The sequence below is a fragment of the Collinsella sp. CLA-ER-H7 genome, from assembly GCF_040092345.1.
Classification (GTDB): Bacteria; Actinomycetota; Coriobacteriia; order Coriobacteriales; family Coriobacteriaceae; genus Collinsella.
Genome location: NZ_JBBNLT010000002.1, coordinates 1 through 57,094 on the forward strand (window position 1 = coordinate 1; position 57,094 = coordinate 57,094).

Genomic DNA, 57,094 nt, shown 5'->3' on the forward strand with positions numbered 1-57,094 from the left:
CAAGTAGAAAAGAAATTTATAATGCAGCCATCAGCTATGTCAGATTTAACAGGCGAAATACTGGACATATACCGTTTACGGCCAATAATCAACCGTTTACCGACCGTAGTATTTATGCTAACTTGTCTAGATAAGTGATATGATAAAAATAGAAGCGCAAGAAGTCAGGGAAGCGGGCCCACCCGTCCTATTGCACGAGGTACACGCAAACGGCGCGTCTGCGGTCTCGAGTGAAGCCAAAACCGCAGTCGCTCCGAATGAAGAGAGGGGGATTCCCCGTCATGATGCAAAAGATACAACGTTTCGGCGGTGCAATGTACACGCCTGCAATTCTTTTCGCATTTTCCGGAATCGTCGTCGGCCTGGGTACGTTGTTTACCACCGAGGCGATCTTTGGCGAGATGGCCACTGCGGGCCATCTTTGGTTTGATTGCTGGAATGTGCTGCTCCAGGGTGGTTGGACGCTCTTTAACCAGATGCCGTTGCTGTTTTGCGTAGCGTTGCCAATCTCGCTCGCGAACAAGCAGAACGCTCGCTGCTGCATGGAGGCTTTGGCCATCTACCTTACCTTCAACTACTTTGTAAGCACAATCTTGGGGCAGTGGGGCCCTGTCTTTGGTGTCGACTATTCTGTCGAGGCGGGCAGCGGTACTGGTCTTGCCACTATCGCAAGCATCAAAACGCTTGACATGGGCATCATGGGCGCGCTTATTATCTCTGGTATCGCCACGATGCTGCATAACAAGTTCTTCGACACCGAACTTCCTGAGTGGCTGGGCGTGTTCTCGGGCTCTGTGTTCATCTATATGATCGGTTTCTTCGTTATGGTTCCGGTCGCTCTTATCGCCTGCCTGGTGTGGCCGCATGTTCAGGCTGCTATCTCCGCCTTCCAGGGATTCATCCTTTCCGCCGGTACGTTCGGCGTTGGCGTCTTTGCTTTCTTCGAGCGCGTGCTGATCCCTACAGGCCTGCACCACTTTATCTATACGCCGTTCTATTACGACAACGCGGCGGTCAACGGCGGCATCTTTGCTGCTTGGGCCAACATCCTGCCCCAACTGGCTGCCGATCCGAGCATTGCTCTTAAGGATGCCGCACCCTGGGCTGCCTATACCTGCCCTGGTTGGACTAAGGTCTTCGGCTCGCTTGGCGTTGCCATTGCGTTTTATATGACCGCCAAACCCGAGCGCAAGCAGCGCGTCAAGGCTCTGCTCATTCCCGTCACCCTTACCGCTATGCTTTGCGGTATTACCGAGCCGCTTGACTTCACCTTCCTGTTCATCGCGCCCGGCCTGTTCGTCGTCCACTGCGTGCTCGGAGCGCTTGGCTGCATGGCTCAAAACCTCCTTGGCGTCGTGGGTATCTTCGACGGCGGCATCATCTCGATGCTCTCGTGGGACTGGCTGCCCCTTTGGGCCGCACACGGTCTGCAGTACGCCATCTCCATCCTTGTCGGTCTGTGCTTTACCGCTCTTTGGGTTGTGGTCTTCCGTTTCCTGATCGTCAAGTTCGACTTTAAGACCCCCGGTCGCGAGGATGACGATGTTGAGGTCGAGCTCAAGTCCAAGGCCGACTACAAGCAAAAGCAGGGCGGTGCTGCTGCTGGCAAATCGGCCGCCCAGAGTAAAGATGATGAGCGCTTGGTGCTTGCCGAGAACATCCTCGATCTGCTCGGTGGCACGGATAACATCATCGATGTAACGAACTGCGCTACCCGTCTGCGCGTTAACGTCAAGGACAAGAGCGTCGTTGCACCCGAGGCTTCCTTCAAGGCGATCGGTACGCATGGCTTGGTGGTCCAAGGTCAGTCAATCCAGGTCATCGTCGGCCTTAGCGTCCCGCAGGTTCGCGAGAAGTTCGAGAGTCTTCTGAAGTTCGAGACTCTTCTGTAAACCATCGTCCATCGAAACAATCGGCCTTGCAGAGCCGGTATGCACCGCAAGGCCGATTCTAGAGATAAAAAACTCCACTTCTAGGTAACAATTCCAAACCGTGCAGGCCGCGTACGGGGATGGATTGAGCAAGCGGCCAGAATGAGGAGGACATCATGTCCAAGAAAAACTATGCCGTGACCATTGCCGGCGGTGGCTCTACCTTCACCCCGGGCATCGCTCTGATGCTGCTTGAGGAGCGCGACCGCTTTCCGGTCAACAAGGTGACCTTCTACGATAACAACGCCGAGCGCCAGGAGACCGTGGCCAAGGCCTGCGAGATCTACTTCCACGAGAACGCCCCCGAGGTTGAGTTTAGCTACACCACCGACCCCGAGACCGCATTCACCGGGACCGATTTCGTCCTTGCTCACATCCGCGTCGGCCTGTACGCCATGCGTGAGCTCGACGAGAAGATTCCTCTCAAGTACGGCTGCGTTGGCCAAGAGACCTGCGGTGCCGGCGGTATCGCCTACGGCATGCGCTCCATCGGTGGTGTCATCGAGATCCTCGACTACATGGAGAAGTACAGCCCCAACGCCTGGATGCTCAACTACTCCAACCCCGCGGCTATTGTCGCAGAGGCTTGCCGCGTGCTGCGCCCCAACAGCCGTATCATCAACATCTGCGACATGCCGATCGACCTCATGGATAAGATGAGCCGTATGTGCGGCATCAAGGATCGTCGCGAGCTGCAGTATAGCTACTACGGCCTCAACCACTTTGGTTGGTGGAGCAAGATCTACGACAAGGACGGCAACGACCTCATGCCGCAGATCAAGGAGCACATGGCAAAGAACGGCTACTTGGACGGCATTGAGCACGAGGCCGGTAAGGAGCAGCACGTCGAGGAGAGCTGGATTCACACCTTCGGCAAGGCCAAGGATGTCTATGCTGTCGATCCCGAGACGATTCCCAACACCTACCTCAAGTACTACCTGTACCCGGACTATGTTGTCGAGACGTCTGACCCCAACTACACTCGCGCCAATGAGGTTATGGACGGCCGCGAGAAGAAGGTCTTTGGCGCTTGCCGCGACATCATCGCCAAGGGTACTGCCAAGGACGGCGGCTTTGAGCCCGACGTACACGCCAACTACATCGTCGACCTTGCCTGCGCGCTGGCCGAGAACACGCTCGAGCGCTTCCTGCTGATCGTCCCCAACGATGGTGCTGTGCCCAACTTCGACCCGACGGCCATGGTCGAGGTGCCTTGCATCGTTGGCTCCAACGGCTTTGAGAAGATCTGCCAGGGCCCGATCCCGCAGTTCCAGAAGGGCCTGATGGAGCAGCAGGTTTCCGTCGAGAAGCTCGTTGTCCAGGCTTGGGTCGAGGGCAGCTATCAGAAGCTCTGGCAGGCGCTCACGCTCTCCAAGACCATTCCTTCGGCAAGCGTTGCCAAGCAGATCCTGGACGAGCTCATCGAGGCCAACAAGGATTTCTGGCCTGAGCTTAAGTAAGGACTGCTGTCTCGAACCCTCACGCATCTCTGCTTCATTTGCGCCGCCGTGGTGTCCGGATTCGCCCGGATGCTGCGGCGGCGCTATACTTATACGGTTTGAAGTACCTGTACCAAAAGGAGCTGTCGTGTCCCTTTCCATCGGTATCGTGGGCCTGCCCAACGTGGGCAAGTCGACGCTGTTCACCGCGCTTACCAAAAAGACCGGCCTTGCCGCCAACTACCCGTTTGCCACGATCGACCCCAATGTGGGTATCGTCGATGTGCCCGATAGCCGCCTGCAAAAGCTCGCCGACATCGTCAACCCCGGCCGCATTGTGCCGGCTACGGTCGAGTTCGTCGACATCGCTGGCCTGGTGAAGGGCGCCAACGAGGGCGAGGGCCTGGGCAACCAGTTCTTGGCAAACATCCGCGAGACCGACGCCATCTGCGAGGTCGTGCGCTACTTTAAGGACCCCAACGTCATGCGTGAGGTGGGCCGTGCGGGCGAGTTCGTCGATCCCGCCGGCGATGCCGACACCATCATGACCGAGCTCATCCTGGCCGACATGGGCACGCTCGAGAAGCAGCTGCCCAAGCTCGAGAAGGAGGCCAAGCGCGACAAGGAGCTCATGCCCAAGTTTGAGGTCGCCAAGCGCCTGCTTGCCTGGCTCAACGAAGGCAAGCGCGCCGCGTCCATGGAGATGACCGACGAGGAGCGTGCCGCCGCCAAGGGCCTGTTCCTGCTCACTATGAAGCCCATCCTGTATGTGGCCAACGTGGACGAGGATATGCTCAACGACGACCTGGCACCCATCGATGGCGTCAAGCCGCTGCCGATCTGCGCCAAGATCGAGGCCGAGCTTTCCGAGCTCGATCCCGAGGATGCGGCCGACTACCTGGAGAGCTTGGGCCTGGAGCAGCCCGGTCTGGACGTGCTCGCTCAGGCGGCCTACAAGCTGCTCGGCCTGCAGTCGTTCTTTACGGCCGGCGAGATGGAGGTCAAGGCCTGGACGGTTCGTCAGGGCGCGACCGCCCCGCAGGCCGCCGGCGTCATCCACACCGACTTTGAGCGCGGCTTTATTAAGGCCGAGGTCATTGGCTATGACGACTACATCGAGCTCGGCGGCGAGCAGGGCGCCAAGGCCGCCGGCAAGCTGCGTATTGAGGGCAAGGACTATGTCATGGCCGATGGCGACGTCGTGCACTTCCGCTTCAACGTGTAAGGACGACGCGCATGTTTAAATATGGCAAAAAAGCTGGCTACATGGGTATTGCGCTGCTCGTACTTGCGGTGATTCCGCTGGCGGTTGCAGCGTGTGTTATCCCCAACATTGGCCCCGAGGTGGCAACGAAGTTTAACGCCGCCGGTGAGGTGACGCGCTGGGGCAAGAGCTACGAGTTGCTGGCACTGCCGGTGCTCAACCTGCTGCTGAGCGTGGCGACGTACTTTACGGCAGGACGCCAGGCTAAAAACAATGACGACTCCGCCGCCATGGCGCGCATCGTGTGCGAGCGCTACCTGCGCAACGGCTGCATCACGGGTGTGTTCCTCAATGTGATCAACGTCTACTTTATGTATTCGGCGATTACCGGTATGGGCTTTGGCCTTGGTTTCTAGCTTGTCCTTTTAGGCAACGAGCCTGCACATATATTCAATGGCTGCTGCGAGGCCGCCGCTCGATCGTGGTTTAAAGACCATATCGGCGGCGGTCTCGTTTTCGTATCCGGCACCGCGAAGGGCGAGTGCGATGCCGGTTTCCAGGAGAAGGGGCAGACCGCGTTGGCTGGTTACGATTACGGCAGCCTGATTGAGCGAGCAGCTGTGCGCTTGGCATTGGATGGCAAGTTCACCTTGCGCCGGGCAAGGGACCAGAACAGCGGCGACGCGACTTGATAGCAATGCAAATGCTGTGCGCTCATCGGGCGAAAGGCATTCTGCTTCAACGACGACGAGCTTGGGCGGTGCGCTGTTTGTGCGAAGCGTGGCTCGGTACATGCGGACCGAAGAACCCGACATAGAAAACTCCTGTGTATTCGGCAAAACGTAAACTATAGTTTACGTTTATGTTCGGCTCCATTTCAAACTCGGCTGCATGGACGAACGTGCGAAACAGATTCTTGGCAGGCGGGTCGAAGAGACACGCAGGGACCTTGGTATCTCCAAGGTTGATTTTTGTGTGGCGACAGGAATCAGCCGACCCTACCTCGACCGAATCGAAGATGGGACGGCAAATTTCACGCTCAAGGTTCTATTTAAGATCGCGCCCGCACTCGGCATGACGGTGTCAGAGCTTCTCGAGGGTATTGAATAGGGCGTTCCTCCGCTGTATTTGACGCTCTTTGGACGGGTCCCCCTGGTTGCGATGTGCAAAATCGCGAGTATTCAGCACCTGTTCAGCCGTAGATGGTAGCTCGGACGGCTGGCTTTGCCTTTTTGACAGTAGATAATCCACACGCTAAATAAAAATGAGGAATAAATATTTACTAAACGGACCCTTCGTCCTAAAAGTTCGTCTAATAATCGGCCGATTCTATGCGTCCGGAGGAGAAATTGCAGAATACTCCGATTTTTGCACGGCCCGAGGGGGACCACCTGCCGTTTGGGGCTGCGATAAGCGGAACTGCCTTAGGGATTACGCCATCGGGATGCGGTCGTGGTTGACTTGGCTGTAGAACAGGCGCTGAATCTCGGCCGCATCACGTGACTGGCCGAGTGCCCACATGGTTTTGGCCACGAGCGTCTCGGTGGTCATGTCGTCGCCGCGCAAAATGCCCGGATGATCGGCGTAGGCACGGCCGACCTCATAAACACCCAGGTCAAGGCCCTCTTCGGGGACCTGCGTGGTCATAACGACAGTGCGACCCGAATCGACCCAGCGAAAAATCGCCTCCTGGAATGACTCGCCGGACTCGCCAAACTCGGGAATACCGCCAATGCCAAAGGTCTCCAGAATCACGGCGTCGTAGCTATCGGCAAGGGCGTTGAGGATACCTGGGTTTACGCCGGGCGTGAGCTTAAGGACAAACACGCGCGGGTCGATACTGTCGTAGAAACGAACTGGGCTCTCATTTTGGTGAGTGCCGTGGAGCCCGTTGCGCACAATACGGTCGTTGCGGATGTAGGCGATGGGCGGATAGTTCACACTAACGAACGCGTTAAAGCTCATGGTGCGCTGCTTGCGGGCGCGCGTGCCGGCAATGGCGACGCCGCCAAACACAATCGACACATCGTGCGAATGCTCGTCGAGCGCATAGAGCAGGCTCTGGTACAGGTTGAGTTTGGCATCAGTAAAAGGGTTGCCCATGGGCTTTTGCGAGCCGGTGAGCACGATGGGCTTGGGGCTGTCCTGAATCAGGTAGGAAAGCGCCGCCGCGGTGTAGCTCATGGTGTCGGTGCCGTGTAGAATCACGAAGCCGTCGTGGTCGGCATAACCCTCGACGATGACGTCGCGGATGCGCATCCAGTCGCCGGGACGCATGTTGGTGCTGTCGATGTTCATGGGCTGCACGACGTCGAGCTCGCAGAGCCCCGAGATCTCGGGGACGCTCTGGGCGAGCTCCTCACCGGTCAGGGCGGGGGAGAGGCCGTTGCCGTCCTCAGTCGATGCGATGGTGCCGCCCGTGGCGATGAGAAGGATGCGCTTCATGCTGGTATTCCTATCGTATTTGCCGCCGCAGAGGCGGAGCCGTTCGGCAGTATTGTGGCACAGGGCGTCCAATGTTCAAACGTATTACATCATCTGTAACGTCTGGTAACACTTCAATTGCCGTCAAATAGGGGCCCAGGTCGTGCGTTTGCCGTGCGCTGATGGCTGCGAGGGGCGAGAAACCCCATATAACGTGTACACTATGAAGGCTATTTTCGTTCATTCACGCGGGTGGGCACCGGCTCCCCGCCAACAAGAGGGGGAACCATGGATCAAAAGGCTTCCGCAAAGGTCCTCGTACTCGACTTTGGTGCGCAGTACGGTCAGCTCATTGCCCGTCGCGTCCGCGACCTCAACGTGTATTCCGAGATTGTCCCCTGCGACATCTCGGCCGACGAGATTCGCGAGATGAACGCCTCTGCGCTCATCCTTTCCGGCGGTCCGGCTTCCGTGTATGCCGAGGACGCTCCGTCTATCGATCCCGCCATCTTTGACCTGGGCCTTCCCGTCCTGGGCTTCTGCTACGGCCATCAGATCACGGCCGTGACGCTCGGCGGCAAGGTCGGCCACTCCGAGGTGGGCGAGTACGGCCGCGCCACCATCACGCGCACGGCCGGCGCCAAGCTCTTTAACTCCACGCCCATGGAGCAGACCGTGTGGATGAGCCACCGCGACGCCGTTTCCGAGGTGCCCGAGGGCTTTACCGTTACCGCCAGCACTGACGTGTGCCCGGTTGCTGCCATGGAGTGCGTCGAGCGCAAGATTTTCACCACGCAGTTCCACCCCGAGGTCAAGCACTCCGAGTACGGTCAGCAGCTGCTGAGCAACTTCCTGTTTGAGATCTGCGGCCTGGAGCCCAACTGGAGTATGGACAACCTGGTCGAGACCATGACGGCCGAGTTCCGCGAGAAGGTCGGCGACGACCGCGTGATTCTGGCCCTGTCCGGTGGCGTCGACTCCTCCGTCGTGGCTGCGCTGGGCGCTCGCGCCGTGGGCAAGCAGATGACCTGCGTGTTCATCAACCACGGTCTGCTGCGCAAGGGCGAGCCCGAGCAGGTGGAGGAGGTCTTCACCAAGCAGTTCGATGTCGACTTTATCCACGTCCACGCCGAGGACCGCTATGCCGAGCTTCTGGCCGGCGTGACCGAGCCCGAGGAGAAGCGCCGCATCATCGGTACGCAGTTCTGGAAAGAGTTCTTCGCCGTGGCGCAGCAGCTTGAGACCGATGGCAAGCCGGTCAAGTACCTGGCTCAGGGTACCATCTACCCCGACATCATCGAGTCCGGCGCTCGCAAGACGGGCGGCAAGACGGCCACCATCAAGAGCCACCACAACCTGATCCCGTTCCCCGAGGGCGTGCACTTCGACCTTATCGAGCCGCTCGACCACTTCTTTAAGGACGAGGTCCGCGCACTTGGTCTGGCGCTTGGCCTGCCGGGTCACATCGTGTTCCGTCAGCCTTTCCCGGGCCCGGGTCTGGCCATCCGCATCATCGGCGCGGTCGACAAGGAAAAGCTCGAGATCCTCAAGAACGCCGACGCCATCGTGCGCGAGGAGCTCGACGCCTACAACCAGCGCCTGTTTGAGCAGACCGGTGAGCGCAACTCCGAGCACAGCTGCTGGCAGTATTTTGCGGTCCTGCCCGACATTAAGTCCGTCGGCGTTATGGGCGACGAGCGCACCTATCAGCGCCCGATCATCCTGCGTGCCGTCGAGTCCAGCGATGCCATGACCGCCGACTGGGCCAAACTGCCCTACGACGTGCTGGCCCGCATCTCCGGCCGCATCGTTGCCGAGGTTCCCGGCGCCAACCGCGTGTGCTACGACATCACGTCCAAGCCGCCCGCGACGATCGAGTGGGAATAGTAATAGAACATTTGTTTGTGATTTTCATACGGTTTCTAGCGGTTCCAATGGCGACCGATGACGACATTTCAGAACGTCCGCACCTGCAAACCGCATGATTCCGAAATCAGATAGAAACTCACAAGGCTCCTCGAAAGAATCGAGGAGCCTTTTCGTTTCCGCAGGTAGACGCATGGTCGGTTGTCACCCCATGGCAAACGGGCATGGGTCGAACGAGCCTGAAACGACTCGAACGGAACCGAAGGGAACCGACGCGAACCGAAGAACCTGCAAGCCGACGAGAGGCAATGATGGCGGGAGGCTTGCAGGTGCCGCCGAAAATCGACGAAACTCAAACGAAACTCACCCGGAAAAACGAAACTCAAGAATGACGGATGCCCCTGGCGGAGAGCCTGGAAGTGTCATTCTCGCAAACTCACGAAGACGGTCGGATTTCGCTATTACTCCTCCCGAGTAGCAGCAGAGGGCTTGCGGGCCAAACTACCAATCCCTGGAAGTGGGCAAGCGCAACCCTTCGAGATCGTCCCTGAATTCTTCGAGCATGCGCTTGAGGATGGGAATCGCTTTCAGCTCGCGGGTGGCTTGGTCCTTCGCCTCCTGGGGATAGTCCTCGGGAAGTCGCTCTGCGCCGTACGGGTCGGGGGCCTCTGACATCTCCTCCTCGAATTCGGAATGACGTTCGCGAAGAAGGATCTCGAAGCCTTTACGTTCTTCCTCGTCTTGGAAGATGACGACGGTTTCGAGGAACCGCCTGCGCGCTATCCTGGCATCGCCGTAGTTCTCGTCGAAGAAGAACTCGTTCAGGTTCCAATCCAAAGAATCCCTTGTGTAGTAGCAATACATGAGATTGAAATCCAGGCTGCGCCGATTCCAGCGCACGAAGGAACGCGACGGGGCGGGCGCGAAATACCTGCCGCCGTCGAGGGCGATGCCGAGAGTGTCGAATATGCGAGTCTGGAAATAGCGGATCTCGATCATATACCAGCTCGGACTAGGGTCTGTCTGGTTCAGCATGTAGTACTCGTAGCCGTCCCGCTCGTCGTCCGAATAATGGCAGACGGTAAACTCCGGAGCGTACAGATAATACTTGTCCTCCGTGCCGACCACCTCGGAGAGAAACCTCCAATGCTCCTTGTCTTCGAGCATCACCTTCACCCTCGCAAGAGGAGATTCGTCGAGCGAGAAGTGATGGCGCCAGATGTCCTCCACTTCGTTCCACGACGCTCCTTCGTCTATGGGCGTGTTCGAGTCGACGCGTCGCGTGTGGACCATATGCGCGCGCACTTTCCCCGACCCTTTCGAGAGGGAATAAGGCATATCCTCCCGCCTGCTCACGACGCATAGGATGTCTATTGTTCCCCCGTCAAGCTCCATTGGCTCCACGACCGCGAAGGGAGGCTGACCGTTGTCCCATTTTGTCTTCGAGAGCATATCGACGATCATCTGGTTCGCCTTCCGTTCGGCATGATCATTGTTCTCGACATCGCACACCGAATAGCCCTCTTCCTCGTCTATGCCGATGAAGAGGTACGACACGTCGCTCTCGAGATTGTTGGCAAGGCATAGTATGTCGTGGATCAGCTCGGAATTGTCTTTGTGCCACTCCTTCTTGAAGTCCCAGTAGGCGCCTTCGCGCTTCAATGCGATGAGCTTCGGAGCCTCTTCTTGGATTCTTGATAGAAGGCTGCCGATAAGGCGCGCCCTCGAAATCCTCCTCGAATCGCCTAGCATCCGCCAATCCCCATCTTCCAGGACTCGTATTCCTCGGGGGTTATCTCTCCGCGGTCGAGCGCATCCACCTGGGATTCCCAGGCCTTGATGGCGGCGGCGAGCTTAGGCGCCTTCTCCGCGCCGGGCGCGACGGCGAGCCTGCCTCCGCCGACGGGCCTGAGCCCGAACTCCTCCTCGATCCTGAAGAGGAGCTCGAGGGCGTCCCTGACGGATTCAGCCTGGACGGGCATGAGGGCCTCGGGGGCGACCCCGAGGGCGCCTGCAATCGCATCCAAGGCGGAGCCCTTCAGCGCCCTCCTGCCCGCCTCGTAGTTTCTGATGGCCGCGTCGGTGCAGCCGGCCCTCTCAGCGAGCTGCCGTTGCGTCATCCCCCGCGACTCGCGCAATGCCCGTATGCGGCTTCCCGTCGTCATCTCTCCTCCTCTGATCGTTTTCCCCATGATACTAGAGAACAAAAACGTTCTCAATTTGTCTTGACCGAACATTTTCGTTCTGTTAGTGTCACGAATTACAGAACGTTTCTGTTCTGTTCATCGAACGAAGGAGGAAGATATGGAGCAGAATTCTAAGCCGGTGATCATGGGCGTCGAGGAGGTCATGCACGCCCTCGGCATCAGCAGGCCCTACGCCTACCGCATCATCAGGATGCTGAACTCCGAGATGGAGCAGAGAGGCTACACCACCATCAAAGGGAAGGTGAGCCGAAAGTATTTCTACGAGCGCTTCCACTGCGGAGACGCCGCCCCCAGACAAGAGGCCCGCTGATGCCCGCCTACATGAACGGGAAGACGGGCTCCTGGTACGTCCAGTGCTACTACAGCGACATCGACGGCAACCGCAAGCACAAGGTGAAACGGGGGTTCGCGACCAAGGGCGATGCCTTGGCGTGGGAGGCTGATTTCCTGGCCTCTGCCGACGGGTCCATGTCGATGCCCTTCGAGGCGTTCGTGAAGAGGTACTCCGAAGACGTGAGGCCAAGGCTCAAGCTCAACACCTGGCTCACCAAGGAGCACATCATCCGCACGAAGATAGTGCCGTTCTTCGGGCCGAAGAGGATGTGCGACATCACCCCCAAAGACGTGGTTGACTGGCAGAACAGGATGGTGGGCTCGTACGACGACGAGGGGAAGCCGTACAGCGGCACCTACCTGAGAACCATAAACAACCAGCTGAGCGCCATCTTCAACCACGCGGTCAAGTACTACGGCCTGGGAAAGAGCCCCGCCACCCCGACAATCAAGATCGGCGAGCGGAAAGGCGCAGAGATGAGGTTCTGGACGAAGGAGCAGTACCTCGCGTTCAGCGAGGAGGTGATGGACAAGCCAGCCAGCTTCTACGCGTTCGAGATCCTGTACTGGTGCGGCTTGAGGGTCGGCGAGCTCCTCGCCCTCGAACCGAACGACATCGACCTTGGAAAGTGCCTCATCCACGTCACCAAGAGCTACCAGCGGATTCGGAGGAGGGACGTCATCACCTCCCCCAAGACGCCCAAATCGAAGAGGGATGTGGTCATGCCGGAGTTCCTCGCGGACGAGCTCGCCGATTTCCTCGGATCCATCCCTGAGGAGCGGCGCGCCTGCCGCATCTTCTGCTTCACCAAAAGCTACCTGCACCACGAGATGAAGCGCGGCTGCGCCGCATGCGGGCTCGAGCCCATCCGGATCCACGACCTTCGCCACAGCCACGTCTCGCTCCTCATAGAGATGGGGTTCAGCGCGATCGCCATAGCGGACCGGCTGGGGCACGAGACCTACGAGATGACGCTTCGCTACGCCCACCTCTTCCCCAGCAAGCAGTCGGACATGGCAGCGGCGCTCGACCAGGGAAGGAGGCCCTGATGTCCAGGCCGATCGTCGACTACAAAGGGCGCCGGCGCAGCAAGACGATAGCGTTCCGGGTCTCGCCGGAGGAGGACGAGGTGATAAACGCCCTCGTCGCGGCAAGCGGCATGACCAAGCAGGACTACATAACCTCCAGGCTCGAGTGCCGCGACATAAACGTCAGCCCGAACGTGAGGGTCTATAGGATGCTGCGCGACCAGATGAAATCCGTCTACGTCGAGCTCAGGAGGCTCAGGAGCGCCGACGGCATCGACGAGCGCCTCATCGAGCTCATGCAGGTGCTGACGCGCGTGTTCGTCGACCTCGGCGCCGACGAGCTCGGGGCGGTCGGGGACGACGTGGCGCAGCAGGACGCGGCGGTTCTCAGGATGGCGAGGGGCTAGCTCCGCCGGGCGGCCCGGCAAGGGCTTCCCCCGAGCAGCCGACCCTCAGACAGCCTCCTGGGGGCATTCGCGGCACGGCGGGCTCCGTTCGATCGGATCGCCTTGCCTCCTCCTTGGGCATCAAAGGCTCGCACAGCCGCCCGATGCGCCCCGCAAGGGTCGCGATGCTTTTCCGATTTCTTTTGCCGCCCGAGAGAAAAGGCGAAAGCGGCAAAACAAAGCGCCCTCCGGGCTTCGGAAAACCAACGGCCCGATGGGGCGAGGAACGCGCCTTCGCTTCCTCCCTTGCGGGGCGCGGCAGGCGGTGCGGCCCCGATGCCACAAGGCGGGGCAAGGGGCTCCGCCCCAACCGAACGGAGGTCACCATGAACACCAATCCCACTCTCCAGGACAGGGCGGTCGAGGCGGCGGCCCGCTTCCTCGAGGTCCGCGGCTACGAGACGCTCGCGACCGGGTGGAAGTCGCCCGAGACGAGAGGAACCATCGACCTGGTCGCACGCGACCCCGAGTCCGACGACCTCGTGTTCGTCGACGTCTCCGCGCGCCCGAACTCCGGCGCCGGCTTCGGCGACGGGAGGAACGATCGCGAGACGATGGAGCTGCTCGCGGTCTCCTGGCTCGTCGAGAACGACTTCGCCGAATCGGTCGGCGTGAGGTTCGACAAGATCAGCATGATTGTCGTCGGAGAGGACCGCGCGCTGCTCAGGCACCACATCAACGCCTTCGGCGAGGCCTAGGACCTCCGGCCCGCCTGGGCAGGCCCCCTCCGGACGGAGGGGGCCGTTTGCAGGCGGCTCGCCCCATGGCGAACCGCCACCCCATGGCGAACGGTCAGTATTAACAGAACGTTTCCGTTCTGTATACTCGGGGTAAACGCCATCGACGATCGCAGAGAGGACGGAGGAAGCATGAGGACGCTCGCGATATCGAACTACAAGGGCGGGGTCGGAAAGACCACCACTGCAGTCAACCTCGCCACCATCTACGCCAGGCGGGGCCTGAGGACGCTCCTGATAGACCTGGACCCGCAGGCGTCGGCCACGGACTTCTTCGGGCTCTACGACCGCGCCGCGGCCGAGCGTCGGGGAGCCGTCGAGCTCCTCTACGGGAACGCGCCCGTCGGCGACGTTGCCTTCGAAACCGAGGCCGATGGGCTCTCCGTCGTGCCCTCGACCATAGAACTCGTCGACCAGAACGAGCTGCTCCTGCGCGAGCAGCGCCTTCGCTTCGCGCTCGACGACTGCGCGGGCGACTACGACGTCTGCATCGTGGACTGCAGCCCCACGATGAAGCGCCTCGCCTTCAACGCCTACCTAGCCGCTGCGGGCGACGGCATGGTGATCGTGCCGGTGAAGCTCGACTCCACCGTCATGCGCGGCACCGCCCTCACGGTCAGCGCCATCGAGTCCATCTCCGACGCGCTGCGCGTGCCCACGCCCGCATGGCGCATCCTGCGCACGTGCGTGCCCGGGCTCATGACCAACGCGGAGGCCACCGGGGCCGACGTGCTCGACGCGTACTTCCCCGACAACCAGTTCGCCACCGTCATCCACGCGAGCTCGAAGGTCTGCGAGGGAAGCTGGCAGTGGCAGCCCGTCGCGGCCTTCAAGCCGAACAGCCGGCCCGCCAAGGACTACGAGGCGCTCGCCGAGGAGGTGCTCCATGGCTAAACCCACGACATCGGGGTTCACCATCTCCGGGCTGCTCGACAGGAGCGCATCGACCCGCAACGACTACCCCGTCGAGAGGATCCCCATCGAAGAGATAGCCGATCACCCCGCCAACGCCGCCTACTCGATGGACGAGGCCGGCATCGCGCAGCTCGCGAAGAGCATCGAGGAGGAGGGGCTCACCGACCTGCCGCTCGTGCGCAAGCTCGACGACGGCGGCTGGCAGATGGTGAGCGGGCACCGCCGAAAGGCGGCCTACGCACTCCTCGCGAAAGAAGATGAGAAATACGCCCAGATCCCCTGCCGCGTCATCCGGGGCATCACCGACGAGCAGTCGGTCATGCTGCTGCACGCCGCCAACTACTTCGTGCGCAGCCTCACCGTGACCGAGCGCGCGGCGGCGAGCCGTGCGCTCGGCGTGGAGGTCGAGCGCATGCGCGCCGAGAACCCCGAGCTTTCCGGCGTGCGCACCGAGGACATCAAGGCGGCGATCATATCCGAGCAGACCGGACGCAAGGTATCGGGCAAGACCATCCAGCGCCAGGAGTCGCTCGCGCGCAAGATCGAGGAGAGGCTCACGCCCCAGTGGCGCGAGGCCGCGCTCGCGGACGCGCTCTCGGCGGACGCCGTGGGGATCCTCGCCGATCTGGATTCCGATGCGCAGGACCGGCTCCATGCGACATGGCGGGCGCAGCCCCTGGGCAAGAAGGAGACGACCGAGTTCCTCAAGAAGTCGACCGCCGAGCCCGCCGCCGAAGAAGACGTGAAGGGCCCCGCGCCCAAGCCCGCGGCGGCGCTCGCAAGCGCCCTTCGCGCGCTCAGGCGCTACGAGTCGAAGGCGGAAAACCCGCCGAGCGGGCTGGACAGGCAGGTGCTCGAGAAGATCTCGAGAACGGCCAGCAGGCTCCTTGGACGCATTTAGTCCCATGCAGGCGCCCGAAGGGGCTCCTGCACCGTTTCCAGCAAGTAGCCTATCTCGTATACACGAGATAGATGGCGGCCTGGGCGCACGGCGCACCCCGCCCCGGAGCCCAGAGCCCGAAGCGGAGGCGACGCCGCCGGGCGCGCGAAGCTGCCGCAAGCTCCCCGGCCCGCGCCATGCGGGGGATGCCCCGCGCCCCTGGAAAGAGCGCCGCCCGAGCCTCCACCGCATCGGGGCGGCGGAGGATGCGAAGGATGGAGAAGATGACGAAGGTCTTGAGATACGACAACGTGCTGACCGCCCGCGTGAGCGACGCGGACTTCCGCGCGGTCTGTGAGCGCGCCGACGAGGAGGGGCTCACCCGCTCCGAGTACCTGCGCTACGTCGCCCGCATGGTCGCGGACGATGCCGAGAACGCGAAGCGCGGAGGCGTGCTGCTCGACGGACTCTCAATGCGCAGGCTCTCCCGCGAGCTCGTCAGGTGGGGGCACCACTACAACCAGGGCGTGCACGCCCTCAACTCCATCAAGTTCGCGCTGGACCACGGAAGGGGCGACCTGGAGTGGGTGTCCAGCAAGCTCGACGAGTGCGCGCTTCTGCTCGCGCAGGTCGACGAGGGTCGCTGCGAGATGGCGGGCGAGCTTGCCTCGCTCGAAGGCCGTGCCATAGTGGGCGGAGACTAGCATGCCGCTGCTGAAGCCCATAGCCGGCCACACGGGATGCGCCGGCATAAAGCACTACCTCGAGAAGGGAGGGCGCGCCCTCGGGATCATGGTCATGAACTTCGCATGGCAGGAGGAGCGCGCCTTCGAGGACGTCTCGGCCGCCCCGGCCGGGTTCGACTGGGCGGACTCGATGGACGCGACGAGGCGCGCCTGCGGCAACGACACCCCGTATCGGGGCAAGCCGGCGAGGACCTTCAAGCATTTCGTCATGTCGCCCGATCCTCAAGACGGCTTGACCGCAGACCAGGTGGCGGAGCTCGCGAGCGCCTGGGCGCTCAGGCACTTCGCCGACTTCGAGGCGGCGATTGTCCTGCACGACGACAACGAGCGCAGGATCCCCCACGCCCACATCGTCGTCAACAACACCAACCTCGCCACCGAACGCAGGCTGCAGACCCCCGACCCGCTGGAGCTCAACCGCAGCCTTCAGGATCTCGCAGAGGAACGCGGATATCGCTTCATGCGCAACGACACCGTGAGGGAGGAGGACGAGGGGCAGACGCGCAAGGCGACGCCCGCGACGCTGCAGAGCGTATACATGCGGCGCGCCGAGCGGGAGATCCAGAAAGAGGGTGGCTACTCGTGGGTCGCAGACATCCGCAACCGGGTCACGGTGGCCAAGGCGCTCGCCCGCAACGAGGACGAGTTCATGGCCGTGCTCGAGGCGCTCGAAGTGGATGTTTCGCAGAACTCGGAGAAGTCGTGGCGACGTGACTGGATCTACTCGCTTTCAGACCACCCCACCTGGCGCATCGGAGGCGAGAAGCTGGGGCTCTCCTTCGGCCAGGAGGCGCTCAGGCGGCGCTTCGACAGGATCGCCGCCTGGCACCCAGCCCCGGCGGCATCCCGACGGATACTCTCCGAAGCCGAAAGCGCCATCGAGCTGAACGACCTGTCGGAGCTGGAACGTCTCGCCGGCGCGATAGAGGCGTTCATGTCCGCGAACGCGCACAGCCTGGCAGACCTCGACAGGAGGATCGAAAGGCTCGAAGGCCGCGCCGACGGCGATTCCGCCGAACGGGCGGAAGCGCTGCGCGAGGTGCGCGCATACGCGGCGGCGAACAGGCTCCTGCCCGAAACCGCGCAGACAAGGCGGCAAAGGCAGCCGCAGGGCGAGGAAGCGCCCGTCAGGCGCGGCGACGCGAAACCGCGTAGCCGCGAGACGCAGGCACAGCAGGAACGGCGGCGAGAAAGGAGGGAGCTCCGATGAGGGTGGAGGTCGCCTACCGCGGGCGCATCGAGGCGTTCGACACCGACCGTTTCACCGAGGCGCAGCCGTTCTCGGGCAAGAGCATGCTCGCCGATCTCACGCTCGACTACGCAGACGTCGAGAAGAAGGGCCTCTGGCTCACGGCGCACTGCTACGCCGCGAACGAGGCCTACCGGACAGACGGCGGAGAGGCCCCCGAGGCGAGGCGCGAGAAGGGCTGGAGGTTCCAGCTCGCCACCCCGAGAGAGGCCGCCGGAATCGAGAGCGTCACCCTGGACGGCTCGACGGTGCTCGCGAGGCTCTTCGGCGAGCTCGTGGACGTCGCCAGGGTAGATCGCGCTTGCGCCCTCTTCGTCGGGCCCGGAGGGTCGCTCGCCAGCCGCATCGTGAGGCTGAGCGGCTACCTGGCGAACGACGACGAGAGGCTGGCGGCAAGCCAGGCGCTCATGGCGGAGGCGGTCGGCGTCACTCCGCTTACACTCGAAAGGGCGGTCGAGGCCGAAGCGGCACAGGAGGTGCCAGCAGACGACATGGAAGACGATTGGATGGAAGGATTCGGAAATGATTAAAGCGGTGTTCAGGGGAATCGGGGCGTTCGTCCGCTGGATGTTCAAGGCGGTGTTCCGGTTCATGTAGGCAAGGCGCACCTTCCAATCGCCGTTTCACGCGCAATTGCATGCGAAAAGAAGGATAATTGAGAAACGGCGCGCATTCCGTCCCTCGAGACCGATCCCTATCCAAGCACGAAAGATCGAAGCTATGAACGAAATCGCAGAAGATAATAAAAGAAAGCCCAAGCTCACCGTCGAGGAGCAGATAGAGCACCTGAAGTCCAAGGGCGTGACCTTCGAGCTGTGCGACGAGGGAGAGGCCTCTCGCATCCTCTCCGAGCAGGACCACTACTTCCGCCTCGCGGCGTACCGCGTGCTCTTTCCCAAACGGGTGGGCGGCAAGCACGACGGCGAGTATGCCGAGCTCGACTTCGGGCAACTGGTCGACCTCGCGGGGATAGACCAGGAACTGCGCAGGTTCCTGCTGCCGCTCACACTCGACGTGGAGAACGCCGCCAAGACAAAACTCGTCGAGAAAATAACCGACAATCGCAACGAGGACGGCTACTCCGTCCTCGCCGACTACCTCACGCACCTCAACCACGCCGAGCGCAACAGGCGCGAAGGCGAGATCTCGCGCTTGGAGAACGACGCCTACCTCGGACCGCTCGTCGAGCGCTATCCGCTAGACGAGATGCCGGCATGGGTGTTCCTGGAGCTGTCGTCGTTCGGCGCGTTTGCCAGCTTCTACCTCTTCTGCGCAAACCGATGGGGCGATACGGAAATGAGAGATGACCATTACCTTCTCAGGCGAGCGAATTCGCTCAGGAACGCCGCTGCCCATTCGAGCGCCATCATCAACGGCTTGGGTATCTCCTCGGCCACGTCGACGAGATACCCCGCATCGGTCGCGAAAGCGCTCGGCGACGCAGGTGTCTCGAAGCGCCTGAGACGATCCAAGATGCGCAATCCGCGAGTGCTCCAGACGACGGTGCTCGCCTATGCCTGCAACCGTTTCGTCACCCGAGAAAGGCAGGCGAGAGCATACGACGGATTCCTGGCATTTAGGCAACGTGCAGAGGAGAACTCGGATTGGTACAGGGGGAACACGACTATCATCTCGGCATACGACTTTCTGTCAAAGGTCTTCCAGGCATGGCTGAGCCAACGGTGATACTGGTAAATCCTATATGCTCGATTTGACAAACGGGCCGCAATCACGATAATTATAGCCAGACAGAAACCTTCGGGTTTGCGGGGCGGGATCGCGAAAGCGTTTCTGCCCTATTTTTTTGGGGTATGTAAATATACTGGTTGAGTTCGTTAAATCAGTGGTTGGTGATACCACTTACCAGATTTGTTGAACAATTGGTTGGCCATTAACCCAAATGAGGGACCTAGGTTGTAAAATACATGGTTGGGAATGTATTTTACGCAGAGAGGTCCGACCATGGCCGATAAGACCGCGTTCGACTACGTTAATGAGATATGGAGCATCGCGAACTACGTGCGCGACGTCATCCGCCCCGCCGACTACAACAAGCTCATCCTTCCCTTCGCTGTGCTGAGGCGCTTCGAGTGCGCCCTCGAGCCTACGCGGGCGGCCGTGAGCAGACAGGCCGCCAAGGGAGTCTGGGACGACGACGACCCGAAGTACTGCGCCCTCTCCGGCCACTGCTTCTACAACGTCACGAGCTTCACGCTCTCCAACCTCGGGGCGACGAAGACCTGTGACGCCCTCATGGCCTACATCAACGGCTTCTCCGTGAACGCCCGCGAGGTCCTGCAGCGCTTCGAGATGCGCCAGACCTGCGAGAAGCTTGATGAGAAGGGCATGCTCTACGAGGTGTGCACACGCTTCTCGGGCTTCGACCTCGGGCCCGAGACGGTCTCCGACCGCATGATGACCGACATCTACGAGCACCTCATCCAGCGATACGGCGAGGAGATCTCGCAGGACGCCGAGGACTTCATGACGCCGAAGGACGTGGCGAGGCTCGCCACGGCGCTCCTGTTCGCGAACGAGGACACGCTCCTCAACGCCGACAACGGCGACATCCGCACGCTCTACGACGGCAGCTGCGGCACCTGCGGCTTCATCTGCGACGCGCTCGACCAGCTCGACGAGTGGCACGACAAGGGGCACTTCAAGAGCCCAACCAAGATTGTCCCCTACGGCCAGGAGCTCGAGGACGCGACCTGGGCCATGGGCAAGGCCGCGCTCATGCTGCGCAATATCGCCGGGGGCTCGGGAGACGTGCTCGACCAGATGACCGACCTGTCGGCCGGCATCATGCTCGGCGACACCCTCGACGACGACAGGTTCGAGGGACGCACCTTCAACTACCAGCTCACGAACCCGCCCTACGGCAAGGAGTGGAAGAAGGAGAAGGACGCCGTCCTCGAGGAGATGGGCCGTGGGTTCGATGGCAGGTTCGGCGCCGGCAAGCCCGACATCGACGACGGCAGCATGCTCTTCATGCAGAACGTCGCGGCGAAGATGGCCCCTCCCAAGGAGGGCGGCGGGAAGGCCGCCATCGTGCTCTCGGGCTCCCCGCTGTTCAACGGGGATGCCGGCAGCGGGCCATCGGGCATCCGCCGCTGGCTGTTCAGCGAGGACCTCGTCGACTGCATCGTGAAGCTGCCGACCGAGATCTTCTACCGCACGGGCATCGCAACCTACATCTGGGTGCTCAACAACCACAAGCCGGAGAACCGCAAGGGGTACGTGCAGCTCATCGACGCCTCGGAGGAGAAGACCGCCCTGCGCAAGAGCCAAGGGAACAAGCGCTACGAGATCGGCGAGGACCAGGCCGCGTGGATCGTGCGCACCTACGTAGACGGGCACGACCACGGCAGGTCGGTCATCGTCCCGGTCGAGAACTTCATGTACCGCAAGGTGACCACGCAGCGCCCGCTGCGCGTTGTCATTGAGCCCTCGGTCGATGGGCTGGATGCCCTCTTTACCCTCAGCAAGCCCATGGAGAAGCTGTCGGACGCGAGCCGCGCCGCCATTCGCTCCTGGGTTGAGAAGAACGAGGGCGCCTCGCTCACATACAGCGAGGTCCTGGCTGCGACCGAGAAGCTTCACAAAGCGATCGAAAAGCCCAAGCCACAGAAGGCCGCCCTCGCCGACGCCCTCGTCAAGGTCTTCGGACGTCGAGACCCGTCCGCGACTCCCGCAATCGATGCGAAGGGCAATCCGGTGTTCGACCCCGAGCTCAAGGACACGGAGAACGTTCCAATCGGCATGGAAATCAACGACTACATGGCGACCGAGGTGCTGCCCTACGCTCCCGACGCCGTGGTGGACGAGTCCGTAAAGGACGAGCCGAAGTACGACGCCAAGAGCGGGCTCACGGCCAACCCGCTCGGCGACGGCGGGGTTGGCGTCGTCGGAACGACCATCTCGTTCAACAGGTATTTCTACAAGTACGAGAAGCCTCGCGACCCGCAAGTCATCGCTAAGGAGATCCTCGAGCTCGAGGACGGCCTCGGCGAGCTCATGAGGGGGTTCCTGGCATGAGGGAGACGAAGGACAGTGGCGTTGACTGGATCGGCGAGGTGCCGGTCAACTGGGAAATCGTTCCGATAAAGGCGGATGTTTCAATTGGACATGGCTCCGACCCCACAACGCCTGGTGATATTCCGGTTTGGGGCAGCGGGGGCGAACCCTTTAAAACCTGTGGCGAGCATAAGAATGGGCCAGCGGTGCTTCTTGGACGAAAGGGAACATTAGATTGCCCCCAACTTGTTACCGGGCTCTACTGGAACGTCGATACAGCTTTTGATGCGAAAATCACAAGTAAAAAGCTCTCACTGAAGTTCTTCTACTATGCTGCAACCTGTGTTGACATTAAGCCATATATGACCAACACGGCTAAGCCGAGTATGACTCAATTTGACTGGGACAATTCGAGAATCCCCCGCCCTCCACTTGCGGAGCAGCGACGAATCATCTCATACCTCGATGAGCGCTGCGCGGCCATCGACGAGGATGTCGCGAAGCGTCGCGATGTCATCGGGAAGCTCAAGGAATACAAGAAGTCACTCATTGCGCATGCCGTGACGAAGGGCCTCGACCCGAACACAGAGATGAAGGACAGCGGAGTCGACTGGATCGGCGAGGTGCCGGCGAATTGGCGTCTAACGAAAATCGGACAGGTCTATGACCTGCGCAACACGAAAGTCAGCGATTGCGATTACGAGCCATTGTCCGTAACCATGCAAGGCATCGTTCCTCAACTTGATAGCGCTGCCAAGACCGATGCGCATGACGATAGGAAGTTGGTTATGGAGGGAGACTTCGTAATCAACAGCAGGTCAGATAGACGTGGATCATGCGGAATAGCAAGACAAGATGGCTCCGTATCCCTTATCAATACGGTACTTATCCCCCGAGAACATATGGAGCCACGCTTCTATGACTGGTTGTTTCACACGACCCTGTTTGCTGATGAGTTTTATAAGAACGGTCACGGAATAGTAGACGACCTTTGGACCACAAAATGGGCAGAGATGAAGGGCATCACCATAGTTGAACCCCCATTTGAAACGCAAATAACCGTCGCGAACTACCTCGACGAGCGCTGCGCGGCCATCGACGAGGCAATCGCCCGCCAGGAGCAGCTCATCGAGAAGCTCGGCGAGTACCGCAAGTCCGTCATCCACCACGCCGTGACCGGCAAAATCGACTGTATGGAGGCCTAACCATGACAAAGGTCGATATGCATATCCCAGGCAAATCCGATCTCGACGTCAGTTTCGACGGCAGCCGGAAGATCCATCAGGAGGCGCCGTTCGAGCGCTACATATCTCGCAAGGTCGCAGGGCTGGAGCATTCGGGCTGGGCCCTCTCACCTGACGATACGGGGTTCGACCCGAACGACGCACTCGTGTTCGACGACTTCGTCGCCTGGCTCGAGGCCACCGCGCCGGAGAAGCTCGACAAGATGCGCCGAGAGAAGGGCGCCCGCTGGGCCGACCAGCTGAAGCGCGCCCTGGTGAAGAGTCTCGAGAGGAACGGCACCGTCCTCACGCTGCGCAAGGGCTTCCAGATGGCGGGCTATCAGACCATCGAGTGCATGGCGGGCTACCCGGACGACGAGCGCGTGCCCGGGGCGAGGGAGCGCTACGACGCCAACATCCTGCGCTTCATGCACCAGGTCCACTACCAGACCGCCGGGAGCAAGTCTCTCGACTTCGTCCTGTTCGTCAACGGCATCCCCGTCGCCACCGGCGAGGTCAAGACCGAGCTCACCCAGACCGTGCGTGACGCCATCGACGAGTACGCCGACGAGCGTAAGCCGGTGGAGCCCGACGGCGGCAGGAAGAACCCGCTGCTCATGTACAAGAGGGGCGCCGTGGTCCACTTCGCCGTCTCCGAGGACGAGGTCTGGATGTGCACGAACCTCGGCCCCTTCCCGAGCAAGTCGGCGAGGCCCCGCTTCCTCCCGTTCAACCTGGGACGCGACGGCGGGGCGGGCAACCCGGACGCGCCGGAGGGCGAGTACAGGACCCACTACCTCTGGGACACCATCCTCCAGCGCGACAACTGGCTGTCCATCTTCGACCGCTTCGTCTTCGAGGAGGTCGAGGACAGGCAGGACGCGAGCGGCCGGTGGCGCAGACAGGCGACCCAGATCTTCCCCCGCTACCACCAGTTCGACGCCGAGAGGAAGGTCCTGGCCGACGCGCGCGAGCACGGGGCGGGGCGCCGCTACCTCATCGAGCACTCGGCCGGCTCCGGCAAGACCGAGACCATCTCATGGGCTGCGCACGACCTCGCGAGGCTCCGCCGCGCGGACGGCGAGAAGATGTTCTCGAGCGTCGTGGTGGTCACCGACAGGCTGTCGCTCGACCAGAACATAAAGAAGACCATCTCCCAGCTCTCCAAGGTGACGGGACAGGTCGTCATGATCGGCCGCGACGAGAGGGGCAACGCCGTCTCGGACGGCTCAAAGAGCTCCCAGCTCGTCGAGGCCCTGCGCCAGAAGAGGGAGATCGTCGTGGTCACCATCCAGACGTTCCTCTACGCCTGGCCGGACATCGCGGTGCTGCCCGAGCTCGACGGCGCCGGCTTCGCGGTGATCGTCGACGAGGCGCACAGCTCCCAGGAGGGCAGCTCGGCGGCGTCCCTCAAGACCGCCTTCAACGCGGCGGCGGACAAGCTGAAGTTCGAGAGGATGCTCGACTTCGACGACGACTCGGGCGACGACGGGTCGGTCATGGACGCCTACTTCGCCCAGATGCAGGCGAGCAACCTCATGCCGCCGAACGTCTCCTTCCTCGCGTTCACCGCGACCCCCAAGGCCGAGACCAAGACCCTCTTCGGCACGCCGACGGGCGAGGAGGACGAGGACGGCAACCCGGTCATGGGCAGCTTCCACCTCTACCCGATGCGGCAGGCGATCGAGGAGGGCTACATCATCGACCCGCTCTCGGGATACGTGCCCTTGAAGACCCTCACGAGAATCGAGGACGAGTCCGAGGACGCCGACGGGAGACTCGTCGACGAGCGCCGCGCCAGGAGGAAGATCGCCAAGTGGCGCTCGCTCCACCCGACGAACGTCATGGAGAAGGCCAAGTGGATCATCGACCACTTCGTCGACAACGTGGCGCCGCTCCTGAACGGCGAGGCCAAGGCCATGATCGTCACCTCCGGGCGTCCCGAGGTCGTGCGCTACAAGTACGCGATAGAGGCGTACCTCCGCGCCCGCCCGGACCTCGACCCCGCCAAGGTCGAGCCGAGGCTGCGCTTCAAGGTGCCCGGCGAGCCGCTCGTCGCCTTCTCCCAGAAGGTCCTGGGCGACAGGTGCGTCCTGCCCGAGGACGAGTACCTCGAGGACAACCCGTTCGCCCTCATCGAGCGCGGATACGAGTACACCGAGGCCAACATGAACCCGACCGGGCAGGGCCCGGTCGAGAGGGCGTTCGACCGCCCCGAGAGCAGGCTGCTCATCGTGGCCAACAAGTTCCAGACCGGGTTCGACCAGAAGAAGCTAGTCGCCCTCTACGTCGACAAGCCGCTCGGCAACGCCATCGAGATCGTGCAGACCTACTCGCGCGTCAACAGGACGTGCTCCGGCAAGGACAGGGTCTTCGTCGTCGACTTCGTGAACGACCCCGAGACGGTTCTCGCCGCCTTCAAGACCTACGACAAGGGCGCGACGATGAGCGCGGCCCAGGACCCGAACGTCGTCTACGACCTGAAGGACGCCCTCGACGCGGCCGACGTGTTCGCGACGCGAGACGTCGAGGGGTTCAAGGAGGCGCTCTACAGGTCCAAGGGCCTCGCAGCCGGCGGCGAGAGCGATGCCTACAGGACCGCCCTCTACTCCGCCGTCTCCGGGCCCGCCGAGATCTTCCGCGAGAGGTTCGCGGCGGCCAGGGACTCCTACGAGACTTGGCTGGAGTGCGCCAACCGGGCGGAGGCGGCCGGCGAGGCCGAGGAGGCGGAGAGGGCCAAGAGGAGCGCGGACGAGGCGGCGGGACGCGTCGCGGAGCTGATGACCTTCAGGAAGAAGCTCTCCAAGTACTGCTCCGCCTACACGTTCCTGTCCCAGGCGCTCGACTTCGGCGACCCCGACCTCGAGGTGTTCTACAGCTTCGCAAAGCTGCTCGGCCACAGGATCGCGGGCACCTCGCTCGACGACGTCGACGTGCGCGGCCTCGTGCTCCGGGACTTCCGCATATCGGCCCAGAAGGTCCCCGAGGGGGTCGAGGGCGGCGAGCTCATGCCGATGGGCGCGGGCGGCTCAGGCGCCGCTCCCAAGCGCGACACCATGGCGAGGATCGTGGAGAGGCTGAACCGCACGTGGGGCGACGAGGGCGACCCCCTCGTGAAGGCCCGAGCCGTCAATGCGGTCTCCGACGCCGTGGCGGCAGACCCCGTGACCAACACGCAGATCACGAACACGAGCAACACGAAGGAGGCTGTCCTCGCGGACGGGCGCCTGCGCAACATCGTCATCAGGGCCCTCATGTCGATGATGAGCAACGAGCTGGGAGACCTCGCCGAGCAGGCGCTCGACGACCCGCAGGCGATCGAGCCCCTGGCCGACCAGGTGTACGACCTCATCTCGCAGGGGAAGCGCTACGACATCGCCGAGCTCGCCTCCTACCTCTCGAAGGGGGAATAGATGGGCGCGGCGGGCTACGTCGAGGAGCTGCTCGGCGTCCGGGGCTGCGAGCTCATCGGCAGTGCGACCAAGGTCGATTGCGGCAGGAGGCTCCAGCAGTTCGACCTGAGATACCGCGGGCCCGTCCCCGCATCGTGCCCCGAGTGCGGCGGGACGCTGCACAGCCACGGCGCGAGGACCGTCGGCGTTGTGTCGACGCCACACTTGGGCATCCCGACGAGGCTCGAGATAGGGTTCCCGCGGATGCGATGCCCGGAGTGCGGCTACGTGTGGCGCCCGGCGATAGGCGGGGTCGACGCGGGTCACCGAATGACGGAGGCGGCATACGCCGACATCGCCCAGCGCTCACTCAGGCTCACCTTCCGCGAGGTCGCCGAGGAGTACCCGCTCTCGCACGTCACCGTGAAGAACGTCTTCGAGGACTACGTCCGCGAGAACGCCTCGAGGCTTCGCTTCAAGGTGCCGGCGTTCCTGGGCATAGACGAGAAGAACCTCAAGAGGGTCGGCATGGTGACCGTGATCACCGACCTCGAGCACAGGACGGTCTTCGACATGGTGCCCGGCAGGACGCAGTCCGACCTCGACGCCTATTTCTCCTCGTTGGAGGGCCTCGAGCGCGTACGATGGGTCTCGAGCGACATGTACCGGCCGTTCTGGAGGAGCATAGCCAAGTACACCCCGAACGCGACATGGGTCATCGACCACTTCCATGTCGTGAGGGGAGCCAACGAGGCCTTAGACGCGGTCCGCAAGGGCCTCCAGGGAGCCCTCGACAGGAAGGGCCGCCTTGAGCTAAAGAAGGGCCTCGCCTACGCCCTCAGGAAGCGGACACGCGACCTCAGCCCCTACGAGGCGTCGGCCCTAAGGGCGCTACGGGAAGACCCCTCCTACTCGACGCTGATGACCGCGTACGACCTCAAGGAGGACTTCTTCGGCATTTACGACGACCATCCGTCCTCACGCGAGGAGGCTGAGGCGGCGTTCGACGCCTGGATTCGGGAAATTCCCGATGGCAGGGAGTTCGATCCGTTCAGAGCCCTTGCTCGGACCGTCCAGAACCACCGCGAGTTCATCTTCAACTACTGGGAATGCCCCAGCCGCATCTCGAACGGCTACACCGAGTGCGCGAACCGGCTCATCAACGAAACGGACATGAGAGGGCGCGGATACTCGTTCGAGACGCTTCGGGCAAGGACCCTCTACCGCAGGCAGAACCTCGACCGCATCATCGCGAGCAACGGGCTCACGATCGGCCCTCGCATCGATGCTCCCGGCCCGCTCTTCGTGACCGAGCCCGACCGCGAGGACGAGGCCGTGGACGAGTTCATAGACCCGAGGTCGGGAGTGAAGGTCGACGCAACGACTGGGGAGATCCATTAATGGGGAGCATATTCACCGAGCATGTATTTCCTAGATACGTGGGGCGTCAAGTGATGAAGCCCCAGATGAACGGCTTTAACGACCCCACCCTGAGGGATTTCTCCCTGCTCGACTCATCCGTCTTGATGAAGGAAAAACTCAAGGGCGAGATGTTCGAGGAGGAGTTCATCCGCTCGTTCCTCAACGCCGCGAAGGAACTGGCGGCCGCCGGAAGAAGGGCCATCGACCGACCTGGGATGTACGTGATGCTGAAGCACTCCTATGCGATCCCGGTCCTGTTCCTCACGAGACACTGCATGGAACTAGCTATCAAGAGGGTGATTAGGAAGTGCGGAGTCGAGCCCAAGAGAGAGCACAGCCTCACGAAGCTGTGGAGCTCACTGCTCTCGAGGTTCCCAGGGCAGAGGTGCCGTGAGGACAACAGGGCCATCAAAAATATGGGCGCATTCGTAGAGGCCGTAGCCGACATCGACGACAACGGCATCAGTCTTCGCTATCCGCAGGACAGTTCAGGAAGGCTCACGCAGGATAGGCCGCTCTTCGTGAATGACGAGGAAGTCGCCTCATATCTAGAGAAGTTCGTAGAGCAACTAGAGCTGATTGACTTCGACATGATACATAGAGACGTTAAATAAGTGGTTGGATTATTGCAGCTCCAGCTGTTAGAAAGATGGTTGGATGAGTTGATTTAGACTCAACAGCAACCAACCAGAGATTTACCAATTTCCAACCACTTGTTTTACATACCCTTTTTTTGCCGAAAGCAGCCTAGGGTTCCCGCTTGCCCTCGGCGAGCATTTCCTCACGTTCGCTCATGGCGCCCACCCGAATGCAGGCGTACCCCACGATCGCGCACGCCATCATCGCCATGCCGATGAAGAAGCATATGGTCGATTGCATCACACCACCTCCTCCCGCGCATACACTATCGTCCTCTCGTGCCCGTTCCACCTGCCGTAGCTGCAGGTGCAGAACGCCTTGACGCTATCCGCCTCAACGTCGACGTCGAGCACGACGTCCGCTTCGGCCAGCAGCCTCTCGAGCCAAAAGCCGAGCTCTCCGTCGTCGGCGAACTCCAGGCGCTTGTGCTCAGCGTTCGAATCCACGACGTCCGCCGCGATGACATTCAGGCGAATGTCCCTCTCGGGTGTCTGCAGGAGAATCTCCTGATGCTCCTGCGCGAACCCCCTGTCCGAGTAGTTCGCGAATGCCGAGAACATGCTGCCGTCGTTCATGTGGTGGCCGAACATGAGAGCGAGCGGGCTGTCGATTCCCCGCCCCGCGCAGCCGGCGTCGAGGTAGGGGCATCCGTAGGGGTTCCAGCCGCGGTAGACGTCGTGGTCGAGGTAGAAGGTCGGATCGTCGGCGCTCGCCTGTACCACCGGATAGTCAATATCAGTCCCCGGGACGCTCACCCACGCCACGATGTCGGGGTTCACCGACAGCCAGAATTCCCAGTCGACCGTCGGGGCGCCATCGGATGCCGCATCGCTTCCCGAAGCATCTGCCAAGATAGGAGAGGGGTCTACATCTGCCGCCCTGTCATGGATGCTGAAGAGCCACAACCCCAACGCCGCAGCACCGACCAGCGCTGTCACCGCCACCATGATTGCAAATCGCTGCTTGATATTTGTGCTCACTTGAACCTCCAGGAAGACGGGCGGGGAGGCTCATCGCCGCCCCGCCCTCTTCGATCGACCGGGACCCGGCTACTTCTCGGGACCCTCGTCAGTGGATCCCTCGCCAACTGATGCGTTTCGACGGATGCGGCCGCGAAGCGCGTATGCGCCCGCAGCGCCGCCGCAGAGGATCAAGGCGCTGATCAGAACCCATACGGGAAGCAGGTCGCCTCCCGTCTTGTCGTAGGGGGTGCCGAGAGTCTCGGGGTTGTCGACGACCACGGTCTGCCCCTCGTCCTCGAGGTCCTGATGTACCGCGATGACGTTCCCGTTCACGTCGAGCACCTCCTCGAACGCCACGAGGGAGGCGCCCTCCTCGAGCTGGAAAGCATCGAACTCGAAGGTGATCTCTACGGTTCCCTCAGAACTTTCCGCCACGAACTCCGCGGTTGAGGTCACCGGATTGCCTTCCGAGTCCTCAAGGGGCATGCCAGTCGCCTTGTCCATGATGGTGCCGTGGGCAGTATAGGTTTCTCCTGCGACGAGCCCCTTGTACTCGACGGTATCCACGACGGTGACCGTCCCGTTCTCGACCATGTGGTCGCCGTCGGCGGCGTCGACGAGCGTGGTGCCGATCTCGACGACCGTGACGGACTGGCCCTCGTCCTCGATATCCTCGTGCACCGCGAGGACGGTGCCTTCGGCGTCGAGCAGCTTCTCGAACACCACCAGGCGGTGACCGCCGAGGCCGGAGGAATCGAATGAGAGCTCTACCGTCTGGGTACCCTCGGCAGCTTCGGGCGTGAACTCGACGGTCGCGGCCACGTCAGTCGCGAGAAGCCCCTCGCCGCTTTTCAGCGGCTCGCCCGTCTCGGCATCCATCAGCGTCGCCTCGAGCGTATAAGAGCCTCCAGGGGTCAGACCCTCGAAGGCCACCTCGTCAGCGATGATGACCTCGGAGCCCGTCACGAGCTTGTCGCCGTCGGCGGCGTCGGCCGCCGTGGTGCCGATGTCGACGAAATGGACCGTCTGGCCCTCGTCCTCGATATCTGCGTGGACTGCTACCTCGATGCTATCCTTCACGAGGCTCTCGAAGGCCACGACGTCCTCGCCCGCGAGCAGGCTCGCGTCGAAGGTGAACTCGATGTCCACCGACCCGTTCGTGTTGTTCGCCGTGAACTCCTTGGTGGCGGTCACGGGATTGCCCTCGGCGTCGAGCAGCGGCTCGCCGGTGGACTTGACCATGAGCGTGCCCGTGAGGGTGTACGTGCCTCCGAACTCGAGGTTCTCGTAGTAGACGGTATCCACAATCGTCGTCTGCTCGTTTGCCTGGGCGATCTGGTCACCGTCGGCCACTTCGGTTGCCCGCGTTCCGATCCTCGGCCCCTCCTGGTCGTCGAGCGTCATCCAGACGGCCTCCGCCACGCCGGAGTCGCGCTCGATCCAGAAGGCCTTGGTCACGAGCTCGTAGCCCTCGTTCGCCTCGCAGGGAAGCTCCTCGAGCGTGTACTGGCCGTACGGCAGCGCGCCGAGCGCGTCGTTGGCGGGAGCCGACGAGCCGTCCTCGCCCAGCCCGAACCAGATGCCCGCCGACGGGTCCATCATACCGGCCGTGATGCGGTCGGCTTCGAGCAGGACGTCGTTTCCGTTGGTGTTGGCGGTGTGCCTGTTCCAGCTCGCCTCGGTCGAAGCCTGGCCGTTGCGGTCGGTGACCAGCACGTGCGTCTCGCCGGTCGCCACGTTGGAGATGGCGAAGGGAACCTGCAGGCTCGCGTTGGTGTCCTCGGCCTTCTTGGAGAGCTTGAGGTCGTTGCGGACGACCTGGTTGTAGAAGGTGAGCTCGCCGCCTTCCGCGTCCGCCGTCACGACAAGGCCGTCGGTCCGGATCTCGAAGGTCTTCGGCTCGCCGTCGGTGAGCAGGTAGGAGTCGTTGGTCGCGGTCTCCTGGATGGTGTAGGTGCCGTAGGGCAGCGCGTCGGGCGCGGTCTTCGCGATGTAGGAGCCGATTTCCTCGTCCCACTCGGTCTCGATGGCGGCGACGACCTCGCCCGGCTCGTACCAGGCATCGCCTACGAGGACCTTGTTCTCGGAGGCGTTCGTTATGGCGAACTCGATGCCGGAGAGCGTCGTGCCGACGCCTTCTGCTGCATGCCCGTTCCCGCCGACCGCCTCGGACTCGCCGAGCTCCGCGTCGGCCTTGGTCACCTGCACGCCGCCGCGTATCGCGTCGTCATGCACGGGGTCGCCGGAAAGGTCGACGACCTGGCCGTCGCCCTCGATGGCGAACCCGAGCTCGCCTTCCCAGGGAAGGTAGCCTTCCGGAGCGTTCGCCTCAACGATGCGGTAGGTGCCGCACGGCAGCGCGTCGCTCGCGGTCTGCGCGGTGTAGGCCGAGCCGTCCCAGGAGGTGGAGATGGTCATGACCGTCTCGCCGTCTGCGTAGCTGTGGCCGTTCACGTAGGAGTTCATCCCCGATGCGTTGACGATGGCGAACTCGGCGCCCTCGAGCGAGGCGTCGCCCTGCTCGCCTGCGCCGGCTTGCGCATCGACCTTGGCGATCTTCACGCCGCCGCGCTCCCACGTGAAGCTGGCGAGCGTCTGGGCGTCTGATCCCGCATGGATCCTGATGGCCGAGAATCCCGTGGAGACCTCGTTCGCACGTGCGTTGACCTGGCTCCACACGTCGCCCGCGATCTCGCGCTCCGCCCAGGAGGCGAACTCGGCGCTCGTGCCGTAGGTCGCCTCGGCGGCAGATCCCAGGTTGGCGTACGAGAGCAGGATGTGGCTCGCCACGCGGTACTTGTCCTCGTCCATGCCGCTTCCGTCGTACCAGGAGCTGGGCCACATGGACGCGTCGAAGCCGGGTGCCCCATAGGAGAACCACATGGCCGCCGCCAGATCTCCCGCCTCACTCGTCGGATAGGTTCCCGCATCGGGCGTGGAGCGCGACGGCTCGATGCAGTAGGCGTCGTTGCCGTTGGCGCTCATCTGGGTCGTCTCGTATCCGGCATAGGGGATGCTCTTGCCGATCGAGACGTTCACGTTCCCGGAGGCATATGCCTTGGTCGGGACGATGGCGACGGACAGCACGAGCGCCATCGCCATGGCGACCCGCACGATTTTCGAGGAGGTTATCCTCTCCATCGTCTTCTCTTTCATTTCTCGCGCACCTCCTCCTACATCGCGATGCTCTCGCGGCTCTGGGCGGCGCGCCTATCGCCGTTTCCCAGGCGCTCCGAGCCCTCGCGCGCGCCGCGCGCCTTCTCGGAGAGGCTCTGCAGGTACTCGCTGCGGTTGCGGTCGAGCGCCTCCTTGATCTGCGCCGGCATGACGCGCACGATGTCCTTGGCGGGCTTTCCTCGCTCGTCGAGCACCGGCTGGCCGTCCTCGTCGAGCACGCTTTTCTTGAGCCACACCTCGCGATCCGTCAGAAGCGGGATGTCGCGGTAGTTCTCGCCGCGGTAGCGGGATTCGTTTACGAACATCGGGCTGAACTGGTAGTAGCTCACGTCAACCCCGTCGACCACCGTGCCCTTCGGCAGCGTCACGGAGTTGAAGGTGCGTACCTCTCCGGTCTCCCGGTCGGTGTACTCGATGTCGGTCCGCACGAAGTTCTTGTGGAGCGTGAGGTAGGTGTTCTTCTTCTCAGGCATTCCATGCCCCTTTCTTTGCATCCTCGCAGGCGGTTGTCGATGTGGAAGCCCGCCTGCCTGTCCGTACCGTCGAAAGCCCCTCAGCCGTCCAAGGCGATCACCCCCTTTCAGAGATCCTTCCGACAAGATCAAACCCCGGATACGATGTCGCGCGCCCAAGCGCCGCTCTTGACGAGCGACAGGATCAAAAGCACGCACATCGCCAGGTACTGGAGCGCGTAGGTGAGCCCGGTCGCGATGCCGTCGATGGGGGTTCCCGTCGAGGTGCTCGCCCCGGTGAGCCCGCCCAGGATGAGCGGGAAGGCGACGAGCAGGATCAGGATGATGAGCCCCGCCAGGCACACCGCGGTGAAGTTCTTCAGGTAGCCGATGCCTATCTGGCGCGTGTCGTCGAGCGCCATGAGCGAGAGCGGGATCGGGCCGAACGCCGCCATGACGTAGAGCTGGATGGCGCGCGCCCAGCACACGACGAGCGCCACGATGTAGGCCCCGAGCACCACGACCCAGCTGATGACGGATACCAGGAGCAGCGCGATGAGGGCCGGAACGTCGTCGTCTTCGGTCACCACGCTCACGGCAGAGAGGTCCATCGCGCCGCCCGCGCCGAAAAGCGCCATCGTGCGGTCGATGGCGAGCCCCACCACCGAGTAGATCGCCTCCATGAGCTCGAAGCTGTTCTGTATGAGGAACAGGAACACCGCGAAGAAGACCAGCAGGAAGACGACCTCCTTCACGCCGGGGAAGGAGGCGTTGCCGTCCATGCGCTGGCTTATCTGGATGAGCTTCACCGTGAACACCAGCCCGAGCACCCCGCATCCGATGGGAAGCACTGCGGCGTCCCAGACCCCTCGCGCGATGTCGTACATGGAGACATCTCCTGCGGTCGTGAGCATCTGCGAGAAGTCCGCGCCGATGATGCCCTCGTAGCCGATGCTCGAGAGCACCGCCACCTGGTTGGTGAACATCCAATTGCACGCATCCCGCAGAAGCCCGGCGAGCCATGCGTTCACGTCGTCGGCGATGCTCGCGTAGGCGGGAGACGCCGGGACGAGCATGAGCGTCGCGAAGAGCAAGGTGGAGGCGAACGCGATGCGGAAGCGCCTGTCTGAGATCATCGTCGCCACCCGCCTCATAGCGCGCTCAGCTCCCCGCTCGCGCGGTCTAGGGAGAGCTGAACGATCGTCGATGCTGCGTCGTTCAGGTGGAAGGACGTTGTGAGGACGTCCTCGTTGCAGTCGATGTAGACCTCGCCGTCCCAGGTGGCGAGCGTCGCCGTCGGGGATGCGATCGACGCCCTCTGCGCGATGGCGGAGGCGATCTCGGGATCCTCGGCATCGAGGAGGTCGTTTAGCTCAGAGGGGTGCGCGGCAAGCTCGAGCCCGGCATCGGAGCCTTCGGCGATGAGGTAGTTCTTCGACAGCGAGAACGCGTCGCAGGAGATGCTCTTTCGGCCTCCCGCATCGCTTATGGAGAGCAGTGTCTGGGAGGCGGCCTCACCCGCCGAGCGCGTGAAGGATATCTGCGCCGAGACGCCAGCGTCGGCGGACTCCTCTGAGAGCACCTCGTAGTACATCACCTGCACCCCGGCCTCTCCAGACTCGACGATCGTCGAGTCGGAAAGCGTGAGCGTGCACGCTCCGTCCTCGCTTTCCCAGGTGGTGCCCGCATAGCCCGCGAGCGACTCGTCCGCCTTCTCTATCTTCTGGCTTCGCTCCTCTACGGGAACGACGGCCTCGGGTTCGCTCGGCTCTATCGCGCAACGCGCGAGCCCTGCCCCTATCAGGATCGCTGCGGCGCCCGCGGCGCATATGGCCATCAGTTTCGTCTTCTTGTCCATCTTCTTGCTCCTTGTCTATCGATACGACAGGGCGCAGGTGAAGCTCGAGATCCCGCTTGCGATCTTCACGACCTCGCCCCGATGGGGCGCGTGGATGTAGCGGTCGCCCCCTATGTAGATGCCGACATGCCCCATGCGGTAGAGGATGTCGCCGGGCTGCGCCTCCGAGAGCGCGATCTTCTTTCCCTGCGCGTACTGGGCCTCGGTGTTGCGCGGTATCGAGATGCCGGCCTGCTTGTAGCAATACTGGGTGAGCCCGCTACAGTCCAGGCCGACGCCCGGGGTCGTCCCGCCCCACACGTAGGGGACACCGAGCTGGCTGTAGGCGGCGGAGACGATCGCATCTGCCAAGACCGCCCCGGACCTGAAGTCCTCCAGGCTCATGCCGTCGAAACGGTAGAGGTTGTAGGTCTCCATGGTGGATTTCAGGCTCTCGACGTAGCTCGAGCTCGTCACCCATCCCGCGTCCTTGAGCCCCTCGGCCATCTTGTCCGAGTCGTGGTTCGCAATCGCCTCGCGTATGAGCGCGTTTGACGCGTAGCGATCGGCCTGCAGGAAGACGCGGCTGCGGAAGCGGATGCACTCCGCGTCGCCGACGAAGCTGATGAAGTCCGCCGTGATGGTGACCTGCTCGCCGCCGTACTCCTCGCCGGTCCTCCACGAGCTCTTCCCCGCGACCTCCTCGCACAGCGCATACGAGCTCGACCACTTCATGCCGAACAGGTTGTGGTCCTGCGTGGCGAGCCCCGAGAGGTGGTCGCCCTGCCCCGACTCGACGATGATCTGCGCGATCGTGCATCCTGCGGGGTGCCCGTACTCCTCCTGACACGCGAGCGCCTCCTCGACCATCTCGTAGGTGATGTAGGGCGGCAGCCCCTCGAGGGAGGCTTTGGACGCCTCGTTTTCCCAGAACCCGAAAAGGGCGCTCACGATCTGGGAGATTGCGAGCACGGCGAGCAAAAACGCCATGATCGCCGCGAGCACGCCCGCCACGGGGACAGCAACCGACGAGCCCGCGCTCACGACCGCGCCCTTGCCGCCGGCGGATGCCGCAGCCTTCGCAGCCCCGGCAGATGCCTGGCTGACGGCCGCATGCCGGGCCTTCGCGGCAGCGCCTTGACCGAAGGCCCCCGCCTTGGCATGCTTTGCGGCCCCTTTCAGCGGGCCTTTAGGCTTCGAGGCGGCAGTAGCCTTCTTGGAGGCGGAATGCCGTGCGATGACGGAGCGTGCGCCGCGGAAGGTGTTGCTCGCCTGTCCGATGCCGGAGAGCTCCTCGGAGTCGTCCGCCTCGGACGCGGCGGCATCGGCGATCGCGCGCTTGAGGTTCCCCTTGGCCTGGGCGGCGAGGCGGGATTTCACCTTCGGCCTGCCCGCACCGACAGGGGAGGGTTCGGCGAAGTCCGCCCTGCCCCGCCCCGGAGATTCGCCCTTCGATGAGAGCACCTCGCCCGCGCGCTCGGTCGATCCTTTCACGATCCCCGCCGAGATGGCGTCTGGCCGGTCGTCCATCCCGAGCGCACGCGCCTGCTCGCGGCTTGCCGCCTCGAGCCGTGCCGATCCGTCCGAGTATGTCGCCGCGCTCTCAGGCATCGCCGCCCTCCCGGGCCCGCGCGAACGCCTGGGCGCGCTTTATCTGGGCGATCTCCTCGGGCTTGGTGTTGAACAGGTCGTAGAGCGCGCCCTTCGGGAAGTCGTCCTTGAGCGGCACGCGCACGCCTCCCGCCACCAGGAGGCCCTCGCCGGCCTTGATCGAGTCGTCGATGTAGCCCTCCTCCTGGGCCGAGAGGGCCAGCAGGTCGACCCAGCTCTTGCGGTCGAGGTGGCTCTGCTTGTGCAGGAGCACGAAATCCGAGTTCAGCACCATGTTGCGGGCGTCCTCGTGCTCGAGCATGTAGGTCGAGTTCTGCGTGATGCCCGTGCAGATCAGGTTGAACTTGCGGCCCTCCGCCCAGAACTTGGAGAAGTAGCTGATGATCGCCGGGTGCCCGAAGAGGCTCTGCACCTCGTCGATGTAGAGCCAGGTGGTCACGCCGCGCTCGAAGTTCGCGTACATGCGGTTGCGCACCGCTTCCAGCGCCGTGAGCATGCCGAAGACCCTCATGTTCTGCGAGAGGTCCTTGAAGTCGACGTTGGTGATGCGGTTGGTGAAACCCACGTTGCTCTGGTGGTTGAAGAACGAAAGCGCCCCCTTCACGTAGCGCTCGTAGCGAAGCGCGATGTCGCGCGCCTCGGGCTCCTCCTGCTCGAGCAGCAGCTCGTAGAAGTCGCCGAGGACGGGCAGGCGCCCCTTGCCCTCACAGCGCATGTAGGCAAGCTCCACGCAGCGGCTGATGATCGACTTGTCCGCCTCGGGCAGCCCCTCGCGCCCCTCTGCCATGGTCGCGCTCGAGAGTGCCAGTATCGCGTCGATCTTGAAGGCGAGCTGCGCCTGGTTGGCCTTGTCGGCGACGTCGGAGAGGTCGAAGGGGTTCATGAACGTGTCGGTGTCCGGCGAGAAGCGTATGCAGGTCCCGCCCGCGGGCTCCACGACCGGCGCGTACTCGCCCGCCGGGTCGAAGACGATCACCTCGTCGTCGGGATAGGCCAGGATAGTGTTCATGATCTCGCGTTTGACGCTGAAGCTCTTGCCCGAGCCCGGCTTGCCGCAGACGAACCCCATGGGGCTCGCGAGCTTCTTGCGGTTGCAGATGACGAGGTTGCCCGACTGCTTGGACTGGCCGTAGTAGCCGCCGCCTTCCTGGTTGAGCTCCTGGGAGGCGAAGGGCATCTGTATGACGATCTGCGCGGTCGTCATGTAGCGCGAAACCTCCACGTGGTTGAGCCCCAAAGGCAGGATCGAGTTCATGCCCTGGCGCTGGCGGTACGAAAGCGGCTCCACCTCGATGGAGCGCTGGCGCGCCGCCGCCATGATCTGGCGGGTCTGGTGGTCGAGGGCCTCTGCCGTGTCCGCGTAGGTGAACACGAGCCCCGTGTAGGTGAACAGTCGCTGGTTCTTGTTCTGGAGCTGGTCGAGGAGCTCTTCGGCCTCCTCCTTGGAGTGCGAGAGCTCGGGAGGCAGGATGGAGAAGTCGTAGCCCTTCTTGACCGCGCTCATCTGCTCGTCGATGACCTCCTTGTCCATCCAGGCGATGCGCTTCTTCACGTAGGCCACCGCGGCGGCCTTGCCCATGGGATGGATGTGGAGCGTGACGTTGAGCGGCATCGGCAGGTCTACGACGTTGGCGATGCAGTCGTCCTCGAGATCGCTGCCAAATCCGCGGAAGACCAGCACGCGGCACCAGGTGCCGTCCGCCCGGTAGCAGTCGGCGCGCCCGTCCGGCTTGAAGTCGAGCACCGAGGGCGCAATGAGGTCCTTGGTGCGAAGCCCGCTTAGCTGGGACAGTTTGTCCCACGAGAAGGTGAACTCCGCTTTCGGCCGCAGCTGTGACTGGACGAGCTCGAGGCGCTCTGCCCCGTCGAGCATGCGCGCCTCGCAGCGGATGCGGGCGAGCGTCTGCATGCAGTCGCCGCGGGTTCGGGCGAGCCTGGGCGCTGCGGCATCGAGGTCGTCCGCCCCCACGAGGAAGGTGAGATAGCGGTGGCGCACGAGGTTGGAGACCCCCTCGCGCATCTTGTCGTTGAGGATGCGGTTGTACTCCTCGACGTACTCGTCGACGCGCGGGTCGCTCTTCTCGAAGAAGCGCTTGCGCCCGATCTCGCGCTCGGGTATGGGAGTGTTGGTTATGGTGAGCTGCACGGAGGTCTCCGAGCCGAAGTAGTCGTAGAGCTCGCTCATCGCCGCGAACACCGACTGCTGGTTCTCCTCGCGCGCGGACTGGTAGCTGATGTCCCCGAACTCGATGGTCTGGCTGAAGAGGCCCTCCTCGACCTGCGCGGTCCCGTCGGCGTACATGGCGTCGTAGCCGATCGCGGAAAGGACGTCTTTGGCCTCGGCTCGCGCGCGCCTCTTGCGGCGCGCCGCCTGCTCGACTTTCTTCTCCTCTTCCTCGAGCCTCGTCGTGCGGGCATGCGCGCCGCGCACGGGCAGCCTGCCCTTGCGTGCCGCCGCCTCCTTTTCCTTGGGTTTCTTATTGGTCTTATCGAACAGCAGCATTCGCCTCCGCCCCCTTCCTCTTCGCCTTGCGCTTGGCCTTTCGCGAAGGGCGTCCCGGCACGGGAGAGGTCTGCGCACCCTCGAGCACGGGTGTGGAGCGGTAGAGGATCCTCTGGTCCTCGAGCTTGAAGTCGAGCCAGAGCGGGACGAACTTCTCGAATTTCATGTGATGGGGCCGCCAGAACCCCGCGAGCCAGAACGGCATGGATGCGCACATGACCGGCAAGGCTGCATCGCGCACCTCGATGCCGAGGGCGAACTGGCAGAGCGCCGCGGCTCCGACGGCGGAGGCGAGTCCGCCTGCGAGGCACGCGAGCGTGCGCGCGGAGAGCTTGCCCACGATCTTCTCGGTGTACTCGCCGATGTCCTTCTGGACCCTTACGGATAGCATTTGCACATCCTCCTTCCCTTAGGCGGGGAGCCAGGACGTGTCGAGCTGGCCGAAGTAGATGGCGGCGGCGATTATGATCGCCCCGCCAGCGATGGTCGAGATCGCGCTGGCGATCTGAGCGCCTCCCTGCTGCTCTCGGATGGCGAGGCCGAGCGACACCGCGCCCCAGACGATTAAGAAACCCCCTAGGAACGTGACGCAGCCGGAGACGAGTCCGATGATGTTTGAGAGCATCTTGGCTCCTTTGCATGTCTTGCTTGTGGGCGGCCGCAACGGTTGGGTTTGAGGCGGCCGCCCCGGTTGGTACAATTGGTCGTGGAGCGCATCTCGCGCCCCTTTGCATCCGGGACGGCGCGCGGCGGGCTTGTGTGGAAGCTGGCCGCGCCGCGCTTGTCAAGGGAGTGTCGGCTCCCGCCGTCCCATCTCTCATCTCATGGGCGCATCACCGCCTCTCCTTTCCCGGTACTCCTTGAAGTCGAAACGCTCCTCGTGCCTCGCGCCCGCATGCCCGGGGTCCACCTCGGGATAGGAGGGATGCTCCTCGATGCGGTACTTCGCGCCCTTCAGGGGGTAGGTCCCGCTGATGAGCACGATCGACTCGTCGCGCGGGAGCCTTCCCACCTCGTCGGGCGTCATGAGGTCGCGTTCGATCACGTTGTAGTTCTGGGTGGTGGAGCGGTTCGCGCCCCTCGAGTCGCTTTCCGTGAGCACCTTCACGGTCTGCTTGCCGACCATCTTGGAGATCATCTCGTTGGTCTCGGTCGACTTGCCGCCGAGAAACACCACGGTGTCGCAGCAGTCCAGGATGGTCTTCGCGCCCTCCTTCTTGTAGGCGCGCTCGAGCTGGCTGGCCGACTGCAGGATGATGCTGAAGCTCACGTTGCGCGAGCGGGCCGTGGCGATGACGCGCTCGAAGTCGGGCACCGTGCCGATGTTGCCGAACTCGTCGAGCAGGAAGTGCACGGGGCGCTTGAGCGAGCCCCCGAAGCGAGCGAGAGCCGTCTTGTAGAGCACGCTCGTGGCCTGCCACATGAGCAGCGCGAAGAGGAAGTCGAAAGTCGAGTCCGAGTCCGACATGCTCGCGAAGATGGCGTGGCTGCCCTCTCCCGAGCCGAGAGAGTCGAGCGCCATCTCGTCGTATGCGACGAGATCGGAGACCGCATCGACCGAAAGGGGCTTCAAGCGCACGTTGCAGCTAATGATGATCGACTTCAGGGTCTTCCCGGCCGCCACCTTGAAGGCGCGGTAGTTTGACAGCGCGAAGTCCTCCTCCGGGTCGCGGGGCTCGGCGATGCGGACCCAGCCCCAGTCGCCCCCGTCATCGAAGGGGCGCTCTTCCCGCGCCTCGCGCCCGCGCCCGCGCTCCATGAAGCGCATGCCCGTCTCGAGCTCCTCGAATATGAGGTCGAGCGGGCTCATGTAGGACTCGTCCTCCTCGCGCGCCTCCGCGAGGCTCAGTAGCAGCATGAGGGAGTTGAGGTCCCTCTCCTCGGGTCGCGCGTGGTAGACGAGGTAGGCCACCAGCGCCGTGTAGAGCAGGCGCTCGGAGTTCTCCCAGAAGGGGTCCGACCCCTTGCGGTCGTCGGGCGTGGTGTTCTTGATCAGGCACTCCACGAAGACGAGGATGTCGGCCTGGTCCTTCACGTATGAAAGCGGGTTGTAGTGCATCGAGCGGGAGAAGTCGGTCGTGTCGAAGGTGCGTATGTCGTATCCGGCGTCCTCGAGCATCCAGCCGACATCGCCGAGGAGGGTTCCCTTGGGATCGGTGACGAGGAAGTCGGCGTTTGCCTGCATGAGGTTGGGCTTGACGTAGTAGCGCGTCTTGCCCGATCCGGGGCCGCCGAGCACGCAGACGTTGCGGTTTCGGTCGTGCTTGAGGTCGAAGCGCTTCGGCTTGAGCGCGAGCGCGAAGTCCCTCGAGAGCAGGATGTTGTTCGCCTTGTCTTTCCTGTCCATGAACGCTCGTCCCTCCTTGAGGGTTCCCCAGCGGGCGGAGCCGTGCTCCTCGCCCTGGCGGTACGTGCCCGCGCGCACGAGGCTGCGCGCCCAGACCGCCCAGGGTATGCATGCGGCCATGAGGCCCACGGCAAGCGCCATGGGCTCCGCCGCGAGCCCCGTTTCGGGAATCGCCGACAGCAGGACTGGGGCGTCGCATGCGGGGAACCCCGACGCGGCGGCCGCAGCCGCGAGCGCGTCTCCGGCGCAGAAGCAGGCGGCGCTTGCGGCACCCGCCGCGAGCGCCTGCGCAAGCGGCCTCATTTCGCCCTCGTCTCGACGCCGCGCGACATCTCGCGCGACTTTCCCTTGGCGGCCTCCAGTCGGGATGACGCCTCCCTGGCGCGCGCCGCCTTCTCCGCGATGGGTTCGCCCTTGATACGCTCGCGCATCTGCGAGAGTTCCTTTCCCGCGCGCTGGGCGGATGCGCGCGTGGTCTTCTCGAGGTCCTTGAAAGCCTCGTTCACTGCGGGCGCATCCTCGACCATGAAGACGAGATGCTCGCCCTCCGGCATGGGCGCGAACTCGTGTCGGATGCCCTCGCGCGAGAGTTTCTCGTCGATGGCCTGGCGGATGGTCTCGTACTCGGGAAGCGCTGTGAATTCGGACAGGTCGAGCTTTGCCCACTCGGCCACGCTGCGGCCAGGTTCGGCCCCGCCTTCGATTGCGTCTTCGCCGCGGGCGCGCCTGAATGCCGATGCGAGCCGCTCGCCGCTGGCCATCATGGCCGCCTCGCCGGCATCCTGACCTATGCGGATCATCCAGTCGACGAGTTTCTCTCCGGAGTCGTCGCCGAAGTCGTTTGTCATGCTTCTTGTCCCTTCCTCTTGGTGGGACAGACTGTCCCAGTCGCTTTCCGAAAACAGAGAAGGCGGGGTGAACCCGCCTTCGTAAGTGTGTTCAGCGAAGCTCCGCCCGCGCGCCGCGCGTGGGCGTCATCGCCGTTTTGTTCAGTTGCTGGATGGAATCGCGTGCGCGTCTGGCGGCATCCTCGATGCTCGGAACCGCCTCCATGTACTCGAGGCGCTTGCACTGCTCTGGAGTTGCGCGATGCATGCACTCTATCGCATGTGAGAACCTCTCGGGCTCCTGCACGATGCGGCCGAAGGACCAACTCTCGAAGGCGAGCCAGCCGGAGTCGGTGCGCTTCAGCGTCCACCACTCGTCGCCGCCGTCGACCTGCTGCACGAAGGCGAGATCCTCGTACACGATCCCCTGGCGCAGCGCCCAGTTTCCGTGCGCGAAGAAGCCGCGCAGCTCTTCCACGCTGCCGGCCTTCGCGAACTCGTAGGGGTATTCCTCGAGGTAGGGGTCGTCTTGCCAGGGGTATCCGCCCCGCCTGAGCCAGCCGTTCTCCTGGCATTTGTCGGCGAGCTCCCGCTTGGTTCTCTCGTCGGCTTCCTTCAACCTGCCCGTCATCGTTCCTCCATCGCCTTCCGGAGTCGGCTGCCATCCGCACGCCGACTGCCCTCGATTCTTGTCGCGATTTACTCACAGACTCGCCGATGGCGTCGGCGGGAGAAGGCGCCGTCGTCCCGGCAAGTCCCGTCGGTCACATCCTTGACGCAATCCTCATATCCGGCCCCGTGAGGTGGATGGGGATGGTGGTCTCCGAGAGCCGGCTCGCGATAGCCTCGGCGGTCTCCGTCTCTCCCTTCCTTCCAAGCCTTTTCGATAGCGCCTGGGGCGAGTAGTTCGAGGTGAAGATGGTCGGCCTCATGTTTTCGTATCGGGCGTTTATCACAAGGAACATCATGTTCGAGGACCACTCCTTGGCATCCTCTTTGCCGAGGTCGTCGAGGACGAGGACGTCGCATGCAGCGTATCTGGAAATGACCGAATCGGTCTCCCCGTTCCCCGAGAAGCTCGCCTTGATCCTCTCGAGCATCGCCGATGCCGTTGTGAACACCGTGCGGTAGCCGGCGTCCACGAAGGCGTTCGCCAAGGCTGCGGCTGAATAGCTTTTCCCCCTTCCGACCGAGCCGTATATGTAGAGGCCTCGCCCTGCGCTGCCCTCGAACGACTCGAGGTAGTCGATGAGGTCCTGGTGCTGGACGGTCGCGCCGAGGAACCGCTTCGGGATCCCCGCGCGCTTGCGGCGCTCGGCCAGGCGCGCTTCCCTCTTCGCGGCTTCCATCCTCTCGGCTCGCGCCCTTTGCCCGCGTGCGCCCTCGCAGTCGCATTCGCGGAACCCCGCGACGATCCGCCTGGCGCCGAACTCGACCACGCATGGAGCGAGGGGGCGCCCGCAGTATTCGCAGCAAGCCTCCGAATGCGTCGGCTTCGATTCGCCCATGGCACGTCCTATCTGTAATCTTTGTTTTCCGTCTTTGTTATTAGCTGGCAAGGCGTCAGGGGTCGGCATGGCGTCTGGTCATGCAGAAGGCGGCACGGGCGCGGCCCGCGGTCATCCGATGGCATTTCGCCATGCGTCGACTGGCCGGCCCCCTCGATTGCCCCCTTCGCCCTTCGGGCCGCCTCGAAGTCTATGCGGTAGACCTTCGTCTCCCTCCCTTTGGAAAGCTCTTGGCGGCCTACCTCGAACACAAGGCCCACCTCCTCGAGCTTCCTCACCGCTCGGACAACGCTTCGCGTGTCGACTCCGAGAATCTTGCCCAGATGCGCCTTGCTCTCGAAGTAGGGGGATCCGCTTTCGCAGAAGCCGTAGATCCGGGCGTACACAAGGAGGGGGAGGCCTGTGAGGCCGAGCCCCCTCGTCATGAACTCCCTTACGATGATGAAAGCCTCGTCGCTACGCTCCGCCATGCCGGTCGTTCCCCGCGTCCCTAGACCGCATTGCGCTTGCTCCACTCGAGGAGCTCGTCGCGATAGGCGAAGAACCCGCGCTTCTTGCCGTTCATGCGCCTCAAAGGCAGGGGGTCGTCCTCGCGCTTGTGCCACTCGTAGACGCTGTTTCGGCTTACGCGGAACAGAATTGCAATCTCCTCGACCGAATACGTGTCCTGGACAAGGACGGGCGTCTTGACGAAGACGCCAGATGTTTTTCTATCAGAAATCATATCGAGTGCTCCTTCCGAAGGCGGCGGAACGCGGCAGCGCGCGCAAGAGCGCCGTCAGCATGCCTACCGCCTTCCAAGGGCCCGGTCGACAGCTTCGATATCGAAGCGAATGGTCTTCGCGCTGAGCCTCACGCAGGGAATCGAGCCCTTGCGGGCCATCGACAGCACCCTTCTGGGCGTTATTCCGAGATGCCGGGACACTTCCTCCGCATCAACGAGGTCGGACAGCGATTGGCTCGATCCTCCGAATCGCCGAAGGCCTCTGATGCCGTCTTCCGATACGTCCATGGGTTTCCTTTCGTCTCCACAAGGCGCTCTTAAAGCGTTTCGAGCACCGATAGCTCCAATAAAGTCCTTTCGGTCATGTTCGAGCCGGAGTCGAATGGGGTCAAAACGGGAAAAGCGGGCTTGTCCCGCTAAGTCCCTGCATGTCATTCGTTGACGAAATCTGCGCAATCCGCCGCAAGCGCCACCCAGGTAGTAGTTTTGCTTTATGTGCCTTGATTTTCGGGATGCGTCCTGCAACTTGAAGGCCTTGGCCGCAGATAATCGAGATGATGAGGTGGGGACCTGACAAGGAAGAAGAGAACGACATAGCAAAGCGGCCCCGTCCAATTCGGAGGGCCGCTTTGCTGGTAGGGGAACTCACCAGATGAATCGGGGCTATCATGAAAGATAAGCCGACTCCGCATTGCCGAAGGCGATGAGGCCGGTCGCTTGGTGATGCTGATCCCTTATCGAAGGGAATCCTGAATCCGCCCTAGGTGGGAGGAGAGCTTCTCGAAAGAATCCGTGGAGATGCAGTGCTCCATGCGGCATACCTCTTTGGAGGCAACTTCCGCATTCACCCCGGCGTTGGCGAGCAGACGCTCGAAGAGGCGGTGTTTAGATAGCGTCTCCTCGGCAAGGTGCTTTCCAGCTGCGGTCAAGCGAACGTCGTGATCGACCACCTCGACAAGGCCCTTACGAGCCAGGTTGCCGAGCGCCTTGGTGACGCTCGCCTTCGAGAAGCCCAGGCGCTCGGCGATGTCCACGTTGCGGCACGACCCGCGCAGGCGGCGGATCACGAGGATGGCCTCGAGGTAGTCTTCGGACGACTTGGTTGTCGCCCTGCTCCGTGAGCCGCGGCTCGCATCGGCTTCATCCCTCATTCAAATCATCCTCTCGTTCGCCTAGTCCCTGCAGGCGACACGGCTTCGCGAACAGTCCGCCGCACGAGCCGACCCCGCATCGGCGAAGACGATGGGGCCGGCCGATTGGCGATGCCGATCCCTCATCGAAGAGAATCCTCGATCCGCTCCAGGCAGGAGGAGGGGTTCTCGAAAGAATCCGTAGATGCACTGCTCCATGCGGCACGCCTCTTCTGCCATCCGGGAAGGGACGTGGAATCGGCTTCCGCTACGTCGAGTGAAGACAACTAGCGAACGCACCCCATGAACCTAAGGACGCTTTTGCTGGATCCGGGCGCCCGCAGGTCGACCTTCTCGCAGCCGTCTCGCCCCACCATCAGAGCCGAAGTGCAGACCTTGAACAGGAACTCAAGGTCATGGGTGATGACGGCCACGGGACGGCCTTTGGCAAGCTCCTCGATGAGCCCGGCAATCCTCGCCATGTGCATGAAGTCGAGTCCCGATGTCGGCTCATCCAGAACGACAATCTCCTTGCTGCTCAGAAAGGCGCAAGCCAGCGCCAAACGCTGCTTCTGGCCTCCTGATAGGTTTTGCGGATGCTCGGTCCTCTTGTCCCATAGGTCGATGGCCTTGACGATACGCGCCACCTCGTTGAGACGGTTGTCGTCGATGCTTTTCTGGTCGGTCAGGATTTCGTTTTCCACCGTGTCGAAGAACAATTGGTAATCGACGTCTTGCATCATGTAGTACGATCGGCGAAGCCTCTGCCGAGGCCGAACTCCCCACGAGAAGGCCTGTCGACCGCCCGCAAGGCCGCACATCGCCCGGGCGAGCGTGCTCTTTCCGACTCCGTTTGCCCCAAGGACGCCCATAACCTCGCCCTCTCGCAAAGAGAGCGTCAAGGGCCCGATCAGGGCTCGCCCGCCTGCGGAGACCGAAACGCCTTTCATTGAAGCGACCTCCGCCCCGAGCTGACGGTGGTTTTCCGGGTTCAGGCCGTGTAGATCGAGCGCGCGAAGTCCATAGCGCGCGCAATCCTCCGCGCGAAGCCGACCCGCTGCGAACGAATCGACGATTTGGCCGCCCGCCATGACGTGGAGCCTGTCGTAGAGATCCGCCAGAAAGTAAAGCCTGTGCTCGGCGATGACGACGGTCTTGCCGAGGGCCTTCAAATCGGCGAGGATTCGGCGAAAGTCCTCTATCCCTTCGTGGTCGAGGCTGGCGGACGGCTCGTCGAAGAAAATCACCTGGGTGTCGTAGACGAGCGTCGAGGCTATGGCGACGCGCTGCTTCTCTCCTCCCGAGAGGCCTATGAGGTCCTTGCCCGCCAGATGCGCGATTTTCATGCTCTCGAAAGCCGACTCGACCCTTTCGATCAGCTCCTCGCGAGGCATGCCCAGATTCTCGCCGACGAGGGCCACCTCGTCGGCCGCCTTGCGGGTGAAGAACTGATCGGTCGGATTCTGGAACACGTTGCCGATCGTGCGGGCGAGCTCGCCGGAGGAGAACTCTCCCAGGCTTTTCCCGAGAAGCTCGATTCTCCCATCGAGCTCGCCTTCGTACTGATCGGGAATCAAACCGTTCATGGCGCGCAGGAGAGTGGTCTTCCCGCACCCGGAGTTGCCGGTGAGTACGACGAGCTCGCCGCGCTCCACCGAAAACCGCACGTTCTTCAATGCCGCGAGATCTTCTCCCTTGTATGAGAAAGACCGAATGTCGACGTCAATCACATCCATACCGCGACCCCCAAAAGAACGACTCCGACGCCCAAGGCGGCTCCGTCAAGCAGACCGAAGGAGAGACTTCGGTAGCTCGTCTTTTCGCAATTCGCTTCGATTCCTTTCGAAATCACGGAGGAGACGAGCGTCTCGCTCACGTGCAGGCACTTGTACACAAGGGGAACGAAGTAGAGCTCGAAGGCGTGCACGGGACGAAGCGGGCTCGGGCGCAGCCCGCGAACCCGCATCCCGCGCTTTATCTCCTTCACGCGATCGCCCATCTCGTCGAGGAAGCGCAACCCTATGACTGCGCCGACTGCGGCTCTGTTCGGAACGTGCAGCTTGCGCATGCTCGCCAGAAGCTTCGAGGAGCTCGTCATCATGAGGGCGCAACCGATGTTGACGACGGGGAAGACCCTCACCACCAAAACCGCCACGCCCAGGAAGATGCTCGTGACATAGCCGATGTCGACATGCAGGATCAGCTGCACGACCCCGCATGCCACCGCAAAGAGCGCGAGCTGCCTCAAGAAGGACGCCGGCGAGACGTCCAAAAGGACGAGAAACGACAGCGCCAGAACGAGGGCATATACCAGCTGATTGGCGAGAAACGCTTGGATGAGCGCCAGAAGCGTCAGCGCGAAGAGCGTCAGCGGGTGCAGATGCCCCTCGCGCCCGCTGTCGAGCAGACCCGTTCGCCCCATCAACCCAGCCTGCTTTCCTTCGCGCCCTTTTCGAAGAACTTGTCGTTGATGAACATTCCGAAACGCCCGGCCAGAAGCTCGGTCACAATATTGATCAGCACGCAGATGACCATCATATCGACCGTGTACATCGCCACCATCTGCTGCGCCTGTTCAAGCGAGATGCTCTCGACGAAAGTCGCCAGCCCATCGGATCCCAGAACGAGCACGAACACTATCATGTGCATCGAGTAGATGAACATCGATACCGAAAACGACAGCCACACCCTCTTCTTGTTTCCGTAGTCGCCGGCGATGATCTCTGCGACGATGCCCGCGATCAGGCACAGGGGCGTCGCGACGGCGAAGCCCATGATCGCGTAGAGCACGCCGTAGATCAACCAGAAGCAGAAGGCCGTCCCCCGTTTTTGCACCTTGCGCGCCATGATGGTGTAAACGGGACCGACGAAGAAGGCCGCGAATCCCGCCGAGACGTACATGGAAAGCGCGCCGAACATGCCTGTTATCATGCCGACGCCCATCCCGAGGGCGAATCCGATCACTCCCAGTACCGCTATTGTCGCGATGTCCTTCAGTTTCATGTGAGCCTCCTTTTGCTCTGTTTGCTAGACCAATTGCCACTGGGAGCTCGCGTTGCGCTTGTCCCAGAAGTCTTTGTATTCTCCTTCGAGGGCGATCAGCTCGTTGTGCGTCCCTGTCTCCGCAACCTTGCCCGAGCTATCCATGACCACGATCTTGTCCGCCATGCGCACGGTTTCGAGCTTGTGCGCGACCACGATGAGCGTGGAGCGCCGTTTGAGCGTCTCTATTGAGCGAACGACGTTCTTCTCGTTTTCCGCATCGAGAGCCGACGTCGCCTCGTCCAGGAGCACGATGGGGGCTTGCTTGAGAAGCGCGCGGGCTATGGAAACGCGCTGCCGCTCGCCGCCGGAAAGCGAGCGACCCCCTTCGCCGCACAGCGTCTCCCAGCCCTCAGGAAGGCGCTCGACGACCTCCGTCACCCCGGCAAGGTCAGCGACCGCGCGAAGCTGCTCCTCCGAAGCATCCGGGTTCGCCATAAGGACGTTGTTTCGCAGCGTGTCGTTAAAGAGATAGACGTCCTGGAAAACGAAAGACACCCGAGCGAAAAGATCCTCTGTCGTCATATCGCGGACGTCTACGCCGCCGATCCTGACCGCTCCGTCGTCGACGTCGTAAAAACGCGCGATTAGCTTGAGCATGGTCGTCTTGCCGCAGCCAGACGGGCCCACGATGGCGACCATGCTGCCTTCCGGAACGTCGAGATCGACTCCACGAAGGATTGGCTTCTCCTTCACGTAGGAAAAGCGAACCTCTCCCATCCGGACGCTTGCGTCGGTCGGACAAGCTTTCGACGCGTCCACAACCGGCAGCTCGGCCGCTTCGACGACCTCGTCCATGCCGTCGAGCATTGCCCGACGGTCCTCCATCCCGAATAGGGCTGAGGCGATCTCGTTGAGGAGCGTGGTGAACCTTAGTGCGACGCCGATCATGACCACTGTTTCAAGCGCCCCGATGCTTCCGCTTGCACCCAAGTAGCTCACCGCGATGATCATGCTCACAACGAGCATCTGCACGCTCGCCCCGGAAAGGATTTCGCCGAGGGCGCTCCACCACAGGCCGCGGACCGACCGCTTTCTGCCTTCTACGAAACTATCCTCAAGCTCCGCATAGTCGGCACCCGCACGGCAGGCGCGCAGGGCTCCCTGGCATCGTGCGAACTCGACTATCCTCGCGGCGATGTCCCGCTCGGCGGAATCCTCTAACCCGTTTCCTTTTCCGACGCATGCCTGTGAAACGCGCAGAAGAAGGAAAAGGATTGGGATGGAAAGCGTCAGCATGATTCCAATTTGCCAGCTCCAAAGCCACACGGCAGCACAGAACACGATTGCGGCGGCAGCGTTTTTTATAAGCTGGCCAACATAAAGAGCAGCGGCCTGTCCGGTCGAGATCATTTCCTGCGTAACCATGCGCGAAAGCCTTCCGGCACTATCCGCCTTAAACCAGCCAAGTGGCAAACGCGACACCTTGTTCCCGATGACCACCTGCATATTGCGCATGAAGCCTAACCCCGCTGCATAGCTGAGCTTGGTACCGAAGAACGAGGCTGTTGAGCCGACGACTGTCACCGCCGCAAGCGCGACTGCCCAGCCCCAAAACGTCAAGCCCCATTGGGGGTCGCCGGACTGGAGAGCCATGGTCGCCGGCATCATGATGGCGAGACCGATGCCGCACATCACGCCGGAAAGGGCGTAGAGCAAAGTTCCCAAACGGTGCTGGCGCCTATCACCCTCGTCCATATAACGACGAAGTCTCGGTAAGAAGCGTTTGGAATTACTCATCTGCATCGCCCTCTTCTTCACTGCCGCAGAGGCCTCCTTGCTTGAGAAGCGCCTGATAATGCTCGTTGTCTTGAATCTCCGCATGCGTTCCAAGGGCGACGATCTTACCTTCTTCCAACACGGCAATTTGATCGGCGCCTAGGATTGCGTTGAGCCGGTGGGCGATGGCCAGAACCGTTCGGCCTTCGACCAAGGAACTTAGTGCTTTCTGGATCTCGAGCTCCGAATCTGGGTCGGCAAAAGCGGTGGCCTCATCCATGATGAGGATCGGCGTGTCGGCTAAAAGGGCACGCGCTATACTCACGCGCTGGCTCTCGCCGCCTGAGAGCGAGCAGTCCGTTCCCAAAACGCTGTCGTATCCCTTGGGCAGCGACATGATGAAATCGTCGATCTGCGCCGTACGGGCAGCCTCCCGAATCTCCTCCAGGGAAGCCTCCGGCTTAGCTAAAGAAATGTTTCTTCCGATGGAGGCGTTGATCAGCATCGGGTCCTGGAGCACGAACGAAACCGTGTTGTAGAGGTCACGGGAGGAGATGTCTCTCAGATCGACGCCGCCGAGACGGATGGAGCCGCTTTCCGGGTCGTCGAAGCGTGCAATGAGTGTGGCGAGCGTCGATTTACCCGAGCCTGACGGGCCGATGAGCGCCGTCGTGGTACCGGGATTAAGGACAAGACTGACACCGCGCAAGGCCTGGGTATCGCCGTAGGAGTACGATACGTCGTTCACCTCAACGACGACCCCGTCGGGCTTCTTTGGGGTTTTCGGCTCGGGAATCGACGGCGTGTCCAGAATCTCGCACAGCCTGACTGCGGCAGCGCCGGCCATCTGGTACGACCACGTGCTGTTGGCGACAGCGCTGATGGCGGTCGGAAGCACGATGGCTATCAGCGCGCACGCGAGAACCTGGGGGAGGCTGGCCAACCCTGCCCCCATGACAAGCGCGCCGCCGCAGAGGTTGATCAGCAGCAGCAAGGGGGAGGAGATGAGCTCGCCGGCAATCGAGCAAAGCCCGATGAGCGGGGCGCACCAGTCCCAGTACGACTGCGAGAATGCCGATGCGGCGTCCGCGTAATTACGATGCGCCTCTCCTGTTTTTCCGAACGCTTTGACCACCTTGATGCCGGACACGAGCTCGACCATCGTCGAGGACACTTGTGCAAGGTGCCCGTTCATCTCGGCGGTTTTCGGTCCCATATCCTTCATAGAGAGCGCCTGCAGCAGGAAATAGAAGGGGATCGTGGCGATGCCGATGAGCGCCAAGCGCCAATTGATCCAGAACATGAAAGCCAGAAGAACCATCGGCTGCAAAACGCCGTTAAGACGGTCGACCGGTCCGTGTGCGATGACGGTGTGGACCGTCTTCGTGTCATCCTGCACAGCGCTTCTGACCTTGCCGGATTCCGTAGCGCTAAACCAAGCAAGAGGCGCGCGGCTCAACCGCTCAACGATACCCTTGCGAATGACGTAGCGCAGTTTCATATCGGCAAAATGCGTGATGATGAGCGCAAGAGCGCGAAAGAACAGCTGCGAGAGGAACGCCATGACGAGGAGGAGGGCAATTTCGTGCACCTTGGAGGCATCGGCCTGCGCGAGCGGGCCTTCCCCCGCCAGAAATAGGTCTCCCAGCCATACCAAAGCCAAATACGGGGCAAAGGATAAAAGCGCCGAGAGCACCGTGAACGCCTGCGCCAGCATGACGCGTCCCTTGACGGGGCAAGACAGGCGCCTGATAGCCTCCCGCCCCGCTTCATCCCGTTGCCGGTCTTGTTCGCTTGTCTCTGCCATGGGCACCACCTCAAGTATAGTTTCGGTTAATAATGACTTAGTTATCTTTGACGCAAAAAAAGAAAGAGCCGTCAAAGCGTGCGATATTTCTCCCAGCCCGCATTGAAGAACGTTGAAATGACCTCGGTCGTCGCGTTGAGCTCCTCGACGCTCTTCGCGTGGATGATATTCTCGGAAAGGGCGCTGTAGAACGCGTGGTTGACGATGTGGAGAGACTCTTTCGAGATGACGGTTCGAGCCTTCTCTGCGCCGTGGATCAGCTCGAGAACGCGGAGGGTGGTCCTGTCCTCCTCGTCGACGAGCCAGTCAAGGAAGTGCTCGTAGGGGGTGCCGTAGGAGCGGAACACAAGGAGCTCGTAGATGTCGCGATGGGAGTACAGCATCGCCGTGGTCGCGAGCGTCCCCGCCGCCTTGGCCTCGAGCGCGGCGCGCACCTGCTCCGGGGTCACGGGCTTCCCTTCGTCGTACCCGGCGAAACCTCGCTTCTCGCCTTGGGCGTAAGCTTTGCGAATCATGCTCGCCAGCGGCTCGACCAGCTCCGAGAAGAGCGCCTCCTTGTCTTTGAAATGCTTGTAGAACGCCCCGGTGGTCACGCCGGCAGCCTTGCAGATCCTGCGCAGGTTCGCCTTCTCGAACCCCTCTTCCAGAAACGCCGCAAGGCCGCTCTTCAAGATGCGCTCGTGCGTCTCCTGGTAGTTGCCGTTGCTCACTGCAGTCACCTCCCTCCAATAATAACTTAGCTATCTTTCGTGTTGGGAATTCTGCCACCAAAGTTAGTCACTGTCAACTCTTATGCTCATGATATCTCAGTAGAAGCGGCCTTGGCTTGATAGACGGAGGAGCCTCGATGAACCGCCTAGTTAATTTGGGCGGGAACTATCTCTACTCGAATCGAAGCGGGGCGTCCTGAAAGGTTCTGTCTGACTACAATCACGTCGCGTGCCGTTTGCTCCACTCGAGGAGCTCGTCCCTGAACGCGAAGCGCCCCCTCTTTCTGCCCATCATCCTCCTCAGTGGCAGGGGGTCGTCCTCGAGGAGGCTCCATTCGTAGACCGCGTTCCTGCTCACACGTAAGAGTATCGCTATCTCCGCCACCGAGTACGTGTCCTGTATCGGCACGGGGATCTTGACGTACGGGCATCCTGCTGATTCGACTGCCATGCGTCTGCTCCTTCCGGAGCGGCAGACGCTGCACCTCGGCGTCGCGGGGCTTGGCGGCGATGGCGCGATGCTCGTTGCCATCGCCGCCGCTCGATATCGTCCCCTCGCTCAGCGAGGAGTTGCCTAGTGGGCGGTATCCGAAACTGAGCCAGTCGCCCAGTCTGGCCTGCAAGCCGCCCTCCGTTTACCCGCCATCGCCCTCGTCTCGTCGGCTCCCGAGATAGGCCGCGAAACGTCTGTAGGAGTCCTCTGACAGGCAGTGCTCCATGCGGCAGGCCTCCGCCGAGGCGGTCTCGGCGTCCACGCCTGACTCGACGAGCAGCCGCTCGAAGAAGCGGTGCTTGTCGAGGGTGGCCTCGGCGAGGCGCCCGCCCTCCTCGGTCAGCCGCACGTCGCGGCCGACCACCTCGGCGAGGCCCCTGCGCGCCAGGTTGCCGAGCGCCTTGGTGACGCTCGGCTTGGCGACGCCCATGCGCTCGGCGATGTCCACGTTGCGGCACGACCCGCGCAGGCGGTGGATCACGAGGATGGCCTCGAGGTAGTCCTCGGAGGATTCTCGCCCGCCCATCCGCTCATCTGCCCGTCGGGACATCGGCGGCATCGCCCCTGTCGGCGGGAACGGTCCACGACGAGCTTTCCTGCTGGAGCCTCCACAGCCTCGCGTACAGCCCGTCCTCGGCGAGCAGCGTCTTGTGGTTCCCCTCCTCCGCCACGCGCCCGCTGTCTAGGACGACGATCTTGTCCGCATTGGCGACGGTCCTCAGTCGATGGGCGATGACGATCACCGTTTTGCCTGCGCACAGGGTTCCGACCGCTCTCTGGATAAGCGTCTCGTTCTCGGGGTCGAGCGAGGCGGTCGCCTCGTCGAGGAGCACCACGGGCGCGTCTTTCAGGAGAGCCCTCGCAATGGAAAGGCGTTGGCGCTCCCCGCCCGAGAGGGAGGCGCCGTTCTCGCCCAGCACCGTGTCGAACCCCTGGGGAAGCCTCTCGATGAACTCCAGGCAGTGCGCCGCCCTTGCAGCCTCGGCCACCTCTTCGTCGGAGGCGCCTTCGCGGCCGATGCGAATATTGTTCGCAACCGTGTCGTCGAAAAGGACCACGTCCTGGAAGACTATGGAGACGTGCGCGAGCCACGATTCCTCGGAGAACTCGGCGATGTCCTTTCCAGAGCAGAGGACCCTGCCGCTGTCGGGCTCCCAGAATTTGGCCGCCAGCTGGGCGCAGGTCGACTTGCCCGAGCCGCTCGGCCCGACGAGCGCGGTGACTTCCCCCTCGCGCGCGACGAAGCTTACGCCGTGGAGCACCTCTTCGTCGCCGTACCCGAACCGGACGCCCTGGAAGGACAGGTCGTGGCCGGGCACATCCGCCGAGGCGGACCCCCTCGCTTCGGGCTCGTCCATGACCGCCTTGATGCGGGCGGTCTTCGTCGAGAGGTTGAGAAGGTTGGGCAGCTGCGAGACGAGGGCGAGGATGGGCCCGTAGACGCGGGAGACGATGAGCAAGAACATGAGCAGAACCATGAAGTCCACGCCGCCGGAGGCGAGAAGCACCGCCCCGACGCAGGCGGTCAAACCGACTCCCGAGCGGAGGATGGCGCTCGCGAGGGAGACGGAGACGTCGACGGCGAGCTCGACCCGCATCGTCACCCTCTTGAGCTCGAGCATCGCCTGCTCCATGGCGGCGGAGTCCTTGCCCACCGCCCTGCAGGCCCTCATGTCCTTGATGCCCTCGAGGTAGTCCTGCACGCACGCCAGCGCATCCAGGCGGACGCGGTTCTGCCTTTCGAAAAGGCGCGACTGATGACGGCGGCTCAAGGCGATGACCCCTGCCGAAAGCGGAAGCGTGACCATAACGCAGCAGGCGAGCCGCCAGTCGAAGAATGCCAGCATCGCGCAGATGACCACGGTCGACACGATTCCGGCGATGAGCTGCGGGAGCGTCGACGAGAGCATGGACTCCTGCGCCGTCACGTCCCCCATGAGGCGGTCGGCCACGTCGGTCGTGTCCCGGCGGTTGAAGAAGCTCATGGGCAGCTTCCTCAGGTGGTCGGCGAGGCGCAGGCGGGTGCCTTCGGACTCGGTGTACGCGGCCACGTAGGTTTTCTTGTAGTCGTTTCTCGAAGCGACGAAGACCACCACCATCCCCGCAAGCCCCACGGCGAAGATCGACCAGAGCGCGGCGTCGTCGAACGGCTCGCCCGCAAGGGTCCCCACGAGAGCCGCGAACGCGGCGACCGTGCAGACGAAGGGGATCATGAGCGCCAGATCGCTCAAGGTGCAAGCAATGGCCGAGCGCTTGAGGCCGACGTAGCCCTCGTCGGAAAGGTTGAACGTCCTCTGAAGCCAAGGCGCCCTGCCGCTCGACGGCTTGCCGGGTTTCTCCGCAGGGTCGTACTCCTCGGCGGAGACGCCCTGCGTTGCATGCGGGGCGGTCGCTTCGGAGGATCGGGTGTCGTCGCGCGGGGCCGCTTCGATGCCCCATTCGACCGCTTCCGTGTACTGCCTCCACATCTTCGCGTACGTCCCCGATGCGGCGAGGAGCTCTTGATGGGTGCCTTCCTCGACTTTGCGCCCGCCGTCGAGCACGACTATCTTGTCGGCACCGACGACCGTGGAGAGCCTGTGGGCGACCATGATCACGGTCTTGCCGGCCATGAGCCTCTCGAACGCCTTCTGGATCAAATGCTCGTTCTCGGGATCGGAGAACGCGGTCGCCTCGTCCAGCACCACGATGGGCGCGTCCGAGATGATCGAGCGCGCGATGGCTATCCGCTGCTGTTCGCCGCCGGACAGGTGCACGCCTTCGGAGCCTATTACCGTGGCGTAGCCATGGGGAAGGCCGTTTATGAACGCGTCCGCCTGGGCGGCCTTCGCGGCCTCGACCACCTCGTCGTCGGTCGCCCCCGGCCTGCCGCGCCTGATGTTCTCCGCGACGCTCTCGCGAAAGAGGTGGGAATCCTGGAACACCAGGCTGAGGCTGCCCATCAGCTCATCCTGGCCCATCTCGCGGACGTCGACGCCGCCGACGAGAACCTGGCCCGAATCGACGTCCCAGAAGCGGGCGACGAGGTTCGCGAGGGTCGATTTGCCCGAGCCGCTCGGCCCGACGACCGCGCACACCGTGCCGGCGGGGATTTCCAGCGAGACGTTGCGCAACGCCGGCTCCGCGTCGTCTTCGTAGGAGAAAGTCACGTCCCGAAGGGACACCGAGGCGTCCTTCGGGGCTTTCGGCGCCTCGGGACAAGAGAGCTCTTCGATGCCGAGCACGGAGTCGATGCGGTCGATGTTTGCCTGGGCGAGCATCCCGTCCTCGCTCACGTAGAGGATCTTCGTGAACACGCTCGATATCGAATGCACGAACAGGAGGTAGAAGACGAGCGAGAGCACGAACGTCGGCCAGTCCTGCGCGCCCGGGGCGAGGAGTATGCCGACGGGCAGAACGAACAGGTACGCGTTGTTGAGGACCGCCGTGAAGCCCGGCATGGAGTTCCTGAAGAAGAGCGTGACGTCGAGGGAGAGGCCGGTGTAGTCCTTTATCGCGTCGGAGAGGCGCTTGAACGAGCGCGCCGTCTGGCCGAAAGCCTTCACGACGCGCATTCCGCGGACGTACTCCACGGAGGCGTTGCCCATCTGCTCCTTGACTTCCTGGTAGCGCCCCATGCTCGCCATGACGCGCTTGTCGGCATAGCCGGAGAACTGCACGACGCATGCGACGGCGACCGCCGCCAGCGTGGCGACGCCGAAGCGCCAGTCGAAGACGAAAAGCAGCGCCGCCAAAACGACGGGCGCGGCGGCGGTGGCCGCCAGGTCCGGGATGGAATGGCCGATGAACTGCTCGATCCCGCCGACGCTCTCGTCCATGACCTTCGAGATCCTACCCGTGCCGAGCCGCGCTATGTGCCCAAGAGGGATCCTCCCGAGATGGGCGGCGATATCGAGCTTCGTGCGGTACTGCGCGTCGAACGCCGCGGCGTGAGAGCACAGCAGCGCGGCAAGATAGCACCCCACGTCAACGACTATGCCTGCCACCGCCAAGCCCGCGTAGCCCGTCATCGCCGAAACGTCGACGGCGGCCAGGTTCGGATAGACCCCGACCGCATCCCTAATCATGAAGTAGATCGCCACGTATGGGACGAAGGACGCCGCCGCGGATAGGACCGCCAGCGCCATGGAGGCGAACACGAGGGGC

At 62.6% G+C, this 57,094-nt stretch carries 51 protein-coding genes (1 of these 51 cut by a window edge); 20 read left to right on the plus strand and 31 right to left on the minus strand.

The window, feature by feature from the left end; translation table 11 throughout:
• Window positions 1-284: 284 nt before the first annotated feature.
• The 4 genes from AAAX75_RS01385 (at window position 285) to AAAX75_RS01400 (ending at window position 4,990) form a co-directional block, all read left to right on the plus strand.
• Window positions 285-1,892 carry an alpha-glucoside-specific PTS transporter subunit IIBC gene (locus tag AAAX75_RS01385; protein ID WP_347478149.1) on the plus strand — a complete coding sequence of 536 codons (1,608 nt, stop codon included), beginning with the start codon at window positions 285-287 and terminating at the stop codon, window positions 1,890-1,892.
• 155 nt (window positions 1,893-2,047) lie between these two features.
• Window positions 2,048-3,391, plus strand: a complete 1,344-nt coding sequence (locus AAAX75_RS01390) for a 6-phospho-alpha-glucosidase (protein WP_117848085.1) — start codon at window positions 2,048-2,050, stop codon at window positions 3,389-3,391.
• A gap of 127 nt (window positions 3,392-3,518) precedes the next feature.
• Window positions 3,519-4,595: a redox-regulated ATPase YchF gene (gene ychF / locus AAAX75_RS01395; RefSeq protein WP_349090852.1), complete on the plus strand. Its 1,077-nt coding sequence runs from the start codon at window positions 3,519-3,521 to the stop codon at window positions 4,593-4,595.
• An 11-nt stretch (window positions 4,596-4,606) separates the two neighbouring features.
• On the plus strand, window positions 4,607-4,990 hold the full coding sequence (locus AAAX75_RS01400) for a DUF1648 domain-containing protein (RefSeq protein WP_349090853.1): 384 nt from the start codon (window positions 4,607-4,609) through the stop codon (window positions 4,988-4,990).
• Between the two features lie 9 nt (window positions 4,991-4,999).
• Here the strand turns inward: AAAX75_RS01400 and AAAX75_RS01405 are convergent, their stop codons facing one another.
• Complete coding sequence (locus AAAX75_RS01405; RefSeq protein WP_349090854.1) at window positions 5,000-5,389, minus strand: hypothetical protein; 390 nt, start codon at window positions 5,387-5,389, stop codon at window positions 5,000-5,002.
• 616 nt (window positions 5,390-6,005) lie between these two features.
• Window positions 6,006-7,019 carry an asparaginase gene (locus tag AAAX75_RS01410; protein WP_349090855.1) on the minus strand — a complete coding sequence of 338 codons (1,014 nt, stop codon included), beginning with the start codon at window positions 7,017-7,019 and terminating at the stop codon, window positions 6,006-6,008.
• Window positions 7,020-7,286: 267 nt separating this feature from the next.
• Between AAAX75_RS01410 and guaA the strand changes: the two genes are divergently transcribed.
• Complete coding sequence (guaA, locus tag AAAX75_RS01415) at window positions 7,287-8,885, plus strand: glutamine-hydrolyzing GMP synthase (RefSeq protein WP_035136929.1); 1,599 nt, start codon at window positions 7,287-7,289, stop codon at window positions 8,883-8,885.
• Between the two features lie 480 nt (window positions 8,886-9,365).
• On the opposite strand, the gene AAAX75_RS01420 is transcribed toward guaA, so the two are convergent.
• Window positions 9,366-10,616, minus strand: a complete 1,251-nt coding sequence (locus AAAX75_RS01420; protein WP_015760622.1) for an RNA-binding domain-containing protein — start codon at window positions 10,614-10,616, stop codon at window positions 9,366-9,368.
• Window positions 10,610-11,029 carry a helix-turn-helix transcriptional regulator gene (locus tag AAAX75_RS01425; RefSeq protein ID WP_015760621.1) on the minus strand — a complete coding sequence of 140 codons (420 nt, stop codon included), beginning with the start codon at window positions 11,027-11,029 and terminating at the stop codon, window positions 10,610-10,612. Before AAAX75_RS01425 ends, AAAX75_RS01420 begins: the two co-directional genes overlap by 7 nt.
• A gap of 139 nt (window positions 11,030-11,168) precedes the next feature.
• Here AAAX75_RS01425 and AAAX75_RS01430 point away from each other — a divergent pair, with 139 nt between their 5' ends.
• The 15 genes from AAAX75_RS01430 (at window position 11,169) to AAAX75_RS01500 (ending at window position 28,074) form a co-directional block, all read left to right on the plus strand.
• Entirely contained in the window at window positions 11,169-11,381 is a 213-nt protein-coding gene (locus tag AAAX75_RS01430) for a hypothetical protein (RefSeq protein WP_015760620.1), read from the plus strand.
• The gene (locus tag AAAX75_RS01435; protein ID WP_015760619.1) at window positions 11,381-12,454 is read left to right on the plus strand and encodes a site-specific integrase; all 1,074 of its coding nucleotides are present in this window, start codon (window positions 11,381-11,383) and stop codon (window positions 12,452-12,454) included. Before AAAX75_RS01430 ends, AAAX75_RS01435 begins: the two co-directional genes overlap by 1 nt.
• Window positions 12,454-12,840 carry a hypothetical protein gene (locus AAAX75_RS01440; RefSeq protein WP_015760618.1) on the plus strand — a complete coding sequence of 129 codons (387 nt, stop codon included), beginning with the start codon at window positions 12,454-12,456 and terminating at the stop codon, window positions 12,838-12,840. Before AAAX75_RS01435 ends, AAAX75_RS01440 begins: the two co-directional genes overlap by 1 nt.
• A 365-nt stretch (window positions 12,841-13,205) precedes the next feature.
• Complete coding sequence (locus AAAX75_RS01445; RefSeq protein WP_015760617.1) at window positions 13,206-13,577, plus strand: YraN family protein; 372 nt, start codon at window positions 13,206-13,208, stop codon at window positions 13,575-13,577.
• A 171-nt stretch (window positions 13,578-13,748) separates the two neighbouring features.
• Window positions 13,749-14,510 carry a ParA family protein gene (locus AAAX75_RS01450; RefSeq protein ID WP_015760616.1) on the plus strand — a complete coding sequence of 254 codons (762 nt, stop codon included), beginning with the start codon at window positions 13,749-13,751 and terminating at the stop codon, window positions 14,508-14,510.
• Window positions 14,503-15,432, plus strand: a complete 930-nt coding sequence (locus AAAX75_RS01455) for a ParB N-terminal domain-containing protein (RefSeq protein ID WP_015760615.1) — start codon at window positions 14,503-14,505, stop codon at window positions 15,430-15,432. Before AAAX75_RS01450 ends, AAAX75_RS01455 begins: the two co-directional genes overlap by 8 nt.
• Window positions 15,433-15,686: 254 nt before the next feature.
• On the plus strand, window positions 15,687-16,115 hold the full coding sequence (locus tag AAAX75_RS01460; RefSeq protein ID WP_013978953.1) for a DNA-binding protein: 429 nt from the start codon (window positions 15,687-15,689) through the stop codon (window positions 16,113-16,115).
• Between the two features lies 1 nt (window position 16,116).
• Window positions 16,117-17,367, plus strand: a complete 1,251-nt coding sequence (locus tag AAAX75_RS01465) for a relaxase/mobilization nuclease domain-containing protein (protein ID WP_013978954.1) — start codon at window positions 16,117-16,119, stop codon at window positions 17,365-17,367.
• Complete coding sequence (locus tag AAAX75_RS01470) at window positions 17,364-17,936, plus strand: hypothetical protein (RefSeq protein WP_013978955.1); 573 nt, start codon at window positions 17,364-17,366, stop codon at window positions 17,934-17,936. The genes AAAX75_RS01465 and AAAX75_RS01470 overlap by 4 nt, the downstream gene beginning before the upstream one ends.
• A 190-nt stretch (window positions 17,937-18,126) precedes the next feature.
• Entirely contained in the window at window positions 18,127-19,092 is a 966-nt protein-coding gene (locus AAAX75_RS01475; RefSeq protein ID WP_015760614.1) for an Abi family protein, read from the plus strand.
• 276 nt (window positions 19,093-19,368) lie between these two features.
• Window positions 19,369-21,444 (plus strand): class I SAM-dependent DNA methyltransferase, encoded by a 2,076-nt coding sequence (locus AAAX75_RS01480; protein ID WP_015760613.1) that lies wholly within the window; start codon window positions 19,369-19,371, stop codon window positions 21,442-21,444.
• On the plus strand, window positions 21,441-22,628 hold the full coding sequence (locus AAAX75_RS01485) for a restriction endonuclease subunit S (RefSeq protein WP_015760612.1): 1,188 nt from the start codon (window positions 21,441-21,443) through the stop codon (window positions 22,626-22,628). Before AAAX75_RS01480 ends, AAAX75_RS01485 begins: the two co-directional genes overlap by 4 nt.
• A gap of 2 nt (window positions 22,629-22,630) precedes the next feature.
• Window positions 22,631-26,059, plus strand: coding sequence for a DEAD/DEAH box helicase family protein (locus AAAX75_RS01490; RefSeq protein ID WP_015760611.1), 3,429 nt, complete (start codon window positions 22,631-22,633; stop codon window positions 26,057-26,059).
• Window positions 26,060-27,439, plus strand: coding sequence for an ISL3 family transposase (locus AAAX75_RS01495; RefSeq protein WP_349090856.1), 1,380 nt, complete (start codon window positions 26,060-26,062; stop codon window positions 27,437-27,439). It abuts the gene before it with no gap.
• 53 nt (window positions 27,440-27,492) lie between these two features.
• Window positions 27,493-28,074 carry a HEPN domain-containing protein gene (locus AAAX75_RS01500; RefSeq protein WP_349090857.1) on the plus strand — a complete coding sequence of 194 codons (582 nt, stop codon included), beginning with the start codon at window positions 27,493-27,495 and terminating at the stop codon, window positions 28,072-28,074.
• A 133-nt stretch (window positions 28,075-28,207) separates the two neighbouring features.
• On the opposite strand, the gene AAAX75_RS01505 is transcribed toward AAAX75_RS01500, so the two are convergent.
• The 27 genes from AAAX75_RS01505 to AAAX75_RS01635 all read right to left on the minus strand — a co-directional run.
• On the minus strand, window positions 28,208-28,339 hold the full coding sequence (locus tag AAAX75_RS01505; RefSeq protein ID WP_013978957.1) for a hypothetical protein: 132 nt from the start codon (window positions 28,337-28,339) through the stop codon (window positions 28,208-28,210).
• Window positions 28,339-29,079, minus strand: a complete 741-nt coding sequence (locus tag AAAX75_RS01510) for a class B sortase (RefSeq protein WP_015760608.1) — start codon at window positions 29,077-29,079, stop codon at window positions 28,339-28,341. The genes AAAX75_RS01505 and AAAX75_RS01510 overlap by 1 nt, the downstream gene beginning before the upstream one ends.
• A gap of 69 nt (window positions 29,080-29,148) precedes the next feature.
• The gene (locus AAAX75_RS01515) at window positions 29,149-32,217 is read right to left on the minus strand and encodes a VaFE repeat-containing surface-anchored protein (protein ID WP_015760607.1); all 3,069 of its coding nucleotides are present in this window, start codon (window positions 32,215-32,217) and stop codon (window positions 29,149-29,151) included.
• 17 nt (window positions 32,218-32,234) lie between these two features.
• On the minus strand, window positions 32,235-32,711 hold the full coding sequence (locus AAAX75_RS01520; RefSeq protein WP_015760606.1) for a hypothetical protein: 477 nt from the start codon (window positions 32,709-32,711) through the stop codon (window positions 32,235-32,237).
• Window positions 32,712-32,839: 128 nt separating this feature from the next.
• A complete protein-coding gene (locus AAAX75_RS01525; protein WP_015760605.1) occupies window positions 32,840-33,826 on the minus strand; it encodes a hypothetical protein in 987 nt (328 codons plus the stop codon).
• 14 nt (window positions 33,827-33,840) lie between these two features.
• Window positions 33,841-34,548: a hypothetical protein gene (locus AAAX75_RS01530; protein ID WP_015760604.1), complete on the minus strand. Its 708-nt coding sequence runs from the start codon at window positions 34,546-34,548 to the stop codon at window positions 33,841-33,843.
• Between the two features lie 15 nt (window positions 34,549-34,563).
• Window positions 34,564-36,138, minus strand: a complete 1,575-nt coding sequence (locus tag AAAX75_RS01535; RefSeq protein WP_349090858.1) for an NlpC/P60 family protein — start codon at window positions 36,136-36,138, stop codon at window positions 34,564-34,566.
• Window positions 36,131-38,641 (minus strand): VirB4-like conjugal transfer ATPase, CD1110 family, encoded by a 2,511-nt coding sequence (locus AAAX75_RS01540; RefSeq protein WP_114551465.1) that lies wholly within the window; start codon window positions 38,639-38,641, stop codon window positions 36,131-36,133. The genes AAAX75_RS01535 and AAAX75_RS01540 overlap by 8 nt, the downstream gene beginning before the upstream one ends.
• Window positions 38,625-39,032 (minus strand): PrgI family protein, encoded by a 408-nt coding sequence (locus tag AAAX75_RS01545; RefSeq protein ID WP_015760601.1) that lies wholly within the window; start codon window positions 39,030-39,032, stop codon window positions 38,625-38,627. Before AAAX75_RS01545 ends, AAAX75_RS01540 begins: the two co-directional genes overlap by 17 nt.
• Window positions 39,033-39,050: 18 nt before the next feature.
• Window positions 39,051-39,266: a hypothetical protein gene (locus AAAX75_RS01550; RefSeq protein WP_015760600.1), complete on the minus strand. Its 216-nt coding sequence runs from the start codon at window positions 39,264-39,266 to the stop codon at window positions 39,051-39,053.
• A 192-nt stretch (window positions 39,267-39,458) separates the two neighbouring features.
• The gene (locus AAAX75_RS01555) at window positions 39,459-41,291 is read right to left on the minus strand and encodes a VirD4-like conjugal transfer protein, CD1115 family (RefSeq protein ID WP_015760599.1); all 1,833 of its coding nucleotides are present in this window, start codon (window positions 41,289-41,291) and stop codon (window positions 39,459-39,461) included.
• Window positions 41,288-41,836, minus strand: coding sequence for a hypothetical protein (locus tag AAAX75_RS01560; protein ID WP_015760598.1), 549 nt, complete (start codon window positions 41,834-41,836; stop codon window positions 41,288-41,290). The genes AAAX75_RS01555 and AAAX75_RS01560 overlap by 4 nt, the downstream gene beginning before the upstream one ends.
• A gap of 91 nt (window positions 41,837-41,927) precedes the next feature.
• The gene (locus AAAX75_RS01565) at window positions 41,928-42,446 is read right to left on the minus strand and encodes a hypothetical protein (RefSeq protein ID WP_015760597.1); all 519 of its coding nucleotides are present in this window, start codon (window positions 42,444-42,446) and stop codon (window positions 41,928-41,930) included.
• A 133-nt stretch (window positions 42,447-42,579) separates the two neighbouring features.
• Window positions 42,580-43,323: an ATP-binding protein gene (locus tag AAAX75_RS01570; RefSeq protein ID WP_013978970.1), complete on the minus strand. Its 744-nt coding sequence runs from the start codon at window positions 43,321-43,323 to the stop codon at window positions 42,580-42,582.
• An 8-nt stretch (window positions 43,324-43,331) separates the two neighbouring features.
• Window positions 43,332-43,793 (minus strand): transcriptional regulator, encoded by a 462-nt coding sequence (locus tag AAAX75_RS01575; RefSeq protein ID WP_015760596.1) that lies wholly within the window; start codon window positions 43,791-43,793, stop codon window positions 43,332-43,334.
• Between the two features lie 20 nt (window positions 43,794-43,813).
• A complete protein-coding gene (locus tag AAAX75_RS01580; RefSeq protein WP_015760595.1) occupies window positions 43,814-44,047 on the minus strand; it encodes a helix-turn-helix domain-containing protein in 234 nt (77 codons plus the stop codon).
• A 63-nt stretch (window positions 44,048-44,110) separates the two neighbouring features.
• Window positions 44,111-44,335 carry a helix-turn-helix domain-containing protein gene (locus AAAX75_RS01585; protein ID WP_015760594.1) on the minus strand — a complete coding sequence of 75 codons (225 nt, stop codon included), beginning with the start codon at window positions 44,333-44,335 and terminating at the stop codon, window positions 44,111-44,113.
• A 446-nt stretch (window positions 44,336-44,781) separates the two neighbouring features.
• Complete coding sequence (locus AAAX75_RS01590; protein ID WP_349090859.1) at window positions 44,782-45,198, minus strand: metal-dependent transcriptional regulator; 417 nt, start codon at window positions 45,196-45,198, stop codon at window positions 44,782-44,784.
• 266 nt (window positions 45,199-45,464) lie between these two features.
• A complete protein-coding gene (locus AAAX75_RS01595; RefSeq protein ID WP_015760592.1) occupies window positions 45,465-46,913 on the minus strand; it encodes an ABC transporter ATP-binding protein in 1,449 nt (482 codons plus the stop codon).
• Window positions 46,904-47,599, minus strand: a complete 696-nt coding sequence (locus tag AAAX75_RS01600; protein ID WP_015760591.1) for an energy-coupling factor transporter transmembrane component T — start codon at window positions 47,597-47,599, stop codon at window positions 46,904-46,906. Before AAAX75_RS01600 ends, AAAX75_RS01595 begins: the two co-directional genes overlap by 10 nt.
• Window positions 47,599-48,180 carry an MptD family putative ECF transporter S component gene (locus AAAX75_RS01605; protein WP_349090860.1) on the minus strand — a complete coding sequence of 194 codons (582 nt, stop codon included), beginning with the start codon at window positions 48,178-48,180 and terminating at the stop codon, window positions 47,599-47,601. Before AAAX75_RS01605 ends, AAAX75_RS01600 begins: the two co-directional genes overlap by 1 nt.
• A 24-nt stretch (window positions 48,181-48,204) precedes the next feature.
• Entirely contained in the window at window positions 48,205-49,965 is a 1,761-nt protein-coding gene (locus AAAX75_RS01610; protein WP_114518138.1) for an ABC transporter ATP-binding protein, read from the minus strand.
• Entirely contained in the window at window positions 49,952-51,745 is a 1,794-nt protein-coding gene (locus tag AAAX75_RS01615; RefSeq protein ID WP_015760589.1) for an ABC transporter ATP-binding protein, read from the minus strand. The genes AAAX75_RS01610 and AAAX75_RS01615 overlap by 14 nt, the downstream gene beginning before the upstream one ends.
• 71 nt (window positions 51,746-51,816) lie before the next feature.
• Complete coding sequence (locus tag AAAX75_RS01620; RefSeq protein WP_015760588.1) at window positions 51,817-52,455, minus strand: TetR/AcrR family transcriptional regulator; 639 nt, start codon at window positions 52,453-52,455, stop codon at window positions 51,817-51,819.
• 220 nt (window positions 52,456-52,675) lie between these two features.
• Entirely contained in the window at window positions 52,676-52,906 is a 231-nt protein-coding gene (locus AAAX75_RS01625; RefSeq protein ID WP_013978981.1) for a hypothetical protein, read from the minus strand.
• A 184-nt stretch (window positions 52,907-53,090) separates the two neighbouring features.
• Window positions 53,091-53,498: a metal-dependent transcriptional regulator gene (locus tag AAAX75_RS01630; RefSeq protein ID WP_349090861.1), complete on the minus strand. Its 408-nt coding sequence runs from the start codon at window positions 53,496-53,498 to the stop codon at window positions 53,091-53,093.
• Window positions 53,479-57,094: the 3' portion of an ABC transporter ATP-binding protein gene (locus tag AAAX75_RS01635; protein ID WP_349090862.1), read on the minus strand. The gene runs 71 nt beyond the window's last position; only the last 3,616 of its 3,687 coding nucleotides appear in the window; its start codon lies beyond the right edge, outside the window; it ends in the stop codon at window positions 53,479-53,481. The genes AAAX75_RS01630 and AAAX75_RS01635 overlap by 20 nt, the downstream gene beginning before the upstream one ends.

Bases quoted from the DNA above. Each gene is read 5' to 3' on its own strand.
- AAAX75_RS01385 (WP_347478149.1), top strand. From the start codon at position 285: ATGCAAAAGATACAACGTTTCGGCGGTGCAATGTACACGCCTGCAATT.
- AAAX75_RS01390 (WP_117848085.1), top strand. From the start codon at position 2,048: ATGTCCAAGAAAAACTATGCCGTGACCATTGCCGGCGGTGGCTCTACC.
- AAAX75_RS01400 (WP_349090853.1), top strand. From the start codon at position 4,607: ATGTTTAAATATGGCAAAAAAGCTGGCTACATGGGTATTGCGCTGCTC.
- AAAX75_RS01405 (WP_349090854.1), bottom strand. From the start codon at position 5,389: ATGTCGGGTTCTTCGGTCCGCATGTACCGAGCCACGCTTCGCACAAAC.
- AAAX75_RS01410 (WP_349090855.1), bottom strand. From the start codon at position 7,019: ATGAAGCGCATCCTTCTCATCGCCACGGGCGGCACCATCGCATCGACT.
- guaA (WP_035136929.1), top strand. From the start codon at position 7,287: ATGGATCAAAAGGCTTCCGCAAAGGTCCTCGTACTCGACTTTGGTGCG.
- AAAX75_RS01420 (WP_015760622.1), bottom strand. From the start codon at position 10,616: ATGCTAGGCGATTCGAGGAGGATTTCGAGGGCGCGCCTTATCGGCAGC.
- AAAX75_RS01425 (WP_015760621.1), bottom strand. From the start codon at position 11,029: ATGACGACGGGAAGCCGCATACGGGCATTGCGCGAGTCGCGGGGGATG.
- AAAX75_RS01430 (WP_015760620.1), top strand. From the start codon at position 11,169: ATGGAGCAGAATTCTAAGCCGGTGATCATGGGCGTCGAGGAGGTCATG.
- AAAX75_RS01435 (WP_015760619.1), top strand. From the start codon at position 11,381: ATGCCCGCCTACATGAACGGGAAGACGGGCTCCTGGTACGTCCAGTGC.
- AAAX75_RS01440 (WP_015760618.1), top strand. From the start codon at position 12,454: ATGTCCAGGCCGATCGTCGACTACAAAGGGCGCCGGCGCAGCAAGACG.
- AAAX75_RS01445 (WP_015760617.1), top strand. From the start codon at position 13,206: ATGAACACCAATCCCACTCTCCAGGACAGGGCGGTCGAGGCGGCGGCC.
- AAAX75_RS01450 (WP_015760616.1), top strand. From the start codon at position 13,749: ATGAGGACGCTCGCGATATCGAACTACAAGGGCGGGGTCGGAAAGACC.
- AAAX75_RS01455 (WP_015760615.1), top strand. From the start codon at position 14,503: ATGGCTAAACCCACGACATCGGGGTTCACCATCTCCGGGCTGCTCGAC.
- AAAX75_RS01460 (WP_013978953.1), top strand. From the start codon at position 15,687: ATGGAGAAGATGACGAAGGTCTTGAGATACGACAACGTGCTGACCGCC.
- AAAX75_RS01465 (WP_013978954.1), top strand. From the start codon at position 16,117: ATGCCGCTGCTGAAGCCCATAGCCGGCCACACGGGATGCGCCGGCATA.
- AAAX75_RS01470 (WP_013978955.1), top strand. From the start codon at position 17,364: ATGAGGGTGGAGGTCGCCTACCGCGGGCGCATCGAGGCGTTCGACACC.
- AAAX75_RS01475 (WP_015760614.1), top strand. From the start codon at position 18,127: ATGAACGAAATCGCAGAAGATAATAAAAGAAAGCCCAAGCTCACCGTC.
- AAAX75_RS01480 (WP_015760613.1), top strand. From the start codon at position 19,369: ATGGCCGATAAGACCGCGTTCGACTACGTTAATGAGATATGGAGCATC.
- AAAX75_RS01485 (WP_015760612.1), top strand. From the start codon at position 21,441: ATGAGGGAGACGAAGGACAGTGGCGTTGACTGGATCGGCGAGGTGCCG.
- AAAX75_RS01490 (WP_015760611.1), top strand. From the start codon at position 22,631: ATGACAAAGGTCGATATGCATATCCCAGGCAAATCCGATCTCGACGTC.
- AAAX75_RS01495 (WP_349090856.1), top strand. From the start codon at position 26,060: ATGGGCGCGGCGGGCTACGTCGAGGAGCTGCTCGGCGTCCGGGGCTGC.
- AAAX75_RS01500 (WP_349090857.1), top strand. From the start codon at position 27,493: ATGAAGCCCCAGATGAACGGCTTTAACGACCCCACCCTGAGGGATTTC.
- AAAX75_RS01505 (WP_013978957.1), bottom strand. From the start codon at position 28,339: ATGCAATCGACCATATGCTTCTTCATCGGCATGGCGATGATGGCGTGC.
- AAAX75_RS01515 (WP_015760607.1), bottom strand. From the start codon at position 32,217: ATGAAAGAGAAGACGATGGAGAGGATAACCTCCTCGAAAATCGTGCGG.
- AAAX75_RS01520 (WP_015760606.1), bottom strand. From the start codon at position 32,711: ATGCCTGAGAAGAAGAACACCTACCTCACGCTCCACAAGAACTTCGTG.
- AAAX75_RS01525 (WP_015760605.1), bottom strand. From the start codon at position 33,826: ATGATCTCAGACAGGCGCTTCCGCATCGCGTTCGCCTCCACCTTGCTC.
- AAAX75_RS01530 (WP_015760604.1), bottom strand. From the start codon at position 34,548: ATGGACAAGAAGACGAAACTGATGGCCATATGCGCCGCGGGCGCCGCA.
- AAAX75_RS01535 (WP_349090858.1), bottom strand. From the start codon at position 36,138: ATGCCTGAGAGCGCGGCGACATACTCGGACGGATCGGCACGGCTCGAG.
- AAAX75_RS01540 (WP_114551465.1), bottom strand. From the start codon at position 38,641: ATGCTGCTGTTCGATAAGACCAATAAGAAACCCAAGGAAAAGGAGGCG.
- AAAX75_RS01545 (WP_015760601.1), bottom strand. From the start codon at position 39,032: ATGCTATCCGTAAGGGTCCAGAAGGACATCGGCGAGTACACCGAGAAG.
- AAAX75_RS01550 (WP_015760600.1), bottom strand. From the start codon at position 39,266: ATGCTCTCAAACATCATCGGACTCGTCTCCGGCTGCGTCACGTTCCTA.
- AAAX75_RS01555 (WP_015760599.1), bottom strand. From the start codon at position 41,291: ATGAGGCCGCTTGCGCAGGCGCTCGCGGCGGGTGCCGCAAGCGCCGCC.
- AAAX75_RS01560 (WP_015760598.1), bottom strand. From the start codon at position 41,836: ATGACAAACGACTTCGGCGACGACTCCGGAGAGAAACTCGTCGACTGG.
- AAAX75_RS01565 (WP_015760597.1), bottom strand. From the start codon at position 42,446: ATGACGGGCAGGTTGAAGGAAGCCGACGAGAGAACCAAGCGGGAGCTC.
- AAAX75_RS01570 (WP_013978970.1), bottom strand. From the start codon at position 43,323: ATGGGCGAATCGAAGCCGACGCATTCGGAGGCTTGCTGCGAATACTGC.
- AAAX75_RS01575 (WP_015760596.1), bottom strand. From the start codon at position 43,793: ATGGCGGAGCGTAGCGACGAGGCTTTCATCATCGTAAGGGAGTTCATG.
- AAAX75_RS01580 (WP_015760595.1), bottom strand. From the start codon at position 44,047: ATGATTTCTGATAGAAAAACATCTGGCGTCTTCGTCAAGACGCCCGTC.
- AAAX75_RS01585 (WP_015760594.1), bottom strand. From the start codon at position 44,335: ATGGACGTATCGGAAGACGGCATCAGAGGCCTTCGGCGATTCGGAGGA.
- AAAX75_RS01590 (WP_349090859.1), bottom strand. From the start codon at position 45,198: ATGAGGGATGAAGCCGATGCGAGCCGCGGCTCACGGAGCAGGGCGACA.
- AAAX75_RS01595 (WP_015760592.1), bottom strand. From the start codon at position 46,913: ATGGATGTGATTGACGTCGACATTCGGTCTTTCTCATACAAGGGAGAA.
- AAAX75_RS01600 (WP_015760591.1), bottom strand. From the start codon at position 47,599: ATGGGGCGAACGGGTCTGCTCGACAGCGGGCGCGAGGGGCATCTGCAC.
- AAAX75_RS01605 (WP_349090860.1), bottom strand. From the start codon at position 48,180: ATGAAACTGAAGGACATCGCGACAATAGCGGTACTGGGAGTGATCGGA.
- AAAX75_RS01610 (WP_114518138.1), bottom strand. From the start codon at position 49,965: ATGCAGATGAGTAATTCCAAACGCTTCTTACCGAGACTTCGTCGTTAT.
- AAAX75_RS01615 (WP_015760589.1), bottom strand. From the start codon at position 51,745: ATGGCAGAGACAAGCGAACAAGACCGGCAACGGGATGAAGCGGGGCGG.
- AAAX75_RS01625 (WP_013978981.1), bottom strand. From the start codon at position 52,906: ATGGCAGTCGAATCAGCAGGATGCCCGTACGTCAAGATCCCCGTGCCG.
- AAAX75_RS01630 (WP_349090861.1), bottom strand. From the start codon at position 53,498: ATGTCCCGACGGGCAGATGAGCGGATGGGCGGGCGAGAATCCTCCGAG.